This window comes from Bacteroides galacturonicus, from assembly GCF_003096855.1.
Lineage (GTDB): Bacteria > Bacillota > Clostridia > Lachnospirales > Lachnospiraceae > Lachnospira > Lachnospira rogosae.
In genome coordinates, this window is the sequence record NZ_QEOA01000003.1 from 403,698 (window position 1) to 461,368 (window position 57,671).

At 37.1% G+C, this 57,671-nt stretch carries 58 protein-coding genes and 2 pseudogenes (2 of these 60 cut by a window edge); 50 read left to right on the forward strand and 10 right to left on the reverse strand.

The window, feature by feature from the left end; all coding sequences use genetic code 11:
- The 3 genes in view from C7390_RS04620 to C7390_RS04630 are tightly spaced (at most 27 nt apart) and all read left to right on the forward strand, a layout consistent with a single transcriptional unit that may run on beyond the window.
- A protein-coding gene (locus tag C7390_RS04620; protein WP_022501693.1) for an ABC transporter permease crosses the window boundary here: on the forward strand, nucleotides 1-570 show its 3' portion. The gene continues 216 nt to the left of window position 1, outside the view; the window shows 570 of its 786 coding nt (coding positions 217-786); the start codon falls outside the window, past its left edge; the stop codon is at nucleotides 568-570.
- Nucleotides 571-597: 27 nt separating this feature from the next.
- A complete protein-coding gene (locus tag C7390_RS04625) occupies nucleotides 598-1,401 on the forward strand; it encodes an ABC transporter permease (RefSeq protein ID WP_055306494.1) in 804 nt (267 codons plus the stop codon).
- Complete coding sequence (locus tag C7390_RS04630; RefSeq protein WP_055306495.1) at nucleotides 1,401-2,990, forward strand: extracellular solute-binding protein; 1,590 nt, start codon at nucleotides 1,401-1,403, stop codon at nucleotides 2,988-2,990. Before C7390_RS04625 ends, C7390_RS04630 begins: the two co-directional genes overlap by 1 nt.
- A 163-nt stretch (nucleotides 2,991-3,153) precedes the next feature.
- Here C7390_RS04630 and C7390_RS04635 read toward each other — a convergent pair whose 3' ends face one another.
- Nucleotides 3,154-4,461, reverse strand: a complete 1,308-nt coding sequence (locus C7390_RS04635; protein WP_116443685.1) for an alpha-amylase family glycosyl hydrolase — start codon at nucleotides 4,459-4,461, stop codon at nucleotides 3,154-3,156.
- 312 nt (nucleotides 4,462-4,773) lie between these two features.
- Here C7390_RS04635 and C7390_RS04640 point away from each other — a divergent pair, with 312 nt between their 5' ends.
- The 3 genes from C7390_RS04640 (at nucleotide 4,774) to C7390_RS04650 (ending at nucleotide 10,329) form a co-directional block, all read left to right on the forward strand.
- Nucleotides 4,774-8,427 carry an HD domain-containing phosphohydrolase gene (locus tag C7390_RS04640; RefSeq protein ID WP_116443686.1) on the forward strand — a complete coding sequence of 1,218 codons (3,654 nt, stop codon included), beginning with the start codon at nucleotides 4,774-4,776 and terminating at the stop codon, nucleotides 8,425-8,427.
- Nucleotides 8,414-9,655, forward strand: coding sequence for a BMP family ABC transporter substrate-binding protein (locus tag C7390_RS04645; protein ID WP_318295558.1), 1,242 nt, complete (start codon nucleotides 8,414-8,416; stop codon nucleotides 9,653-9,655). The genes C7390_RS04640 and C7390_RS04645 overlap by 14 nt, the downstream gene beginning before the upstream one ends.
- Before the next feature lie 194 nt (nucleotides 9,656-9,849).
- On the forward strand, nucleotides 9,850-10,329 hold the full coding sequence (locus C7390_RS04650; RefSeq protein ID WP_055306499.1) for a hypothetical protein: 480 nt from the start codon (nucleotides 9,850-9,852) through the stop codon (nucleotides 10,327-10,329).
- A gap of 49 nt (nucleotides 10,330-10,378) precedes the next feature.
- Here C7390_RS04650 and C7390_RS04655 read toward each other — a convergent pair whose 3' ends face one another.
- Together C7390_RS04655 and C7390_RS04660 are read right to left on the reverse strand one after the other, a co-directional pair.
- Nucleotides 10,379-11,158, reverse strand: a complete 780-nt coding sequence (locus tag C7390_RS04655) for a sulfite exporter TauE/SafE family protein (protein ID WP_022501686.1) — start codon at nucleotides 11,156-11,158, stop codon at nucleotides 10,379-10,381.
- 232 nt (nucleotides 11,159-11,390) lie between these two features.
- On the reverse strand, nucleotides 11,391-11,822 hold the full coding sequence (locus C7390_RS04660; protein ID WP_022501685.1) for a MarR family winged helix-turn-helix transcriptional regulator: 432 nt from the start codon (nucleotides 11,820-11,822) through the stop codon (nucleotides 11,391-11,393).
- Nucleotides 11,823-12,126: 304 nt separating this feature from the next.
- Between C7390_RS04660 and C7390_RS04665 the strand changes: the two genes are divergently transcribed.
- The 5 genes from C7390_RS04665 to C7390_RS04685 all read left to right on the forward strand — a co-directional run bounded on the left by C7390_RS04665 (nucleotide 12,127) and on the right by C7390_RS04685 (nucleotide 16,598).
- A complete protein-coding gene (locus C7390_RS04665; protein WP_055306502.1) occupies nucleotides 12,127-13,107 on the forward strand; it encodes a D-isomer specific 2-hydroxyacid dehydrogenase family protein in 981 nt (326 codons plus the stop codon).
- A gap of 279 nt (nucleotides 13,108-13,386) precedes the next feature.
- Nucleotides 13,387-14,376 (forward strand): Gfo/Idh/MocA family protein, encoded by a 990-nt coding sequence (locus C7390_RS04670; RefSeq protein WP_116443688.1) that lies wholly within the window; start codon nucleotides 13,387-13,389, stop codon nucleotides 14,374-14,376.
- Nucleotides 14,377-14,381: 5 nt separating this feature from the next.
- Nucleotides 14,382-15,317: a DUF4268 domain-containing protein gene (locus tag C7390_RS04675; protein WP_055306504.1), complete on the forward strand. Its 936-nt coding sequence runs from the start codon at nucleotides 14,382-14,384 to the stop codon at nucleotides 15,315-15,317.
- Nucleotides 15,318-15,563: 246 nt separating this feature from the next.
- Complete coding sequence (locus tag C7390_RS04680; protein ID WP_318255876.1) at nucleotides 15,564-16,064, forward strand: hypothetical protein; 501 nt, start codon at nucleotides 15,564-15,566, stop codon at nucleotides 16,062-16,064.
- 405 nt (nucleotides 16,065-16,469) lie between these two features.
- Nucleotides 16,470-16,598, forward strand: a complete 129-nt coding sequence (locus C7390_RS04685; RefSeq protein ID WP_055175224.1) for a helix-turn-helix transcriptional regulator — start codon at nucleotides 16,470-16,472, stop codon at nucleotides 16,596-16,598.
- 582 nt (nucleotides 16,599-17,180) lie between these two features.
- Here the strand turns inward: C7390_RS04685 and C7390_RS04690 are convergent.
- Nucleotides 17,181-17,921, reverse strand: a complete 741-nt coding sequence (locus C7390_RS04690) for a transposase (protein WP_456362872.1) — start codon at nucleotides 17,919-17,921, stop codon at nucleotides 17,181-17,183.
- A gap of 169 nt (nucleotides 17,922-18,090) precedes the next feature.
- On the opposite strand from C7390_RS04690, the gene C7390_RS04700 reads away from it, so the two are divergent.
- From C7390_RS04700 to ftsH, 11 genes are all read left to right on the forward strand, one after another.
- Nucleotides 18,091-18,771 carry a GTP pyrophosphokinase gene (locus C7390_RS04700; RefSeq protein WP_012740929.1) on the forward strand — a complete coding sequence of 227 codons (681 nt, stop codon included), beginning with the start codon at nucleotides 18,091-18,093 and terminating at the stop codon, nucleotides 18,769-18,771.
- Nucleotides 18,772-18,806: 35 nt separating this feature from the next.
- Nucleotides 18,807-20,366, forward strand: a complete 1,560-nt coding sequence (gene cls / locus C7390_RS04705) for a cardiolipin synthase (protein ID WP_055306506.1) — start codon at nucleotides 18,807-18,809, stop codon at nucleotides 20,364-20,366.
- Nucleotides 20,367-20,632: 266 nt separating this feature from the next.
- Nucleotides 20,633-21,979 carry a citrate/2-methylcitrate synthase gene (locus tag C7390_RS04710; protein WP_055306507.1) on the forward strand — a complete coding sequence of 449 codons (1,347 nt, stop codon included), beginning with the start codon at nucleotides 20,633-20,635 and terminating at the stop codon, nucleotides 21,977-21,979.
- Between the two features lies 1 nt (nucleotide 21,980).
- Complete coding sequence (locus C7390_RS04715) at nucleotides 21,981-22,406, forward strand: MarR family winged helix-turn-helix transcriptional regulator (protein WP_006858455.1); 426 nt, start codon at nucleotides 21,981-21,983, stop codon at nucleotides 22,404-22,406.
- A 175-nt stretch (nucleotides 22,407-22,581) separates the two neighbouring features.
- A complete protein-coding gene (locus tag C7390_RS04720; protein ID WP_116443689.1) occupies nucleotides 22,582-24,015 on the forward strand; it encodes a phospholipase D family protein in 1,434 nt (477 codons plus the stop codon).
- A gap of 17 nt (nucleotides 24,016-24,032) precedes the next feature.
- On the forward strand, nucleotides 24,033-24,704 hold the full coding sequence (locus C7390_RS04725) for a response regulator transcription factor (protein WP_003698938.1): 672 nt from the start codon (nucleotides 24,033-24,035) through the stop codon (nucleotides 24,702-24,704).
- Entirely contained in the window at nucleotides 24,704-25,747 is a 1,044-nt protein-coding gene (locus tag C7390_RS04730; RefSeq protein ID WP_055306509.1) for a HAMP domain-containing sensor histidine kinase, read from the forward strand. The genes C7390_RS04725 and C7390_RS04730 overlap by 1 nt, the downstream gene beginning before the upstream one ends.
- Nucleotides 25,748-25,778: 31 nt before the next feature.
- Entirely contained in the window at nucleotides 25,779-26,843 is a 1,065-nt protein-coding gene (locus C7390_RS04735; protein ID WP_116443690.1) for an FUSC family protein, read from the forward strand.
- A gap of 19 nt (nucleotides 26,844-26,862) precedes the next feature.
- Complete coding sequence (locus tag C7390_RS04740) at nucleotides 26,863-27,405, forward strand: CDP-alcohol phosphatidyltransferase family protein (protein ID WP_318295559.1); 543 nt, start codon at nucleotides 26,863-26,865, stop codon at nucleotides 27,403-27,405.
- Nucleotides 27,406-27,769: 364 nt separating this feature from the next.
- Nucleotides 27,770-28,759, forward strand: coding sequence for a choloylglycine hydrolase (gene bsh, locus C7390_RS04745; RefSeq protein WP_008396540.1), 990 nt, complete (start codon nucleotides 27,770-27,772; stop codon nucleotides 28,757-28,759).
- 50 nt (nucleotides 28,760-28,809) lie between these two features.
- The gene (ftsH, locus tag C7390_RS04750; protein ID WP_116443691.1) at nucleotides 28,810-30,624 is read left to right on the forward strand and encodes an ATP-dependent zinc metalloprotease FtsH; all 1,815 of its coding nucleotides are present in this window, start codon (nucleotides 28,810-28,812) and stop codon (nucleotides 30,622-30,624) included.
- 229 nt (nucleotides 30,625-30,853) lie between these two features.
- Here ftsH and C7390_RS04755 read toward each other — a convergent pair whose 3' ends face one another.
- Entirely contained in the window at nucleotides 30,854-32,149 is a 1,296-nt protein-coding gene (locus C7390_RS04755; protein ID WP_008392857.1) for a tyrosine-type recombinase/integrase, read from the reverse strand.
- A 160-nt stretch (nucleotides 32,150-32,309) separates the two neighbouring features.
- The gene (locus C7390_RS04760; protein WP_040893133.1) at nucleotides 32,310-32,927 is read right to left on the reverse strand and encodes a helix-turn-helix domain-containing protein; all 618 of its coding nucleotides are present in this window, start codon (nucleotides 32,925-32,927) and stop codon (nucleotides 32,310-32,312) included.
- A 184-nt stretch (nucleotides 32,928-33,111) separates the two neighbouring features.
- Between C7390_RS04760 and C7390_RS04765 the strand changes: the two genes are divergently transcribed.
- From C7390_RS04765 to C7390_RS13610, 11 genes and pseudogenes are all read left to right on the forward strand, one after another.
- Nucleotides 33,112-33,342: a helix-turn-helix domain-containing protein gene (locus tag C7390_RS04765; RefSeq protein WP_008116692.1), complete on the forward strand. Its 231-nt coding sequence runs from the start codon at nucleotides 33,112-33,114 to the stop codon at nucleotides 33,340-33,342.
- A gap of 242 nt (nucleotides 33,343-33,584) precedes the next feature.
- On the forward strand, nucleotides 33,585-35,324 hold the full coding sequence (locus tag C7390_RS04770; protein WP_306783712.1) for a MobA/MobL family protein: 1,740 nt from the start codon (nucleotides 33,585-33,587) through the stop codon (nucleotides 35,322-35,324).
- Nucleotides 35,325-35,507: 183 nt separating this feature from the next.
- Nucleotides 35,508-36,221, forward strand: a complete 714-nt coding sequence (locus tag C7390_RS04775; protein WP_040893134.1) for a LytR/AlgR family response regulator transcription factor — start codon at nucleotides 35,508-35,510, stop codon at nucleotides 36,219-36,221.
- A gap of 326 nt (nucleotides 36,222-36,547) precedes the next feature.
- Nucleotides 36,548-37,588 (forward strand): GHKL domain-containing protein, encoded by a 1,041-nt coding sequence (locus C7390_RS04780; RefSeq protein ID WP_318295560.1) that lies wholly within the window; start codon nucleotides 36,548-36,550, stop codon nucleotides 37,586-37,588.
- Between the two features lie 176 nt (nucleotides 37,589-37,764).
- Nucleotides 37,765-38,565, forward strand: coding sequence for a FlxA-like family protein (locus C7390_RS04785; protein WP_308496999.1), 801 nt, complete (start codon nucleotides 37,765-37,767; stop codon nucleotides 38,563-38,565).
- A 21-nt stretch (nucleotides 38,566-38,586) separates the two neighbouring features.
- Entirely contained in the window at nucleotides 38,587-39,342 is a 756-nt protein-coding gene (locus C7390_RS04790) for a hypothetical protein (RefSeq protein WP_227089672.1), read from the forward strand.
- Nucleotides 39,343-39,407: 65 nt separating this feature from the next.
- Nucleotides 39,408-40,004 (forward strand): hypothetical protein, encoded by a 597-nt coding sequence (locus C7390_RS04795; RefSeq protein ID WP_006859435.1) that lies wholly within the window; start codon nucleotides 39,408-39,410, stop codon nucleotides 40,002-40,004.
- Nucleotides 40,005-40,031: 27 nt separating this feature from the next.
- A complete protein-coding gene (locus C7390_RS04800) occupies nucleotides 40,032-40,790 on the forward strand; it encodes a hypothetical protein (RefSeq protein ID WP_116443693.1) in 759 nt (252 codons plus the stop codon).
- A gap of 33 nt (nucleotides 40,791-40,823) precedes the next feature.
- A complete protein-coding gene (locus tag C7390_RS13605; protein ID WP_227089673.1) occupies nucleotides 40,824-41,438 on the forward strand; it encodes a DUF6033 family protein in 615 nt (204 codons plus the stop codon).
- 16 nt (nucleotides 41,439-41,454) lie between these two features.
- Nucleotides 41,455-41,868 (forward strand): annotated as a pseudogene (locus C7390_RS04815) (DUF6033 family protein); the annotation flags it as partial.
- A gap of 56 nt (nucleotides 41,869-41,924) precedes the next feature.
- A pseudogene (locus C7390_RS13610) lies at nucleotides 41,925-42,623 on the forward strand (aldo/keto reductase); the annotation flags it as partial.
- Between the two features lie 319 nt (nucleotides 42,624-42,942).
- Here C7390_RS13610 and C7390_RS04830 read toward each other — a convergent pair.
- Nucleotides 42,943-43,179, reverse strand: coding sequence for a DUF6061 family protein (locus C7390_RS04830; protein ID WP_040893136.1), 237 nt, complete (start codon nucleotides 43,177-43,179; stop codon nucleotides 42,943-42,945).
- A gap of 531 nt (nucleotides 43,180-43,710) precedes the next feature.
- Here C7390_RS04830 and C7390_RS04835 point away from each other — a divergent pair.
- Both C7390_RS04835 and C7390_RS04840 read left to right on the forward strand, forming a co-directional pair.
- Nucleotides 43,711-45,423 carry a methyl-accepting chemotaxis protein gene (locus tag C7390_RS04835; RefSeq protein ID WP_116443695.1) on the forward strand — a complete coding sequence of 571 codons (1,713 nt, stop codon included), beginning with the start codon at nucleotides 43,711-43,713 and terminating at the stop codon, nucleotides 45,421-45,423.
- A 21-nt stretch (nucleotides 45,424-45,444) separates the two neighbouring features.
- Entirely contained in the window at nucleotides 45,445-45,669 is a 225-nt protein-coding gene (locus C7390_RS04840) for a hypothetical protein (RefSeq protein WP_012740918.1), read from the forward strand.
- Nucleotides 45,670-45,808: 139 nt separating this feature from the next.
- Here C7390_RS04840 and C7390_RS04845 read toward each other — a convergent pair whose 3' ends face one another.
- The gene (locus C7390_RS04845) at nucleotides 45,809-46,009 is read right to left on the reverse strand and encodes a helix-turn-helix transcriptional regulator (RefSeq protein ID WP_055175192.1); all 201 of its coding nucleotides are present in this window, start codon (nucleotides 46,007-46,009) and stop codon (nucleotides 45,809-45,811) included.
- An 87-nt stretch (nucleotides 46,010-46,096) separates the two neighbouring features.
- Complete coding sequence (locus tag C7390_RS04850) at nucleotides 46,097-46,570, reverse strand: S24 family peptidase (protein WP_318295571.1); 474 nt, start codon at nucleotides 46,568-46,570, stop codon at nucleotides 46,097-46,099.
- 256 nt (nucleotides 46,571-46,826) lie between these two features.
- On the opposite strand from C7390_RS04850, the gene C7390_RS04855 reads away from it, so the two are divergent.
- From C7390_RS04855 to C7390_RS13620, 6 genes are all read left to right on the forward strand, one after another.
- Nucleotides 46,827-47,282: a hypothetical protein gene (locus tag C7390_RS04855; protein WP_055175189.1), complete on the forward strand. Its 456-nt coding sequence runs from the start codon at nucleotides 46,827-46,829 to the stop codon at nucleotides 47,280-47,282.
- The gene (locus tag C7390_RS04860) at nucleotides 47,263-47,862 is read left to right on the forward strand and encodes a hypothetical protein (RefSeq protein WP_082437103.1); all 600 of its coding nucleotides are present in this window, start codon (nucleotides 47,263-47,265) and stop codon (nucleotides 47,860-47,862) included. The genes C7390_RS04855 and C7390_RS04860 overlap by 20 nt, the downstream gene beginning before the upstream one ends.
- On the forward strand, nucleotides 47,855-48,367 hold the full coding sequence (locus C7390_RS04865; RefSeq protein ID WP_055306511.1) for an O-acetyl-ADP-ribose deacetylase: 513 nt from the start codon (nucleotides 47,855-47,857) through the stop codon (nucleotides 48,365-48,367). The genes C7390_RS04860 and C7390_RS04865 overlap by 8 nt, the downstream gene beginning before the upstream one ends.
- 12 nt (nucleotides 48,368-48,379) lie before the next feature.
- The gene (locus C7390_RS04870) at nucleotides 48,380-48,589 is read left to right on the forward strand and encodes an NUDIX hydrolase (protein ID WP_055306512.1); all 210 of its coding nucleotides are present in this window, start codon (nucleotides 48,380-48,382) and stop codon (nucleotides 48,587-48,589) included.
- Nucleotides 48,590-48,604: 15 nt separating this feature from the next.
- On the forward strand, nucleotides 48,605-48,730 hold the full coding sequence (locus C7390_RS13615) for a hypothetical protein (protein ID WP_278320121.1): 126 nt from the start codon (nucleotides 48,605-48,607) through the stop codon (nucleotides 48,728-48,730).
- 131 nt (nucleotides 48,731-48,861) lie between these two features.
- Nucleotides 48,862-49,125 (forward strand): hypothetical protein, encoded by a 264-nt coding sequence (locus tag C7390_RS13620; protein WP_318295561.1) that lies wholly within the window; start codon nucleotides 48,862-48,864, stop codon nucleotides 49,123-49,125.
- Between the two features lie 683 nt (nucleotides 49,126-49,808).
- Here the strand turns inward: C7390_RS13620 and C7390_RS04880 are convergent.
- A complete protein-coding gene (locus C7390_RS04880) occupies nucleotides 49,809-50,288 on the reverse strand; it encodes a tyrosine-type recombinase/integrase (RefSeq protein ID WP_318295562.1) in 480 nt (159 codons plus the stop codon).
- Between C7390_RS04880 and C7390_RS04890 the strand changes: the two genes are divergently transcribed.
- From C7390_RS04890 to C7390_RS04935, 9 genes are all read left to right on the forward strand, one after another.
- Entirely contained in the window at nucleotides 50,176-51,078 is a 903-nt protein-coding gene (locus tag C7390_RS04890) for a DUF6040 family protein (RefSeq protein ID WP_318295563.1), read from the forward strand. The two genes, C7390_RS04880 and C7390_RS04890, sit on opposite strands and share 113 nt — an antisense overlap.
- A 365-nt stretch (nucleotides 51,079-51,443) precedes the next feature.
- Nucleotides 51,444-52,151, forward strand: coding sequence for a LytR/AlgR family response regulator transcription factor (locus tag C7390_RS04895; RefSeq protein ID WP_242854973.1), 708 nt, complete (start codon nucleotides 51,444-51,446; stop codon nucleotides 52,149-52,151).
- Nucleotide 52,152: 1 nt separating this feature from the next.
- On the forward strand, nucleotides 52,153-53,409 hold the full coding sequence (locus C7390_RS04900; RefSeq protein ID WP_055306513.1) for a sensor histidine kinase: 1,257 nt from the start codon (nucleotides 52,153-52,155) through the stop codon (nucleotides 53,407-53,409).
- A 152-nt stretch (nucleotides 53,410-53,561) separates the two neighbouring features.
- Nucleotides 53,562-53,750: a hypothetical protein gene (locus C7390_RS04905; RefSeq protein WP_116443698.1), complete on the forward strand. Its 189-nt coding sequence runs from the start codon at nucleotides 53,562-53,564 to the stop codon at nucleotides 53,748-53,750.
- Between the two features lie 505 nt (nucleotides 53,751-54,255).
- Nucleotides 54,256-54,474 carry a hypothetical protein gene (locus tag C7390_RS04915; RefSeq protein WP_116443700.1) on the forward strand — a complete coding sequence of 73 codons (219 nt, stop codon included), beginning with the start codon at nucleotides 54,256-54,258 and terminating at the stop codon, nucleotides 54,472-54,474.
- A gap of 93 nt (nucleotides 54,475-54,567) precedes the next feature.
- Nucleotides 54,568-55,023 (forward strand): hypothetical protein, encoded by a 456-nt coding sequence (locus C7390_RS04920; RefSeq protein WP_116443701.1) that lies wholly within the window; start codon nucleotides 54,568-54,570, stop codon nucleotides 55,021-55,023.
- Nucleotides 55,024-55,248: 225 nt separating this feature from the next.
- Entirely contained in the window at nucleotides 55,249-55,731 is a 483-nt protein-coding gene (locus C7390_RS04925; protein ID WP_318295564.1) for a hypothetical protein, read from the forward strand.
- Between the two features lie 126 nt (nucleotides 55,732-55,857).
- Nucleotides 55,858-56,922 carry a hypothetical protein gene (locus C7390_RS04930; RefSeq protein ID WP_116443702.1) on the forward strand — a complete coding sequence of 355 codons (1,065 nt, stop codon included), beginning with the start codon at nucleotides 55,858-55,860 and terminating at the stop codon, nucleotides 56,920-56,922.
- Nucleotides 56,923-57,228: 306 nt separating this feature from the next.
- A protein-coding gene (locus tag C7390_RS04935) for a hypothetical protein (protein ID WP_116443703.1) crosses the window boundary here: on the forward strand, nucleotides 57,229-57,671 show its 5' portion. 220 nt of this gene lie beyond the right edge of the window; only the first 443 of its 663 coding nucleotides appear in the window; the start codon lies at nucleotides 57,229-57,231; its stop codon lies beyond the right edge, outside the window.

Sequence of the window (57,671 nt, forward strand, 5' to 3'; positions counted from 1 at the left end):
TGTCTTTTAATAGCGTATCCGGTTGCATACATACTTGCACAGAGCGAGATTAAAAGAAAAGCAGTTATTCTTATGCTTTTTGTGCTTCCAATGTGGATTAACTTTACACTTAGAATTACAGCACTTAAGGAAGTTCTTTCATTAATAGAAGGTAATCTTGCATTTTATCCATTTATTAATACAGTTATTGGAATGACTTACGATTTTCTTCCATTTATGATACTCCCATTATATACAACATTATCGAAAATGGATAACAGCATTATAGAAGCAGCAAATGATCTGGGGGCTAATAATTTTCAGACATTTATAAGGATTATATTGCCATTATCTGTACCGGGAATTATAAGTGGAATATCAATGGTGTTCCTGCCAGCGATGACTAATTATGTAGTGCTTGATATGCTTTATAACAGTACATATATTATGGGTAGTCTTATAGGAAGCTATTTTAGTGCATACGACTGGAACAATGGTTCAATGATAGCACTTATACTTCTTATAATTATATGTATAATCAGTCTTATATCAGCAGACAGCGATAATGAAGGTTCAGGACGCAGGCTGTAGATATATGTGATGGGAAAGAGGACAGGTATGTTTAAAAAATGTGTTAAATATGCAATTATCGGTCTTGTACTTATATTTATGTATGTTCCGATTCTTATATTAGCAGTATATAGTTTTACAGATTCACCTAATATTGGAGCTATTCATTCATTTTCGTTCCATAATTATGTGACATTATTTACAACACCAGAGCTTATAGATATGATTATAGGTTCAATTGCACTTGCAATTGGAAGTGCGGTGCTTGCTACAATACTTGGAACAACAGGTGCAATTGGAGCATTTTATTCTAAGAAAAATGTTAATGGTACAATGTCAGTTCTTAACCAGATACCAGTTGTTAATGCCGATGTCGTGACAGGTTTTTCATTATGTATTCTTCTGGTTGTTGTATTCGGGGTAAGCAAGAATACTTATATTCCACTTGTAATAGGACATACAGTGCTTAGTGCACCATTTGTATATCTTGCGGTTGTTCCCAAGTTAAAGCAGATGGACCCAAGTCTTTATGAGGCTGCACTTGACCTTGGAGCAACACCGGGATATACGTTAATTCATATTATTATACCTCAGATTGCATCAGGTATTATATCAGGATTTGTTATGGCAGTTACTTTATCACTTGATGATTATTTTGTGGCGACTTATACGAAACCGGCAACATTTGATACAATAAGTACATATGTTGTTAATGCAACAAAGGGTTCGCAGACTAATATTAGGACTGCATTATGGGCATTATCGACAATTATATTCCTGATTGTAGTTATAGTTGAAGTTGTTATGAATTTTGCACCTATAAAGAATGAAGCCCAGAAGGAGAAACATTAATGAATAAAAATGTGATTATAGATATTACATCTTATATCAGACATTTGACTAAAATGGTTATAAAAGTTTCGCTTGCTATGATTTTGGCTGTTGAAATGCTGTCTGGAAGTATAACAGGAGTGTGGAAAGGATTTAATTCTACTAAAGCAGAGGCGGCAGATAACGATACAATTACACTTAGAATATGTAACTGGGAAGAGTATATAGATGAAGGCGGCTGGAACGCTGATGAAACAATAGATCTTGAGAGCACAGATATCAGGGGCGATAATTCTATGGTTGATGATTTTGCTGAATGGTATTATAAGACATATGGCAAGAAGGTTAATGTCGAATATAGCTGTCTTGGAACTAATGAAGAACTTTACAATATGCTTACATTAGGTGATGAGTACGATTTAATATGTCCTTCAGAATATATGTTTATGAAGCTTATGACTGAGGGCTGGCTTGAACCATTTTCTGATGAATTCTACGACACAGGAATCAAAGAGAATTATTATGCAAAAGGTGTTTCACCATTTATAAAGCAGACTTTTGATAATAATACAATCAATGGTGAACCTTGGAGTAAATATGCTGCTGGATATATGTGGGGTGTTACAGGTATTATATATAATCCAGAAGATGTTACAAAACAAGAGGCATCGACATGGAAGATTATTAATAATGATAAGTTCAGACGTATGATTACTGTTAAGGATAATGTAAGAGATACTATGTTTGCGGCAATTGGTGCAATCAAGTCTGATAAGTTAAGGTCACAGGATTTTATCAGGCAGGCAGATTATACTGATAAGCTGGCAGAGGAGATGAATGACACATCAAAGGATACAGTTGATGAAGTATTAGAATATCTTCAGCAGGTTAAAGATAATGTATATTCATTTGAAACTGACAGTGGTAAGATTGATGCTATTACAGGTAAGATCAGTGCTGGCTATCAGTGGTCAGGTGATGCTGTATACATAATGCAGCAGGCAGAAGCTAATGATGTCGAGCTTAATTTTGCTATTCCAGAAGAATGTACTAATATGTATTTTGATGGCTGGGCGATGTTAAAATCAGGAATTAATGGCAATTCAGAAAAGAAGAAGGCAGCAGAAGCATTTGTTAATTTCGTATCTATGCCAGAAAATGCAGTAAGAAATATGTACTATATTGGCTATACATCAGTTATATCAGGTGGTCAGAGTCCTGTTATATATGATTATTTAAAATGGAATTATGGTCTTGAGTCACTTATGGAAGAGGATGATACAATAAGTGAGGCTGATGCAATAGATTATTCTTTAGGATATTTCTTCTCAGGAGTATCTAATGATTCAAGATATATATTAAGAACATCTAAGGCGCAGACAGAAGGAATGTTGTCAGCACAGTATCCAACGGAAGAAGTAATGCATAGAAGTGCTATTATGCAGTATTTTGATAATGACGAAACAGCGAGAATTAATCAGATGTGGATAAATGTAAGATGTTTTAATATTCATAATGTACCAGTCTGGGTATGGATTGCCGTAGCCGCTGCTATCGTAGCTGTTATAGTACTAAGAATTGCGGATGTCATAAGACATAAGAAAATATAAAGGTATAGGATATTCTTAGAGAGAATATTATTATAAAAATTATTATAAAAACAGAGAATAGAAAGATGTATATTGGAGGAAAAGCTCCGGTTATACTTTCTATTCTCTGTTTTGATTTTATTATTATGCAACATCTTGAAAGATATTGTGTGTGACAGTGTAGTTATAATTTTAAGAAAAATGCACTATATCCCGGTAATTCCAATCCATTATTTAGCTGTATTTCACTATTGGTTATAAGATCATATGCTTTGTCACAGCCCATATTAAATGAGGCAGAATAATTGTAGTCAGCAGCATTTATTGCAACAAGTACACGCTCACTCTGCCACTCTCTTAAGAATACACATTGTTCATTAGTGAGGACTATAGATGAGAAGTTACCATATTGTAATGCTGGTGATGTCTTTTTAGCATTGGCAAGCTTTGCAATCCAGTCAGATAATTCATTAAAGACAGGTGTGTCAAAGCAGGCTCTTAAGGCAGGGTCACCATCTTCTTTACGTCCAGTTGCACCCCATTCACTTCCATAATATACACAAGGTATTCCTGGCATACCAAAAGCAAGAGCATATATTAAAGGAAGGTGACGGATGTTATTCAGTATGCTTGCAACTCTTGTGACATCGTGATTGTCAACAAAAGATAATAAATGTTTACCTTTGTATAGTGTCCAGTTCTCAGGTCCGAACTGCCTTAAAAGTGAATGGTTAATTTCAAACATATTCATTGAATTAAAGCTTGAATAAAGACCCTTGTAGCACTCATAATTAGTAACTGAATGAAGCATTTCGTCGTTCATAATCTGGTTATAATCGCCGTGCAGTGTTTCTCCTAACAGGAAGAAGTCTGGTTTTAAGCTGTCACAGAAGCTTCTTAATCTTTTAAGAAAATCGTGATTGAGGCAGTAAGCAACATCAAGTCTTAAGCCGTCAATATCAAATTCCGTAACCCAGCCTTTGATAGCATTAAAAATATGCTGTATAACATCTTCATTATACAGGTTAAGCTTTACAAGGTCATAACAGCCTTCCCAGCCCTCATACCAGAGCCCGTCATTATAATTAGAATTACCATTAAAATCTATTCTTGCAAACCAGTTGATATAAGGGGAACTTTCCCTGTTCTTTAACACATCCTGAAAAGCCCAGAAGCCTCTGCCAACGTGATTAAATACGCCGTCAAGAACAACCTTTATTCCTTCATTATGAAGATTATTGCACACGTTGGCAAAATCTTTATTAGTACCAAGCCTTGTGTCTATCTTTGTATAATCTCTTGTATTATATCCGTGAGTGTCAGATTCAAACACAGGAGAAAAATATATAGCATCAGCACCTAATCTTTTAATATGTGGTATCCAGTCATTAACCTTTAAAATGCGGTGGTTAAGCACACCATCATTCTCAAAGGGTGCTCCTGAAAACCCAAGAGGATATATTTGATAAAAAACACTTTCGTAAGCCCACATAGCAGCCTCCATTTATATATTTATATATATATTAATCGGCATTTTCTTCTTTATCAACAACCTTAATAATATTCTTTTTCCACATTATTCTGGATGAAATTATAGCAACTTACAATACAAAAGAATAATCGTTTATACATTGTCAGTTATATATTTTTTTGATATAATAATTATAATTTTATTATGGTAGAGTGTAAAAGTTAAATCATTACTGATATGCTTAGATTATGTATTGAAAATATGCATAGCAGTCAGGATGGATTAAACATAACAGCCAACGGATAATACAGCATACTGAACGGAGAAAAGCCTATGAAGAAAAATAAGTGGTATACAATAAGCGTGTTTATAATAATATGTGTATTGCTGAATCTGGCAGGAAAGTGTATTGCTGGGTATTTCAGGCTTCCATTATGGCTTGATTCACTAGGTACAGTTGCGGCCACTTATGTATGCGGACCGGTATGCGGTGTTATCGTTGGAATTACTCTCAATATTCTTTATTCTATAATATATTCGTGGACATATGCCTGTTATGCCATAGTAAGTGTTTCTATAGCAGTTGTTGCTGGAATTTGCATAAGTAAGGATTATATGAAAACACTGCTTGGTGCACTGACATCAAGCTTTTATATTGCACTTGTTTCGTGTTCTATTTCCGTGATTTTTAATTATATGTTTTTTAATGGTTATACCAATAATATATGGGGTGATGGAGTTATTGAGTCGCTTTTAGGAATAGGATTTAATGATTTATTAAGTCACGTTGCAGGACAATTTTATATTGATTTTCCTGATAAGATCATAACTGTGCTTGCACTCTATATATTTGTAAGGTATGACAAGGGAAAGAACAGATTTGATAAAAGGATAATGACAGCCTGTATATATATCGGGATAGCTGCTATGGCAGCAGTACAGCTTATAGAAGTTAATACACCTAAGTGCGTGTATGCAGCTTTTGATAACAGTAGGAATAACCAGAATAATATAGAAGAAACACCGGATTATAATACTTATCTGCAGACAGTTTACGGAAGAGAAAACGGAATACCAGGCGGCTGTGCCAATGATATAGCACAGACTAATGATGGAATACTATGGATAGGAACCTATGGTGGTTTATACAGGTATAATGGTACAGAGTTTAAATGGGTGGATGAATATGCCTCTGTTAAGACTGTAAACTGTCTGTATAAAGATGAAGAGGGCAGATTATGGATAGGAACCAATGATGGCGGCGTATCGATAATGATTGATGAAACAATCATAAATGTTGTATCAGAAAAGGAGGGATTATCAGCTGATTCCGTAAAGTGTATAACACAGGGTTCTGATGGTGATTACTATATTGGTACGACAGGTGCTATGTCAATAGTTTCTCTTGCAGATGGATTAACAGTTAAAAGCTATATAGATGATATAAAATATGCTGTAAGTGCAGACTCTGATAAGAATGGTAACATAGCAGTTGTCAGCGATAATGGACAGCTAAGTATTGTAAAAAATGCAGCAGTTATTTCAGAATATAGTGCATCAGATGGTGGAAGATATGCAACGTGTTCATTTGATGATGCGGGTATGCTTTATGTGGGAACATCAAAAGGAAATATAGATAAATATGAATATGATTTATATAATAACGCTTATGTACTTAAGGAAAGTGTAAGCTGTAATGAGCTTAATAATATTAAAGAAATATATTTTGTAGATAACACATTAACAGAAAATGGCACACTTTTTGTATGTGCAGATAATGGTATAGGATATTATGACAGCAAGAATCAGTTTATAAACATTGATACAGGCAGCTTTAATAATTCAATAGATCATATGACAGCAGATTATCAGGGAAATCTCTGGTTTACATCATCAAGACTTGGGCTGTTAAGATTAAGCAGATCAGCGTTTACACATCTTAATTATGAATATAATGATGAAAATCTGGTTGTAAACACAGTGACAATGTGGAATGGAAATTATTATATAGGTACAGATAGTGGAATTGCCGTTTCATATGCAGCTGCAGGCAGTATTACAGCTGATAGTTATTATATTCAAAAGTTGGACAGCGATTTAAATGAGCTTGTGAATAAACTTGTAAAAGAGCTTGATAACGTAAGAATAAGGTGCATAACAACGGACAGTAAAAATAATATGTGGATATGCACAACAGGCAAAGGAATATATGAGGTTACATATAGTGGTGAAATTATAAGATATGATGAGAATAACGGACTAAGTGGAAACAGATACAGGACTATAACAGAGTTAAGTGATAATACAATGCTTGCAGCAGGTGATACAGGACTTAGTTATATTGTAGATGAAGCTGTCACCGGAAATATGGGCTATTCCATGAAAAATAGTAAGGTTTTATGTACTCTTGAAACAGATATACCAGATTATGGAAGAGTAATACTTGCAGGAACAGATGGCAATGGAATAGAAGTTATTAGTGATGGAAGAGTAATAGATAATTATGATAAGGATGATGGTCTTAGCTCAGCGGTTATATTAAGAATGGTAAAGGATGCTTCTGGCGAGGGTTTATTCATAGTAACAAGTAACAGTCTGTGTTATATGGATAAGACAGGCATTATAAGAATATTGGATAATTTTCCTTACTATAATAATTACAATGTAGTTAATGGGAACAATGATAATCTTTTTGTGCTGGGCTCAGCCGGAATATATGTTGTTGATAAGAGTGCCTTACTTTCTGGAAAAGAACTTGATTATAAGCTGCTTAATGGGGATTGCGGACTTGAAAATGCATTAACACCAAATGCATGGGATTATATTGATGTGAATAATAATCTGTACATGTCAACAGATGATGGTGTAATGATAGTCAATCTCAATGATTATAGTGCCAGAATAAGATCATATCGTATACAGATGAAGTCCGTAAAGGTAGATGGAGAAAGTCTCCGGGTAAAAAGAGGGGAAGAGCTTTATATTGACAGCAAAGCACAGATGATAGAGATGTTCCCAGAGATTATAAACTATTCTGTTAATACACCTTATGTAAGCATATATCTGGAAGGGTATGATGCCGAACCGAGGATAATATTGCAAAGTGATCTAACTAATATAATATATATGAACATACCTGTAGGCACATATACATTTCATTTGTCAGTTCTTGATGAAAATGGCAGGGTGCCAATATCTGAAAACACATATACAATTATTAAGGAAGCAAAGATATATGACTATTGGTGGTTTAAGGTGTATATGGTCGGAATATTTGCACTTACAGTTGCATATCTTACGTGGATAATATTCCATACACAGATTAAAAGAACCCTTGATTTTCAGAAGAAAGAGCTCGAATTCGTAAAGAAACAGCTTGAGATGGGGAACGAAACAGTTCTTACTATTGCAAGGACTGTTGATGCAAAGGATGTTAATACAAGCCAACATTCACTAAGAGTATCTGAGTATTCAGTTATGATAGCAAAGGAGCTTGGATATAGTGATGAAGAATGTGAAAACCTTAGAAAAGCGGCATTGCTTCACGATATAGGAAAGATAGGTATTCCAGACAGAATACTTAACAAACCGGAAAGACTTACAGATGAAGAGTATGCCATTATGAAATCACATGTTGAAAAAGGAGCAGAAATACTTAAAAGCTTTACTCTTGTAAATCACGTTGAGGAAGGAGCACTTTATCATCATGAGAGATATGATGGAAAAGGATATATGCATGGTCTTAAGGGTGAAGAGATACCTCTTAATGCAAGGATTATCGGAATAGCGGATGCATTTGATGCTATGACGGCTAACAGGGTGTATAGAAAGAAGCTTGATAAGGACTATGTTTTAGGGGAAATACGAAGAGGCAGCGGCACACAGTTTGACCCGGAGCTTGTGGATATTATGCTTAGACTTATTGATAGTGGCAGGATAGACATTGATAATCTGTATAAGGATGGTGAAGCAGATGAAGATAAGTAATATTAAGAAAATATCCGGCAGGGTATTGTCTTATATAGTAAGCAGGGAGAGTATCATAACTCTTATAACATGTGTTGCAGTAAGCATCATCATAGGTGCCTGTATGGTTTATTCAAGAAAAGATGAAGATAAGAGCATCAAGGTAGGGATAATATATGTAGGTGATGCAAGTACTGCATATACAGACAATTTCATAGAGGCACTTGCTGACATTAAGGAAGAGTATGGCGATAAGGTAGAAGTTATGCATATGTATAATGTTGCCGAGGGAACAGAAAGAGAATATCTTGAAAGACTTGTAAATGCAGGCTGTAATCTGATATTTTCTACAAGCTATAACTATGGTGAAACAACTAAGGAGCTGGCTGGCAGGTATCCAGATGTGCAGTTTTGCATGGCAACCTGCTCTAATGCTAATGAGGAGCCATACTATGCTAATTATCATACATTTATGGGTGCCATATATGAAGGAAGATATGCAGCAGGAGTCGCGGCAGGCATAAAACTGAAGGAGCTTATATCAGAAGGGATAATAACAGAAAATGAGGCTAAGATAGGATATGTTGCAGCGTATCCTAATGCGGAGGTTATATCAGGATATACAGCTTTTTTGCTTGGAGCAAGATCAGTTGTGGGGAATACTACCATGACGGTAAAGTACACATATAAGTGGAATGATTATCGTACTGAAAAGAAGTATGCAAGAGAACTCATAAATGAGAAGTGTGTTATTATATCACAGCATTCAGATACAGCAGGACCAGCGACTGCCTGTGAGGAAACATCCTCAGATGTACCTGTTTTTAATGTGAGCTATAACCAGAGTATGTTTGATGTAGCACCAACTACATATCTTACGGGGTGTAAGATTAACTGGAAGCCATATATGAAGGCTGCCGTTGATGCAGTTCTTAATGGAAAGGTGGTAGAAAAGAACATCAGAGGTAATATACATGGTAATGATGTGGGAGCCGGCTTTGATGAAGGCTGGGTTTCAATGCTTGAGTTTAATGATATTGTTGTGGCAGATGGCACTAAGGAAATGGTAGCAGATGTTATCGAGCAGTTTAAGAAGGATAGGCTTACTGTGTTTAAAGGTGACTACATAGGCGTAAATACTGACAATCCAAATGATATCATAGACCTTAGTGAAGGCTTTGTGGAAAATAAAGACAGCTCAGCACCATCGTTTAACTATATATTAAAGGACATTATTACGATAGAGTAAAAATACATTATTACGCATTATTACAATAGTACATTATTACGACATTATTACAATAGAGTAAAAACACTTGACTGTACAGCTTTTTATATGGTAGAATATGCAGGCTTTAAATGGTTTTATTGGAAACGAAACATCCTCCTGGATGATAACGAACAACACATTGAGTTAAGTTATCATTAAGGAGGATTTTTTTTATGCCCAAAAACAAATTTCAGGACGTAGTATTCACAATTATTATGGCAGCTATTATGGTGTACGGGATGGTTGTTTATAATATAGCTCTTAACACAGGAACAGTTGATGGAACAACTTTTATTGCAGCATTACACGAGTTACCAATAATGGTGCCAGTTGCTTTCATTCTTGAGTTCTTTATAGTTGGAAGGCTGGCAAGGCTGCTGGCATTTACTGTTATGAAGCCAACAGACAGACCACAGTTTATCACATATGCAATATCTATATGCATATGCTGTATTATGTGTCCTGTTATGAGTCTTGTTGCAACAATACTTTTTAAGGAACCATCTTTTGGTATGTGGGTTAAGACATGGGCTATGAATTTCCCTATGGCAATACTTTATCAGATGTTTTACTGTGGACCATTTGTACGTCTTATCTTCAGAGCAATATTTGAAAGAAAAGACAGCAGGCAGAAAGAAGCCATAGAAGCATAATTCCTGCTGCGTTAGTACAGCATTTATTGAGATATTTAGTCTGGTGATATTATCCAAGGTATGAGAAAAGCATAACTACTATGCCTAGTATAACAAGTATGACTCCTGTTGCACGGTTAAGTGTTTCAGGAGTAGCTTTGTTTGCAAAGATAGCTGCTATTCTTGCCCATATAAGTGTAAATACGATACATAATAGCCACACAGTTATATCAGGTATTCCACCAATCGCAAAGTGTGATACAGCGCCTGTGAGTGCTGTAAAAGTCATAATAAATACACTTGTTCCGACAGCAGTTTTCAGCTCATATCCAAGAACAGAGGTAAGTATAAGCAGCATCATCATACCACCGCCGGCACCGATGAAGCCACATATAAAGCCGATTAATACGCCGCATACAACTGATTGTATGGCACGTTTCTTAGCAGACACACCCTCCATGGCTTCCTTTGTAGTCATAACAGGTCTTATGATGAATTTAATTCCAAGAAGAAATGTCATAAATACAGAGAAGCTGCCCATTGTAGCTGATGGAACAAGGCTTGATACATAGCTTCCTACAACAGTGAATATAAGAACACTGACCATCATAATAAGTCCGTTTTTAATGTCTAGATTCTTGTTTTTTCCATATGTATATGCTGATATGGCACTGGCAAGCACATCAGAAGAAAGTGCAATGCCGACAGCCATATAAGGATCCATTCCTAAAAATGTAATGAGCATAGGGCTGATTACAGCAGCGGCACTCATACCGGCAAATCCAGTACCAAGACCGGCACCCATACCTGCAAAAAAAGTTACAATAATAGTTAAAAATAATGATGACATAATTTATATACCTCCTTGTTTTGCGAAGCAAAATGCGACTGCCCATGCAGGAGCAGAGGTATTTACCTCCTTGTTTTGCGAAGCAAAATGCGACTGCCCATGCAGGAGCAGAGGTATTTACCTCCTTGTTTTGCAAAGCAAAATGCGACTGCTCATGCAGGAGCAGAGGTATTTACCTCTTTTCTGTGCACAATTCTAATAAAAATAGTTTGGTGTCAGGTGCACACCGACCCTAGTTGTCTTCAAGTATCTTATCAAGATTAGCTTCTATCTGTTTCATACCCGAAAAAAAAGCCTCTTTAGTGGCAGTGTCCATATTATCAAAAAGATGTTCAAGAAAATCTTTCTGTAAAACCTGACCTTCTTTAATTATTTCCTCTGCCGCAGGTGTGCATATGAGCTGTGTTTTCCTTCTGTCACCTTTGGTTTCTTTTCGTATGATATAACCATCACACACAAGCCTGTCAACATTGACAGAAACAAGATTAGCTTTGATTTTTCTTACCTCCACAATATCTCTTGCAGTTGTATATTCTGGATTATTTGCAAGAAACATAAGAATATCGAAAGCTGTCTGTGGAAGATTAAACTTATGTAAAAGCGGTTTGCATACTGAGTTATATGCAAGATTGATTTTTTGTGCGAATTCAATTCCTGAGTTCATAAGAGAATCAGCCTCCTTATAATAAAATATAAATTACAAAAATGAATATTTCAAATTTGAAGCATTATAACACGTTTATATTGATAAGTAAAGAGCGTAAATGCAGTTTTTAGCTTTGCTTTATTTATTAGCTTTTTAATGTTTTTTATCTTCAATATAGTGCATTTCATAATGACGGGTGCTATACTTACTTACAACAAAAATATGCGCACACCTGACACAGACTCGATATGCGTAAAAACACGCAGAAATGGAGACTAGTGTGAAAAATAAGATTTTTCACACGCAAGAATGGAGGATTATTATGAAAATATTTTTTTATGCCCTTAGGGAATATGATGAGAAGAAATATGTTGAGAAATTCGCAGAGCAGTATTCATTTGAGTATGGTTTTACATCAGATTATCCTTCAATGGATAATGTAGAACTGGCTGAAGGCTATGATGCAATATCAATAATAACCAATCCCATGTACCCAGAAATACTTGATGCATTTCACAAGAAGGGAGTTAAGTACATATCAACAAGAAGTATAGGTTATGAGCATATTGATATTAAGTATGCACATTCAATAGGTATGAGAGCAGCCCACGTAGTGTATTCACCAAATAGTGTTGCGAATTATGTGATTATGCTTATGCTTATGGCCTGCCGCAATATGCCTTGGATAATGAAAAAAGCGGATTGTCAGGACTATTCATTAAAGGGAAAAGTCGGAAAAGAATTATCAACATCAACAGTAGGAGTAATAGGAACGGGTAATATAGGTAAGACGGTGGTTAAGCATTTATCTGGCTTTGGATGCCGTATATTAGCATATTCATGTTATGAGGATGAAGAAGTAAAGAAGTATGCAGAGTATGTAAGCTTTGATGAGCTTCTTACGAATTCAGATATTATAACATTACACGTTCCTGGAAATGCTGAAAATACACATCTTATTGATGAGGCAGCATTTAAGAAAATGAAGGATGGAGTAATAATAGTCAATACAGCCAGAGGTCTTATAGTGGATACACAGGCACTTATAGCTGCATTAAAGAGTGGAAAGGTAGGATTTGCCGCACTTGATACTTTTGAGGGAGAGGCAGGCTTATACTATCTTAATAAGGAAACTGAAAAGCTTGATAATGACAATATGGCAGTTTTAAAGAGCTTTCCTAATGTAATACTCTCACCTCATATGGCATTCTATACAGAGCAGGCGGTGTCCGATATGGTTGAGAATTCAATAAAGGGAATACTAGGCTTGGAAAATGGTGACAATAGTCTGGAGGTTATGTAGTTTTAACAGCCGGATGTGATAAGGGTAAAAATGAATTCCTGAAATTTTGTTTTTGGCATAGTAAGCCCTCCTTATAAAAATAATAAAAAGTTTCATATAAACACAAAAATGTCGCCTATCCGTCTGACAATGGATAAGCGACATTTTATGTCATATTTATTTTATCAAGTATTGGTAATTTGACTTGCTATTTTGTGTTGGTGTATGTAGTAAAATAGTGTATAATTATTAACAAGATATGAATGTGAAATGCAATTATGTTATTAGGAGGAAAATGATATGAAGTGGGGAATTCTGGCTACAGGTAATATTGCAAAAAAATTTGCATCAACTATAAATCAGATGAGTAAGGAAAATGAACAGCTTGCAGCAGTAGGCTCACGGCACATAGATAGTGCAAAAGCTTTTGCCAGGGAGCATGACATTCCACGATATTATGATTCTTATGAAGCATTGGTAAATGATCCTGATGTTGAGGCTGTTTATGTAGCAACACCGAATAGTCTGCATTATGAGAATTGCAGACTTTGTCTTGAGCATGGTAAGCATGTATTGTGTGAAAAGCCATTTACAATAAATGAGAAACAGGCACAGGAGCTGTACAGGCTGGCAAAGGATAAGCATCTTTTTATTATGGAGGGATTATGGATATGGTTTCTGCCATTGTATAATCGTCTGCGTAATATCCTGATTCAGGGAACAATAGGAGAAATTAAACATATTTCCTGTCAGTATGGATTTGTTGCAACGGGTGCCAGAAAAGAGCGTAAATTTAACTCTGCACTTGGTGGAGGTGCTCTGTTGGATATAGGAATTTACAATCTGGGATTTTTGCGTATTGTTACAGGGTGTGATCCGCAGAATGTAGAAACTACAAAAGTACATATTAATGAGAATGGAACAGATGATTACAGTTGCCTCAAACTGACATATAATGATGGATGTATTGCAGAATCAGTCCAGACAATAGGACAGGAATTGAAACGCGATGCCAGAATTGAGGGAACAAAGGGAAGTATATATTTGCCGGATTTCCAACACGCAAAGACCTTGATACTTGAGGTGGATGGTAAAGAACCGGAAACAATCGAGTGCCCGGTTGATATAAATGGATTTGAATATGAGATTCGTGAAGCAGGCAGATGTATAGCATCAGGAAACAATGCCAGTGCTATTTATACACCGGAAGACAGTATTGCACTTACAAGGCTGATGTATAATATCCGTATGAGCTGGAATATGATATTTGATGGTGAGATACAGGCATAAAAATCATGGCAATTGCTAAAATGGGAAAACTTGTTGAAGTTGATATAAGAAAGCTCTGGGAGCATGAGCAGTATGATTTTTCTAAATGGCTTTCAGATAAAGAAAATCTGGAACTACTTAATGATGCCATTGGGCTTTCATTAACAGAGGTTGAGACAGAAGTATATGTCGGTGCTTACAGATGTGACTTGGTGGGAAAAGATGAGGTTACTGGTGAAAAGGTTATTATTGAAAACCAGCTGGAAGCTTCAAACCATGACCATTTGGGGAAAATTATTACATATGCGTCAGGACTTGATGCCAATGTAATTGTATGGATTGTAAAGGAAGCGAGAGAAGAACACAGAAGTGCTGTAGAATGGCTTAATAATAATACATCTACAAATATTAACTTCTTTCTTATTGAGGTTCATGCATACAAAATTGGCGATTCTAATCCGGCTCCTATGTTTGAGGTAGTCGAAAAGCCTAACGGCTTTATTAAAAATGCCAAAAATCAGTCGGGTTCTTCGGATCTTAATAAATCGCAGTCTGAAAGACTTGAATTCTGGACGCAGTTTAATGATGTTATAGTGGAGCGGGGAAAGCCATTTAAGATTAGAAAGGCTTCTACGGATCACTGGTATGATATTGCCATTGGAACTAGTGTTGGACATGTTGCTCTTAATCTGGTAAATAAAGAAGGCTGTGTTGTTGTTGAATTGTACATAAATGATGATAAGGAATTATATGATTCTCTGGAATCGCAAAAGGAAGAAATAGAAGCAAAGCTTAATCTTCCATTGGAGTGGCGCAGACTGGATGATAAGAAGGCTTCAAGAATAATGCATAAGATTTATGGACTTAATTTTGATGATCATTCAAATTATGGTGAATTAATGAATGAGATGATAGACAAGGCGGTTAAGTTTATAAGTGTATTTAAAAAATATATGAAATAAAAAAGAAAATGAGTGTCAGCCGTTTGGATTTGAAAAGGATCAAATGGCTGATTTTTTATGTCAGGAGGTTTCTATTTGAATTACTGTTATTATTTTTTATGTTAATATGAAAATAGAAAGAGCAGAACTTGAAATGACATTAATTGACAAATTACGACAAAAAAGAAAAAAATATTTGTTTATGTGGTATAATATTTCAGAAGCAATAATGTATAAACTAAACGGATAGGAAACGGGGGCTATTTTTTGAGAATACTGTTTTGTAACATTGCATGGATGGATTATTATAAGGGAATTGTTCCGGGAAAAGATGAGCCAAAAAACGGAGGTTCATATGTAAAGGATACGAAAGATGCACATGAAAAGTATAATTTTAAGCCGGAACTCTTAAAACTAAAGGGATTCCCGGAAGGTGAGTATTGTCTTGGATTTGTGGAGACGAAAAGTACAAGTGCAGGAAAAAGGAACCAGCTAAATATTGAAAAGATAGAGAGCTGCAGTGATCTTAAAAATGATACAGAAGTTGATGATGTGCGGGTTGTGTACTGCGCATTATATCCGGACTCTTTTGATGAGGAAATAATTAATGCAAAGAAGAATATAATTATTAAAATTCAGGAAGCATTTTTAACTAGCGGGATATCTGATGAATTATTTAAGGTGAAAGATGTACCCTTACATGAGATAGGATTTAGTGTCAGAGTCGAGAATGCACTCAGGCGTTCCGGAATAAATTCGTTAAAATAATTGGTTCTCTGTTCCAGATGTGATTTATTGAGGGTAAGAAATTTAGGGAAAAAAGGAAGGGCAGAGCTTGAAGCACTTCTTTTGGATAAGTATGGGGTTACTTTAAGAGAAGGATTAAAAATTTAGTGCTTAAAAAGACATGATAACAGTTCTTATACTATAAAGGCAGTATATGTATGGGAAAATCGGTATTGACCGAGCTCTTTGAGCGAGGGATACTTCTTGTCCGAAGGGCAAGAAGGTGTAACTGAGAATACTTAGATCAATCGAAGTTTTTAGGGCTAAAGCCAATATAAATAATACTAGACAGGTTTGTCCAATAGCGTAAATACGGCATTTTCTCGCTTTGTGTCGTGTTATGTTTAGTAGAATAATATTACTCTGTCAATGAAAGGAGGAAACAGTATGGATCAGAAAAAGATTGGACGTTTCTTAAAAGAACTTAGGAAAGAAAAGGTTATTACACAGGAACAGCTTGCCGAAAAGATAAAAGTTTCAGGCCGAACGGTTTCTAGATGGGAAACAGGTGTTTGAGTTATAATAGGACCAAGTTAGATGAAACCCAGTAAAATCAAGGGGTTATGCCTAATTTAGTCCTTATTTTTATACCAATTTAGCGGTAGATAAGGCAGCGCTGTTATATCAAAACCGAAAATCCAAGTCAGTATCACAGATGTCCGCAATCAGTCTGAGAGTGAATCTGTGTGCTTAGATTAGGTACAATTTTATATTAAAACATTTAGTGAGGACTAAATTAGCACTTGAGATGGAATATTCCATCAGCTGGTTTGGTCCTCTATTTATTTGAGAGGAGTGGTCGAATGGGCAAAGTGTTAATTTGGTTCGTAATCATTATTAGTACAGTGGTTCTCTACTGTCTTATGAAAGTTAAGGCAGAGAGTGATGAACTGTATTTAGATAAGGTTTTTTATGATGAAAACAGTATATCATATGCGTTCATGCATTGAAAATACTGTTCAGTTAAGAAATGCTGTATTTTTTTGGTGCACTAATGCGTAGAAAGCAGGTGTATGATGAGTTCAAATCATTTTTTTGTGTATGACAAAAAGACAGATTGCATATCTGCCTCATAATGCAGTATAATGGTAACGAGATTTATGCAACCCGATACATGAAATCCCTATTTCTCTTTGGACGGAGGTGAATAGGATATTTTCGATTGTACCTGACAGGTGTCAGATACTTTTGTATGAGAAGCATGGTCTCTGTTTCGTTACCACCGTGTTTGAGATACGCCCTGCATATGTTTACTGCGATGGCGAAATTAATTTTATAGATGTGTTTGGTATTTTTAGATTTTTTTACCATAGCGTGAGAAGTCACTAATTCACAGAAATTATACAGAATCATATGGGCATTGATTTCCTGAAGGATTCCATCATATTTGCTGCTGTGCCAGTTGATCAGACCGATGGTGTATTTGAGTTCACGGAAGCTTGTTTCCTCGCTCCAGCGCATCCGGTAAAGTTTATTGATTTCTTCCAGAGGAAGTTCTTCTGAAAGATTGGTGGCAATACAGATATAGGTTCCATTATCAAGGCGAACACGTACAATACGGAATTCAATATCGTAATACATGCAGTTTTCATCAAGAAAATCAAAATCGGTAGAAGGCTGAAGTATGGTATAGGTGTTAGGATTCCCCAGTGTTTCTTTCGTATGGCGTCTGGTAAGTGTTGTCCTTATATGAGTATCAAATTCGCTGTCAGGCAAATCATAAGAGGAAAGGATACCATTACTGTTGATATCCTTCATGCGGATAACGAAATACATTCCCTTCCGGATCAGGTGTGCAAAGGTATTAAAACTTTCGTAACCACTGTCTGCCATAAGGATGGTATTATTACAATACTTATGAAAAACATCAGATCAGTGCAGTAGATATGCATATAGAAAATCTGGATAGTGATAAAATGATTTGTTATCCAGTAATTCAAGGAGAACGAATCAACTATCAAAATAAATAATGTTTTGAAATCAGGGATGAGGTAGAAAGGAAAGTTCCATGACAAAAGATGAAGTAAAAAAACTCAGGATGAACAGTCCGGAATCACTACAGTTTTTAAATAATGCTACAAAATTTTATAATTTAATGATGATGTATCGTTGTGCTATTCGGGAGATACAAACTAAACTTGAGGTTTTGGATGATGAATTTTCAGTTGAGAACAATCGAAATCCTATTTCTTTTATAAAAACAAGAATTAAGCAGCCCAATAGTATTTACGATAAACTGCAGAAGATGGGATATGAGTTTACAACAGAAAATATACAGACATATCTCAATGATGTAGCAGGCGTTAGAATAGTTTGTGCGTTTATTGACGATATTTATATGATATCAGATTTGATTACCCAACAGGATGATATTAAAGTTATTGAAATAAAAGATTATATAAAAAATCCAAAATCGAATGGTTATCGAAGCTATCATATGATTGTTGAAATACCAGTATTTTTTGCTAAGGGTAAAACACCTATGCGTGTAGAATTACAGATTCGAACCAATGGTATGGATTTCTGGGCAACATTGGAACATCAACTTCGCTATAAAAAAGGAATTGAAGAAATGCCTGGCTATGATGAGATAAGTGAAGAATTACTTCATTCTGCAAGAGCTATCATTGAAGCAGATAATGAAATGCAGAGAATAAAAGACAAAATTGGTATGTTCTACGAAATTTAGGGAGAAAACTGAGCAAGTAGGAAGGTGGAATATATATGAAACAAGATACTTTAGAGGGCAAAGCAAAAACAAAAAATGGGGTAAAACGGCTGTGTTTTTCCATAATCTGCATTCTTCTGGAAGTGATTTTTATTATTACTATCGTAACACGCTTGAATGAATATGCAGAAATCATAAATTTATTTACAAGGATTTTGAGTGGGATCTTGGTTTTGGGATTGTACGCATCAAATAAGACATCCTCTATGAAAATGCCTTGGGTCATCTTAATTCTAATTTTCCCAATTATGGGTGTAGGCCTGTATTTGCTGATTGGTTTGAATGGTGGCACACATAAAATGCGTGAGCGATATGCAGAAATTGATAGCAAATTGTTACCAATGCTTCCGGACAGTCAGGAGTGTTTGAGCAGAATAAAAGAAACAATTCCGAAAGCAGGAAATATAGCAAGTTACATACAAAGAAATTCGCAGTATCCAATCTATCAGAATACGGATATTGTGTATTTTGATGAAGCAGTGAAAGGATTAGAGGCACAGCTTAAGGATTTGGAGAAAGCACAGAAGTTTATCTTTATGGAATATCATGCGATAGAAGACGCTGAAGCATGGCATAAGATTCAAGATGTTCTGGAAGAGCGAGTAAAAGCAGGTGTGGAAGTTAGAGTACTCTACGATGATATGGGTTCTATAGGCTTTATTAACACAGATTTTGTGAAAAAGATGGAGGCAATAGGAATTCATTGCCGTGTATTCAATCCGTTTATGCCAGGTTTAAATCTGTTTTTGAACAATCGTGATCATAGAAAAATAACAGTTATTGATGGAAAAGTCGGATTTACAGGTGGATATAATCTAGCAAACGAATATTTTAATTACACACACCCGTATGGACAGTGGAAAGATACAGGTATTCGTTTAGAAGGAGATGCTGTTCAGTCGCTTACGGTGACATTTTTGGAAATGTGGAATGCAGTAAGTGCTAAGGATGCTAATGATCCTGATTTTAGTAAATACCTTTTCCACTATGATTATGCGGCACAGCAAACTGGGTTTGTTCAACCTTATGCAGACAGCCCTGTGGATAATGAACAAGTAGGAGAAGAAGTTTATATCAGTATGATAAATAAAGCTGAAAAATATTGTTGGTTTATGACTCCGTATCTAATCATAACAGATGAAATGACGCATGCGTTATGTCTGGCTGCTAAGCGAGGGGTAGACGTAAGAATTATCACACCTGGTATCCCTGATAAAAAATTCATTTATAATATAACTCGTTCTTTTTATCATGGATTAGTTAAACATGGTGTTCGTGTTTATGAGTGGACTCCTGGTTTCTGTCATGCAAAAATGAGTGTGGCAGATGACTGTATGGCAACTTGTGGAACAATTAATCTGGATTATCGAAGTTTATATCACCATTTTGAAAACGGCTGTTTTATGGCAGATTGTCAGGCAGTTGTGGATATAAAAAATGATCTGATAAGAACGATGGGAGAATGTCGTGATGTGACAGACCAATATCAAACCGGACGAAGTGCATATTTGCGACTGGGACAATTATTTATGAGATTATTTGCTGGATTGCTATAAGAATCTGATGAAACGACCTTTCAAAAAACAGTTGATTTAGAAGTTAACTGTTTTTGAAAGGCCGTTTTTGCTATATCTAACAGTCTGTTGTACAAAGAAGATTTTGCATGGATGAAAAAACAAACCTTGTTGAGGTTAAATTGAGTTTTCCATTGTATTGTATTGCTAATGAATAAGAATAAGAACAGACAATGCTGAATGCTCTGGAAACAAGAATATCTGAGTATAGTATGTAAGTTCGTAACAGAATGAAAGGAGCGATTCAAATGGGCAATTTGGAAAATTATATGAAACGGCAAGCAATTTTTTGTGAACAAAATGATAGCATTAGTAAGAATCTGTATTCAGAGTATGGTGTAAAAAGAGGCTTACGAGATGAAAAAGGCCAAGGTGTGTTGACGGGGCTTACAAATATTTCTGATATAAAAGCTTTTGAATATCATGATGGAGTAAAGAGTCCATGTGATGGCGAGTTATCTTATCGTGGTTATAATATAAAAGATTTAGTAACAGGAAGTAAAGGAAAAAGGTTTGTCTTTGAAGAAGGAGCATATCTTCTTTTATTCGGAGAATTGCCAACTGATACACAGTTAATGGAATTTCAGGGAAGACTATCTGATTGTATGGAACTACCGACTAACTTTACCAGAGATGTCATTATGAAAGCACCTACATCAGATATTATGGGTTCTATGACTCGAAGTATTCTTACATTGGGCTCTTACGATAAGGAGAAAGAAAGTCTTGAAATTCCGAATGTGCTAAGGCAGAGTATGCAGTTGATCGCAGTATTTCCTATGTTAGCAGTATATGCATACCATGCTTATTGTCATTATGAAAAAAACGAAAGTATGTATATTCATAGACCTGAAAAAGATTTATCTATTGCTGAAAATTTCCTGCGCCTATTAAGACCAGATACAAAATTCACAGAACTGGAAGCAAGAGTACTGGATATAGCATTATTGTTACATATGGAACATGGTGGTGGTAACAATTCTACATTCACTACACGGGTAGTAACATCTTCAGGTTCAGATACTTATTCTGTTATTTCAGCAGCAATGTCATCCTTAAAAGGAAAAAAACATGGCGGTGCAAATCTGATGGTAATGAATATGATGGATGATATTAAAAGTCATGTGAAAGATTATGAAGACGAAGAGGAAATTGCATCATATCTGAGTAAGATTTTGAAGAAAGAGGCGTTTGATCAGAAAGGACTTATTTATGGAATGGGACATGCTGTATATTCTATTTCCGATCCGAGAGAAATGGTGTTCAAAGGCTTTGTAGAACAACTCGCAAGGGATAAAGGACGTGAGAAAGATATGACCCTTTATAACAATATTGAGAAGATTGCACCTAAGTTGATTGCAAAGCAGCGTCAGATATTCAAAGGAGTAAGTCCTAATATAGATTTCTATAGTGGTTTTGTGTATGACATGTTGAATATTCCAAGAGAATTGTACACGCCATTATTTGCGATAGCAAGAATTGCTGGTTGGAGTGCACATCGCCTGGAAGAATTGATAACTACAGATAAGATCATTCGCCCGGCATATAAGAGTCTAGTCAGCAAAAAAGAATATATAGAAAGAGAGGAACGATAATATGGGAGCAGGAACCAGTGCAGAGGAGTTTTTTTTAAAGAGCATCAATGTTGAAAGCATATTTGAATTTGTCGAAAGAACAGATTATTTGTTCCTTTATAGTATAAAGGAATGTGTTGAAAAATCAGACTGTCATGAAGGAGTATATCTTTCAGAAGTGGCAGAATACATGAAATTATCGATTCCAGAAACATCTAAGATGGTAAAAAGTCTTGAAAATAAAGGATATATTATCTGGAAATTAGATGAGAAAAAAGAAAGAACGTACCTTGTTTTGACGAACAAGGCAATTGAATTAAGTAATTGTCAGAAAGAAAAAATGATAGAAGCTTATGAAAAAATCATATCGAATATACAAGAAGATGACCTGGCAGTTACACGGTGTACATTGAGAAAAATCCGACAGCTTATGGAAGAAATAAAATAGTGATTAATACAACGGAGTAAGAAAAGCTCCTTCATATATTAGAATAAAAATATGACTGTTTCTTTAAAAAGAAGCCTGTCATATTTTTTTATGAAAAATAAATTTTGTTGAGGTTAAATTGAGATTGACTTTGTATTGTATAAGTATGAAATAAAAAGGAATCAGGTGATGTACAATGAAAAAGTATACAATATGTAAAATCCTTCTTGTTATACTGGCAATTTTTTTATGTGTGGCTTTTTATGAATTGCTCGGAATCTGCGTTGCATATAAAAAGCAGCCGGAAGTGTCCAATACAACCAAAAAAGAAACAAAAAATGGGTCATGGAACGAATGCAGTGAAAATACAGAACGGGCAGTAATCATAGAAAAGAATCCAGAAGCGCTTTTACAAAGAGTGCGTTTGATCAAGAATGCAAAAAAGGAAATTATTCTTTCTACTTTTGCATTTCAATCCGATGAAAGTGGAAAATTGATTTTAGGAGCACTGCATGATGCGGCAGACAGAGGTGTACATATTCGTCTGTTAGTAGATGGAATGGAGAGTTGGATTGATATGGAAGGAAATCCGTATTTCTATGGATTATCTTCCCATGAGAATGTTGAAATTAAACTGTATAATAAGGCCAATCCGTTGAAACCATGGAAGATGATGGGTAGAATGCATGATAAATATTTGATTGCAGATGGAAAGAGATATATTCTTGGTGGAAGAAATACATACAATTATTTCTTGGGTGATTTTCCGGGACATAAGAACTATGACAGAGACGTGTTAGTGGTTTGCGATGAACCTGAGAAAGAAAATTCAGTTAACCAGTTGTTAGAGTATTTTGAAACGATATGGGAACAAGAAGACAGTGGTTATTTTCATGACAATAAAAAACTGGCAAATAGAAAATCTGTAAAGAACGCAGTTTTAGAGCTGCAGAACGGCTATCAGAAATATTTTGAAGAGAATAAGGAAAGAATCTGCGATACCGATTACACGGACGAAACTTTTGAGACAGAAAAGATTGCATTAGTGTCAAATCCTATTCACACAGGTTCCAAAGAACCAGTAGTGTGGTATCAGTTGGGAGAATTGATGAAAAATGCAAAAAATCGTGTGAAGATCCACACGCCATATATTATCTGTAATGATATGATGTATAATACATGGGAGGAGATTGCAGAGAACGTTTCAGATTTTTCTATCATGACAAATTCAGTTGCGAATAATGGGAATCCATTTGGGGCTGCCGATTATGCGAAAAACAGAAATAGAATCTTAAGTACAGGAATTAATATCTGGGAATATGAAGGCGGTTATTCATACCACGGAAAAAGTATTCTGATTGACGATGATCTGTCTGTAATCGGTTCCTTTAATATGGACATGAGAAGTGCATATCTGGATACGGAACTGATGCTTGTAATTCGCAGTAAAGATATTAATAAACAGTTGGAAGAGGGCATGATGGAATATGAAAGAGTGTCCCGCCAGGTATTGGAAGATGGAACCTATCGTGATCCATATCATGTAGAGCCAATCGAATTAACAAAGAAACGTCAGAGAAAAATATTTTTGGTACAGCATCTGCTTGGATGGGCAAGGTATCTGTTTTAATAAGGAGGAAGGAAAACGTGTTTCAAATATTGATTGTAGAAGATGATAAAGAATTAAGCCAGCTATTCCAAAAAGTGCTTGAGAAGAATGGATATCAAGTCAAAAGTGCATCGGATGGAGCACAGGCATTAGAAGTATTGGATAAGGAATATATTGATCTGATCATTTCTGATATTATGATGCCGGTTATGGATGGCTATGAACTGGTGTCAGAACTTCGCTCAGCAGGATATCAGATACCAGTGCTTATGATCACTGCGAAAGGTTCCTTTGATGATATGCGCCAGGGATTTCTTTCGGGAAGTGACGATTATATGGTAAAACCGGTAAATGTGAATGAAATGGTTTTAAGAGTCGGAGCACTGCTTCGCCGTGCACAGATACTGAATGAACACAAAATTGTGATCGGTTCAACAGAGTTTGATTATGATGCAATGACGGTTACAACTGATAAGGAAAGTCTTGTTTTGCCTAAAAAAGAATTCCTGCTTTTATATAAGCTTGCAGCTTCGCCAGGCAGAACATTTACAAAACAACAGTTGATGGATGAAGTATGGGGATACGAGACGGAGGCAGACCCACATACGATAGAGGTACATATAGGAAGAATCAGAGAGCGTTTTAAAGATAACCCTGATTTTGAAATCGTAACAATGCGTGGAATTGGATACAAGGTGGTGAAAAAATAATGGAACAAAAGAAAGAAAAAGGATTGCGGATCCGATCCTGTCTGACTGGTGCAATCTGGCTGGCACTTGTATTTTCAACAGTTATATCTGCTTTATTATTTGCTTTTTTGAATCATTTTTTTAATCTGCCGGGCAGCATACCTGTGCTTGGCTGGCTTTTGATTTTCAATACATTGATTGCAGGGCTGATCACTTCCTTTATTAATGCAAAGTTACTGGAACCAATTACCAGACTTAGTAAAGCAATGAAGGAAGTTTCTCGGGGAGATTTTGAACAGCATTTGGAAACGAACAGCCGTATAGCAGAAGTTGGAGAATCTTATCAGAGTTTTAATGTGATGACAAAAGAGCTTCGTGCAACAGAGGTGCTGCAGATGGATTTTGTATCTAATGTTTCTCATGAGTTTAAGACCCCGATTAATGCCATTGAAGGGTATACAATGCTTCTTCAGGGAGAAGAACTGTCTCAGGAGCAAGAGGAATATGTAGAAAAAATCCTGTTTAATACCCAAAGGCTTTCCGGATTGGTTGGTAATATTTTGCTGTTATCCAAGTTAGAGAATCAGAACATACCAATGAAAAAAACAGAATATCGTTTGGATGAACAGATCCGTCAGGCATTTCTTTCCCTGGAGACAAAATGGACAGAAAAAGAAATTGGTTTTCAGGTAGAGCTGGAGGAAGTTAAATATACTGGGAATGAAGGACTTTTTATGCATATCTGGATAAATCTTTTGGATAATGCGATTAAGTTCAGCCCATCAAAGGGGACAATTACGATGTTTCTGAAACAAGAACAGGATTCTGTTAAGTTCATTCTGGAAGATGAAGGACCAGGAATAGAGGATGATGTAAAATCCAGAATATTTGACAAGTTCTATCAGGTAGATGGATCTCATAAAGCAGAAGGAAATGGCCTAGGTCTTGCACTTGTAAAACGGATTGTAGATAGTGCCGGAGGAACAATCAAAGCAGAAAACCGTGAATATGGTGGATGCAGATTTGTTGTAGAGCTTCCAATACAGAAAGATGAGGCCATATAAGTTTAAGAAAAACAGATAGAGGAGGAATTACATGACATTTTATCAGGAATTGCAGTTAAATCAGGCAGGTTCTAAAAATCTGTTGAAAAAGAGTGAAACAGTGAAAGAAAAATCATATCATATACTGGTATATTTGGTAAAGATAGCTGTTACAATGGCATTTTGTTTTTTATTTGTTACTATTTTCAGTATCTTATTTGGAAATGAGAATAGTATTGTGGGTGTAGTAGTTTTATTATGCCTTATGGTATTTCGGAATGCGGATCTGGGGATCCACACCGGACAATCTACGATGCTTTTGGCTTTGTTCTTTGTAATTATGACTGTATGTCCGCATTTAGCAAATCAGTTTTCACCGGTATTGGGAATGCTGTTAAATATTGCGGCACTGGCTGTGTTGATTCTGTTCGGATGCCATAATCCATTCATGTTTAATCAATCTACATTGGTTCTTGGGTATCTACTGCTATATGGTTATGATGTTACGGGAAAAAGCTATCAGATGCGATTAGTCGGAATGGCTTTAGGTGCAGCACTTACCTGCTTCGTATTTTATCGAAATCATAAAAACAGAACTTATAAAAGAAATCTGAAAGATCTGATACAAGAATTTGATATCACTTCTTCCAGAACAAAATGGCAGATATGTCAGATTTTATGCGTGCCGATTGTCCTTTGCATTGCAGAACTTTGTAATATGCCACGTGCAATGTGGGCTGGTATTGCAGCCATGTCCGCGATTTTGCCATTTATGGAAGATATGCACTACAGAGTCCGTAAAAGGATTGTCGGAAATATTGCAGGTGTTATATGTTTTACAGTGTTATATTTTCTGCTTCCTTCGTCAATCTATGCATATATAGGAATTCTTGGAGGAATCGGTGTAGGATTTTCAGCACAATATGGCTGGCAGGCAGTATTTAACACATTTGGTGCTTTAGCCATTGCTGCAGAGACTTATGGACTACAAGGAGCGGTTAGTCTTAGAGTGATTCAAAATGTTTTTGGTGTTGTGTTTGCTTTAGTATTTTGTGTTATATTTTATTGGTTTATGTCTAAAAAAAAGGAAAGTGATGTGATCGTACATGCAGAGTGAAGTGAATCAGGAAGAAAATTTGAATAGAATTATTACGGTTCCTAATCTTCTTTCTTTTTTTCGGCTTTGTCTGATTCCGGTAATTATATGGAGTTATTGTGTAAAGAAAAATCCTCTGTTAGCTGGTGAAATCTTATTGCTGTCTGGTCTTACGGATCTTGCTGATGGATATATCGCAAGAAGATTCCATAGGATTAGTAATTTAGGAAAAATACTTGATCCGGTGGCTGATAAGCTGACACAGGCAGCGATGTTAATCTGTCTGTTTACTCGTTTTCCGCATATGCTTCTTTTAATCGTAATAATGGCAGGTAAGGAACTGTATATGGTAGTCAGTGGATGTCTTGTGATACGAAAGACAGGAAAAGTACATGGTGCAGACTGGCATGGAAAGATAGTAACCTTTTTATTATATGGAACTGCAGCGGTTCATATTATATGGTTCCAAATTACACCGATGGTATCAGATCTGTTGATGGGTTTGTGCGCTATAATGATGGTCATATCGGTCGCTCTGTATATTATCCAGAATACCAGGACTCTTAAGGGAGAGACGGTATAAGCAATTTTATATTGCAATGACTAGAAAAATATTTAGGAGAAGATAGATATAAACAGTAAGTCAAACACACAAACTATGGAGTCTTTAGTCGGTTTAATAAAATTTTAGATAGAAAATAAATCATTCAATGTCATTTAGATAAGGTTTTTTATGACAAAAAGACAGATTACTTATCTGCCTTATAATGCAGTATAATGGTAGTCAGACAGTTTTGGATATAAGAGATGATCTTGGAGCAACAATAAATGAATGCAGGGAAGTGACCGAAAAGTACCGCACAGGACGGAGTGCATATTTACGGATCGGACAGTTGTTTATGAGATTGTTTGCAGGACTATTATAGCAGAAAGAAGAGGTGTTCGATATGTGTACAGCAGCAACTTACAAAACAAAAGATTTTTATATGGGCAGAACGCTTGATTATGAATTTTCCTATGGGGAACAGATCACGATAACGCCAAGAAATTACGAATTTGATTTCCGGTTTGCCGGGAAGATAAAAAGCCATTATGCTTTGATCGGAATGGCATTTGTTGCAGAAGGTTATCCGCTTTATTATGATGCTGTTAATGAAAAAGGCCTTGGAATGGCAGGTCTTAATTTTGTCGGCAATGCGGCATATGAAGAGGCTTTGCCGGAAGATGAAACAGAAGTCAGCCAGGTGGCACAGTTCGAGTTCATCCCATGGATCCTTACACAGTGTGCTACTGTAGCAGAGGCGAGAGAGAAGCTGGCAGCAATGAGACTGACAGGTACAGCATTCAGTGAACAGCTGCCGACAGCACAGCTTCACTGGATCATTGCAGACAAAGACTCCTGTATCGTTGTTGAGTCTATGAAGGATGGGCTGCATGTATATGATAATCCGGTAGGAGTGCTTACCAATAATCCACCATTCCCGAGTCAGATGTTTGCACTGAATAATTATGCCGGAGTATCCAGAAAACAGCCGGAGAGTACTTTTGCAGGAGTATTACAGCTTGATGCATATAGCAGAGGAATGGGTGGAATGGGAATACCTGGAGATCTTTCCAGCCAGTCAAGATTTGTGAAAGTTGCCTTTACAAAATTAAATTCGATCTCCGGTGAAGAAGAGGATGAGAGTGTAAGCCAGTTCTTCCATATCTTAGGATCCGTAGATCAGCAGCGTGGATGCTGTGAGGTGACAGAAGGCAAATATGAGATCACGATATACACGTCCTGTTGTAATACAGCAAAAGGTATTTATTATTATACGACTTATGATAATCATCAGATCACAGCGGTTGACATGCATGCGGAAAATCTGGATTCAGATCAGCTGATCTGTTATCCGCTTCTGTCCAAGGGCGAAGTCAGATGGCAGAATAAATAATACGAAAATGCACGGAGAAAGCATAACGCAGAACAACAGGAGGAAAGACCATGAAAGAAGTTAAAACACCGAAAAAACCACTGGCATATTATTATGGGATTGTGTTAATAGTGCTGATCGTATTTAATCTGGTTGTCACACCAATCCTTATGGAGCATCAGGTAAAGGAAACGGATTATGGAACTTTTATGAGCATGATCGAGAAGAAGAATATCGGTGAAGTAGAAGTTAATGACAATCAGATCATCTTTACAGATAAAGATCAAAAAAATATTTATAAAACAGGTCTGATGAACGATCCGAACCTGACGGACAGGCTATATGAATGTGGAGCAGTATTCGCAAAAGATATCGATAAGCAGATGTCACCGATCATCAGCTTCCTGCTGACCGGGGTTTTGCCATTGATCCTTTTTATCGCACTGGGAAATTATATGGCGAAGAAACTGATGGAGCATGCCGGAGGAAAAAATTCGATGGCTTTTGGAATGGGAAAAAGCAATGCGAAGATTTATGTGCAATCCAGTGAGGGAATCCGTTTTTCAGACGTTGCAGGAGAAGATGAGGCGAAAGAAAACCTTTCAGAGATCGTTGATTATCTTCACAATCCGAAGAAGTATACCGATGTAGGTGCGTCTATGCCAAAAGGTGTCCTTCTTGTAGGACCTCCGGGAACCGGCAAAACAATGCTTGCAAAAGCAGTTGCAGGTGAATCAAATGTACCATTTTTCTCAATGTCCGGATCAGAATTCGTAGAGATGTTTGTCGGTATGGGAGCTTCCAAGGTTCGAGATCTTTTCAGACAGGCAAAGGAAAAGGCGCCATGTATCGTGTTTATTGATGAAATTGATGCCATTGGTAAAAAGCGTGACGGACAAATGGGCGGAAATGATGAGAGGGAGCAGACCTTAAATCAGCTTCTTACAGAGATGGATGGATTTGAAGGAAATAATGGTGTCATCATTCTTGCTGCAACGAACCGTCCGGAGTCGTTAGATCCGGCACTTACACGTCCGGGACGTTTTGACAGACGTGTGCCGGTTGAACTGCCGGATCTTGCAGGCCGTGAAGCAATTTTAGAGGTTCATGCAAAGAAGATAAAAGCATCTGATGATGTTGACCTGCATACGATTGCACGTATGGCATCGGGAGCATCCGGTGCAGAGCTTGCCAATATTATAAATGAAGCAGCATTACGTGCTGTACGTAGTGGAAGGACCGTTGTAAATGAATCTGATCTCGAAGAAAGTATAGAAGTGGTTATTGCAGGATATCAGAAGAAGAATGCGGTTCTTTCAGATCAAGAGAAGAAGGTTGTTGCATATCATGAGATAGGACACGCTCTGGTAGCTGCATTACAGAGTCATTCAGCTCCGGTCCAGAAGATTACGATCATCCCGCGTACCTCAGGTGCACTCGGCTACACTATGCAGGTTGAGCAGGGTGATAAATATCTGATGACGAAAAAAGAACTTGAGAATAAGATTGCTACATTTACAGGCGGACGTGCGGCAGAGGAGATCGTATTTGGTGAGATCACGACCGGAGCCTCCAATGATATCGAACAGGCAACAAAAATTGCAAGAGCGATGATCACCCGCTACGGCATGACAGATGAATTCGACATGGTGGCAATGGAAAACGTGACCAACCAGTATCTTGGCGGCGATACGTCTCTTTCCTGTTCTGCAGATACGCAGAAGGAAATTGATGAAAAAGTCGTGCAGCTCGTAAAAGCAGAGCATGAAAAAGCAAGAAAAATCCTTGCTGAAAACAGGGAAAAACTGGACGAACTGGCTATGTACCTGTATGAGAAGGAAACAATTACAGGTGACGAATTTATGGATATTTTAGACAGAAAATAATGTAGTTAATTATATAATCAATGTCATTTAGATAAGAAAAATAGTTAGTAGTTCTGAAAAATGGAATTATTTTATATAAAGGAGCGGACAAATTCAAGTTTGCCGAAATATATTTCTAACTTTCCCCATTTTACAGGTTTTCCAGCCTATTCATTAGTGAAATGATATGTATTTTCCCTTATTTTTGCCCTTATGAGATAATTGTAAGGGAAATAAGGGAAAGTTTTATTTAGTCATTGCCTGCCACTTTATCAAGTAACCTTGCAGATTCCCGCTTGGCTTTTCTTGTAGAGTGTGCATAGACATTCATGGTGGTACTGACATCTGAGTGCCCTAACAGTTCCTGCACATCCTTTGGTGCTGCTCCATTTGCCAGAAGGTTGCTTGTGTAGGTGTGTCGCAGCTGGTGAAAATGAAATCCTTCAAATCCATCCAGTTTCTGAGCAATCTTCCTGCAAACAATTCCTAACGTGCTTGGCAGTTCCAGACTTCCATCCGGTCTTAAGCAGACAAAGGATATTTCCTTATAATCCTCTGGAACATTCTCTGTTCCGTCCAGATGATAGAACTCATAGTAAACTCTGTTTTTGTCTTTTACTTCTCTGTAGTAGTTTTTGTGGTAAAGTTCTCCGTACTGCATTCGGTTTTTAAGTTGTTCCTTTCGGGCATTGCGAAGAATCTCTGCCAGTGTATCTCCAAAATCAACAATCCTTACCTTTTTTCGTTTGGTTGGTCCGATGATATTCTTGTGCCTTGAACCATCATATCGGATACTGCGTCTGATTGTAAGGCACTGTTCTTCAAGATTTACATCCTGCCATGCCAGACCACAGGCTTCACCGATACGAAGTCCTGCATAATAAGCTATCTGGATTGGAAGTATTGCCGGTGGATTGTAATCCTGTAGAAATTCAATCAGTCTTTCATAATCCTCTCGTGGAATTGGCTGTATATCGCCATCCATGTCATCATCAGAAAACAGGTCAACCTCATCCGTCTGGTATTTCAGCTTAATATACTGCATCGGATTGAAAGTGATATATTGCTTTGGTGATACTGCAAACCGGAATGACTGCTGTAATACTGCCGAGAAAGAACGAATGTAATCTTTGCTGTAACCTTTTCTTTCTGAACCATCTGGATAAGTGCCACCAAAGGAAAGCAGATCGAAGAAGGCTTGTAAATGCTCAGATGTTACATTTTTCAGCTTTCTCTCTGAAATTGGATGCTTCTTGATGTTGGTAATAGCACCGAGGTAATTCTGGACTGTTCCATTACTGAGAGTACCAGTCTTTAATTCTTCCTCTGCCCATATATCAAGTAATTCTCCAACTGTAATATTTTCCGACTTTGCAATGAATTTCTTGCTTTCGTAATCGTCCATTGCCTGACGGAGCAGTTTTTCTGTTTCACTCTTGCTTTCTGTTCCAGCGTATTCTTTCTGAACCAGATTGCCGCTTGCATCTTCTACATAGAAGCGGTAGTACCATTTCTTTCCTTTTTTTCTTACAGATCCTTTTGCCATAATCGTGTGTCTCCTTTCGATATCAGACAATCGGAACTGATGAAATGCTTCTTGCGTGTAGGCATCTTATGGACAAGTCCATAAGCCAATTCGCCGCTCGTCAAATCTGTAAACAGCCTGACTTGCTCGTGCTCATTGTATCATAACTCCGGTTGTCGTTCTATACCGAATCGGAATTATCTTCTAAGAGATGGGATAGTCTCTGTGCCGCCACATCCGGATTCTTGGAATATGTTCTTATGATGTCAGCTATGTCATTGAATGCATTAACAGAGTGGGTTATCTCTCTTAAAAACATTATCTCATTGTATTCCTGATTGGATTCAAAACCCATCTTGGCTGCTACATCTTCATATTCTGTATTTCCCTTGAAGTTATTGCAGGCATTTGTAAATGAATCAGCAAAGAGCTTGTATTCGTTTAATATTGCCAGCAACAGGTTCTTGGCGAAATCTCCATCTGCATTATCAAGGTTAGTTGGTAGATTTTCGATAATTCCTGTCATAGCGTCTCTTATAAGAAGTTCTTTCTTATCTGTTATATCTGTTTCGTAGCTGTCAGTTTCGCCTTTAAGCCATTCCACAGATACATGAAGTGCTTCGGAAAGTCCTTCGAGTACCATCTTCTTGGTATTGTCGATTGTTCCAGCTTCATAACGCTGTATGGTGGAAGCGGTGACTCCCATCTTGTCTGCAACATAAGGTTGTGTAAGGTTTAATTCTGTTCTGCGGCTTTTAGCTCTCTCACCGATAATCCGGCGAAGTTCCTTATCCTTCATGTTGTCTGCCTCCTTTTCGGTTATTCCTTTCGGTATGTTCATACTATATCATATAAAAAATAAAATTGCAATATGCAATACCGTAATTATCTTTATAATTTCGTAACGCTTGACAATAAAATATAAACGCGATATACTGACAGAAAAATAAATTGCATAATGCAATTTGAAAGGAGAGGATTAAATGACGGAAAGAAAGATAGCTTTATCTATAGAAGATGCTGCCAATTATACAGGAATTGGAAGAAACACTCTGAGAAAACTTGTTGAGTGGGAAAAACTTCCGGTTCTAAAGGTAGGAAGAAAAGTTCTCATAAAAACGGATATGCTTGAAAAGTTTATGGAAGTCAACGAAGGCAGAGACTTAAGAGATAAGAGCAACGTAAAAGCAGTCACAAGAAAAGTAATAACTTAAAAGAGGCGGCTTCTAATGAAACCGCCCCTGATATATCAGACCGAAGCCATGATATACCTACACGCAAGAGGATTATAACATGTGCTTCTTCTGATATGCAACAACCAATTAACGGAATGGAAGACTGACAAATCACAAGATATCAAAGCCCTCGGCGTTTGAGAGCGAAATACACCCCTCGCACAAACCTACGGTTTATGCTCAGCGTATTTCGCCCTTGCAGGGAGCAAAGCCACGCAAGCGTGACTTATACAAATGCTGTCGCATTTGGTTATGCCGGATACGGCAATAAGCCAATAGCAATACCACTTATATTATCTGTTCATCTTTCATTCCAATTATCAGAGGAAGGAGAAGAAAGCACATTGACAACAAGACATTCATTTATACAGATGACCAAACTGTCGAATGTCCGAGGAAGAATAACCTATATATCAAGCCATGCAAAGCAGGAACATCTGTATGCGGTCTATGAAACTACGGAAAGAAGTTACTGGACAGAACTTGCACGATGTAGCCAGCAGGAATTTAAGAAAAGCGGTGTTGAGGGAAAATGTATCGAGGCAAGGGAGCTTATCATTGCTCTGCCAGAATCACTTTTTGAACAAGGAATGCCTAATATTGTGCTTAGATCATTTACAGATAAGTTTAAGGAAAAGTATGGCGTAGAATGTGTTGCGGCACTTCACCATAACAAGCGTATGACAAATTTCCATATCCATCTTATCTTTTCTGAAAGGCAGCTTTTGGCAGAGCTGGTTATCAAGACTGCCACAAGAAATATGTTCTATGATGAGCGTGGTAATCATGTAAGAACTAAGAAAGAAATCCTTGATGAAGCTGGCAATATCCGCAAAAGGTGTAAGGTTATCAAAAAAGGAGAAATCTATGAGAAGAAGCTGTTTACTTCAAAGAATACGAGGTTCAAGCAGGAAGATTTTCTGGACGAGGTAAAGTTATTCTATACCAGAATGATAAACCGCTGGGTAACGGATGAAAAAGACAGATTAACAGTATTTGACCGTAACGGTCCATATCTTGCTACTAAAAAAATTGGCAGGAATAATCCAAAGGTAGAACAGATTGAGCAGGATAATAAGCTACGGATGGATTGGAATCGCGAAGTTGACAGGGCAATTATAAGCGATGTTCCTATGGATGATATTTTACAGATAAAAAGGGAACATATCACAGAACCGATAAAAAGGTCGATTCAACGATATGGAAACAAACCACAACGATTAACATTGATACTAAATATGGCGATTACGGAGTTGGTACTGCTGATATCGAAGGTGCTTGAAGCAGCCAGAACTATTTGGAGTAAGATACAGCATACGGATGTTGTGATAGCTGATAAGACTGATAATGTAAGTCATATAGTGGCAGATACAGCTACGCATATTGAAGAAAATGCAATTATTGAGGATATAAAACCAAAGCAAGGGGAATCAGCTGAGAATGTTATTACCTCACCATCGAAAGAGATGGTTGCTACTCAGAAAACACCTGCCAAGCCTGTAATGACACCAGTGGTAGCCGATTATACCAAACTAAAGAAGATAAAGGAAGAGCTTGATAATCAGAATAAACTTATCTTTGAGGCAGAACAGCGAAGAGGTAATTTTGAGATTGAATTGTCAGATTTAAAAGGTTTGGCAAAGCTCACAAGGAAAGCAGAGTTGCAGAGAAAGATTGATGAAAAGACAGATTATATTGATCGCCTGAAGATTGGACTTTCAAACATGGTTCGCAACTATGGATTTGAGAACATGAATGAATTTTATCTAAGTTATAAGGAATCTAAGACGGCATTTGCAGATTATCAGCAGAAAATTGAAGATTGGAAGAAAGGCTATGACAATGTAGTTGTTTCAAAGGATAAGACAGAAACAATGTCGGAGAAACTTGATAGACTGCAGAATGAGGTGGAAAGTTCCAGGCAATATAATAAACAGAACCAAGCCAAATGGGCGAGATAAATTCTTCTGTTTTCCCAATTATATGGATTACTATGTTCTTCTATTCATGTTTACAAATTTGTTAGCATAAATTGATGACCTTTTCACAACAAAAAAAGGTCAATTCACAACATTCCAGATAGATATTGCATGAACTTATCCGATATAATAGCTATAAATATATGTAAGCAAGGAAGTGACAATATGCGAATTGCTATCTGCGATGATGAAGTATCTATGGTTCAGATACTGGAAGAAAAAATAAAAAAGTTATTGCCGGATGCGGTTATAGATAAATATTTATCGGGTGATGAACTGATCGCAAGTGGCAGTAAGCCGGATATTCTTTTTCTGGATATTCAGATGCCGGGAATGGATGGGATGGAAACGGCAAAGATGCTTCGTCAGGACAATGAGGATATGATACTCATTTTTGTGACAGCAGCAGAGGAGTATGTTTTTCAGGCATTTGATGTCGGAGCATTTCATTATCTGGTTAAGCCATTTTCCGATGAGAAATTGAAAGAGGTTGTGACAAAGGCAGTCCATAACATAAAAAGGAGTTCCAGACTTGAAAAAGACGAAAAGTATATTATGGTACAGAACGCCGGAAGTCATATAAAAATTTTTCTGCGTGATATTGTGTATGCCGAGGTGTATAACCGGAAAGTTATTATCCATACACGAAGTACGGATATTGAATACTATGGTAAATTACAGGAATTAAGTGATATGGCAGGAACAGATTTTTTCCGAACACACAGAGCCTATCTGGTACATTTTAAATATGTAGAAAAATATGATGCAACTTGTGTAACTATGAAAAATGGAACTGCATTGATTGCAAAAAAGAATTATCCGGAGTTCGTGAAGCAATATCTGAAGTATAACCAGAGGAAAGGAAATGAAGTCAGATGAGTTTAGTGGAAAGATGCTGGATGATCACATCGAAGTTTTCTGTTATTGCAATTTTGATTATTACAGGAATCTGTTTTGGTGTTTTTGTATATCCATATATGAAAAAGAAAAGGGAAGCTGCTCTGGTCAGTATTGTTTATATTGGAATTATGTCTGTGCTGTATCTGATACCGCAGCAGATTGGCAATTTTTCTGCATATATGCTGGGAGTTGTGGCTGCATTTCTTGTGATGTATGTACAGGACAGAAGAAACATTTATCAGAAAATATTTCTTGCAGTGACATTTTTTTCTATCCGTTGGCTTGCGGTTGCAATGGCAGGCAGAATGGATGATTTTATCACAAAAGCTCTGGTTTTTGGAAATACGATTGCAGGAAGACAATGGCTGCAATATGTACTTTATGCTGGAACGAGAATTCTGGATATTGTGCTTTGTATCGTTTTCCTTGCAGTTGCAATTGGTCTGATCAATAAAGCATATGTATACAAAAATGATGAAATGAGCGTCAAAGAGCTGGTAATGCTTATCATACCTTCTCTCGTGGGAGTTACAGGGTATGGCATTCTACAATATTATTTGAATATTTATGAAAAAGGTACAGGAAAGAGCCTGACAGATACCTATGGATTTTATGGAGCTTTAAGCTTTGTGCATTATTTTATTTCTATCATAGCAATTCTTGTTATGACTACGATGTTTCAAAACTGGAAGGTGGCACAGGAAGAACAGACAGGGCAGGAGCTGGTGTTAAATCAGGTCAGTGACATGAAAAAGCATATCGGGGAAGTGGAAAAGCTGTATCAGGATATCCGCAGCCTGCGTCATGACATGGGGAATCATATACAGATGCTGGAACATCTTGTGGCAGAGAATCATATGGATGATGCAGCAGAATATATGGAGCATTTGAAAAAGGAGTGGAATGAAATATCTCCTGAGATAAAAACGGGGAGTCCTGTCATTGATGTGATTCTGATGGAAAAGTTAAGAGAAGCAAAGGAAAAGCAGATTCGTTTTATATCAGATTTTCATTATCCGGGGGATACGAAATTAAATGCATTTGATTTAAGCGTGATCTTAAACAATGCACTGAATAATTGCATGGAAAATGTAAGTGGAGAAAATCCTTATATCAGTCTCTCTTCTTTTCGGAAAAACAGTATTTTTATGATAACCATAAAGAACAGATATGAGGGAGAGTTAAATTATAAGGACAGTGATCTGCCTGAAACAACGAAATCCGGGAAGGAGCATGGAATTGGACTGCATAATATCCGGAGAGTTGCAAGGATGTATATGGGAGATATATCTTTAGAGCAGGAGAATCAGGAAGTGGTTCTAAGTATTATGTTACAGGTAGAATAAGGACAAAAAGCACCTTCAAGGTGCTTTTTATTTGCTTCACAACAAAAAAAGGGCGGTTCACAACATCGCTGTTTATTGTGAAGAAAGATATGCCGAAAAATCAGTAAAGAGAAATCATGTTGTACAGATTTTTTAGAAAACGGATTTCAGAATTTAAGCTCAAGGAGGCCAATACGATGAGAATCAATGGATTTAGTGGGACAAATACGCAGATAGGAACAATGGGAATGACACAGGGGAATGATTCTGTAAGTAAAAATATTCAGAATCAGATTGCAAATGCACAGCAGAAGCTACAGGATTTATCATCGAATGAAGAAATGTCATTAGAGGATAAGATGAAAAAGCGTCAGGAGATACAGCAGGAGATTAACAATCTCAATCAGCAGTTAAGACAGCACCAGATCGAGCAGAGAAAGGAACAGCAGAGTAAAAATTCGTCATCTATGGATGATATGGTGGCTGGAACAAGCAGCACTTCTAAAAAGAAAGACACCGGATTGTCACAGGCAAGTATGCAGGCGATGATCTCCGCAGATTCTTCCATGAAACAGGCAAAGGTGCAGGGAAGTATGGCAACACAGATACAGGGACGTGCCAGTGTGCTTGAATCTGAAATCAAACAGGATGCCGGAAAAGGAAATACTGAGAAGAAGGAAGAAGAACTGGCAGAGCTGCAGGCAAAGGCACAGTCTGCGACAGCAGCACAGATGTCTACACTTGCAGATGCAAATAAATCAGTAGAAGAAGCTGCAAAAGCGGAGAACAGCAATACAGAAGACACTGCAACAAAGAACAATACTGATAAATCCGAGAAAACACAGGAATCTGCGGGGGCTGCGGCAGAGGAGACAGACAGCGTAAAGAATACGGATATCAAAGGGGAAACACAGGTGACAGTAGAAACACCGACTCTGGAAAATGCACAGAATGCAACACAGCAGGCAGTGTATACACCGATTGATATTCGTTTATAGTTGGTAAAGGAGAATGGTATTATGTCAGAGATTAAGAGTTTTAGTGATTACACAAGTAAATATAACAGCAATGTAGATTATTCCGCATTATTTGGAGGAACTTCCGACAGTTCATCCGTAGGAAACACCAATATGCTTTCTGATTATGCTGCGATTAAAAACGGAAGCTATGGAAAACTTATGAAAGCATATTATGCAAAGCAGGATGCAGAAAAATTATCGGGTAAAGGCGATACTTCACAGAAGCTTACACTGATGAAAACAAGTGCGGATTCCCTGAAAAAATCAGCAGATGCACTAAACGATGCGTCACTCTGGGAAAAAAAGAAAATAAAAAAGAAGGATGAAAAGACCGGGGAAGAAACAGAGGTAGAGGATTATGACTGGGATGCAATTACCAAAAAAGTGAAATCTTTTATTGATGATTATAATGACGTTGTTAAGGAGGCAGGAGAATCCAATACAAAAGATGTTCTTAGAAATGCTTCATGGATGACAGGCATGACAGACAAAACCAGTCATTTACTTTCTAAAATAGGTATTACCATAGGAAAGGGGAATAAGTTGGAGCTAGATGAAGATGAATTGAAGAAAGCAGATATCAGTTCACTGAAAACGGTTTTTACAGGTTACAATTCCTTTGTAGGCAAAACAGCCCAGAAAGCAACTGGTATATCAAATGCTGCGAACCGGGCAAGTGCAACTTATACAAACAATGGTACATATTCTAAAACGAATTCTTCTCTAACGTCAAGTAAGATAGATAAGGAAGTATAGTATGTTAAGCCTAAATGACAAGAAGAAAAATCTTTTGTATTAATTTGTCGGGAAGGAGGAACCAGATGAGTTTTACAGTCAATTTATCCGGTGGAGGTTTACTGATAAATAGATTTAATAGTTCTAATATGTTGAAAAGTACACAGGAAAAATTGCAGCGACAGCAGGAACGGGATAATAAGGTGGCTTTTTTTGAAGCACAAAAAGAAAATTTGAAAAACCGAAAGGCTGACAGTTTGGAAGAAATCTCTGAAAAGCTGGAAATGTTTCATAATTATGAGGATGAAATTGCGGCAGCAAATCAGGAGTATAATAATTCACAGATGTTTCATGTCATGGACGAGGCAGAAGAACATGGCGAAAAGATTGCGGAAGCTGCTGAGAGGAATAAGCCTAAAACAGAAGAAGAACGAAAGGAAGAAATGGTGGATGAAGCTCTTGGAACAGAGGAAAACAAGGGCATGATGTCTGAAATCATGGACGAACTTTCGGAGACAACCGAAGAAATGACAGAGCAGATGACGGAAAAAACTGTGGAGAATATGGAAGAACTTCCAGACGAGGTTTTGCAGGAGCAGCTTGCTACAGATAGTTTAGAGGCAGCAGAAATGGTACAAACAGACACAATTAAAAGGTATGTGCCGATTGATATTAGAGTCTAATGGTATTTATCTGGGAAGGAAACAGCTATGAAGATTTACAATAATACAAATATTACATATTCTGCAATCGAACATAACAGCAGGGAAAATACAAAGCAAAATGTTCCGGCAGATTTAGAAAAGAAAATGACACAGTATACAGATACACTTTCCATTTCCAAAACAGGGCAGGAGAGCTTTCGACATTTATCTTCTGTCAGTTCTATGGATTATCAGAACCGTTTTGAGAAGGAAGTGACGGATATATTTGTCAAAGAAGATACAGAGAGTGTAAAAACTGATTCCTTTGAACATCATGTAAACAGAATGGCAGAAGCATATAACAAAATGAAAAACAGCATTGAAGAAAAATATGCGGAACAAGATTATGAGCCGGAGTATTATGTGACAGAATCGGGCAAAATTGAGGAATTAACCAAAGAAAAAGAACTGGATATGCTGAATCAGGCATATGAAAATCACAGTAATTTTATGGCAACTTCAACAGAAATCTGGTCAGAATTACAGGATTTTACCCCATCGGTAGTTTACCATAAAGGAAGTGAACAGACAGCAAATGAACAGAACATAGGTGAGAATCAGGAGAATACTGCAAAATCTAAAGAAAAGGGGGTTATCCAAAATTCGGCATATCAGGCATTTTTATCCGCCATCAAGTCGGATAACCAGAAATTATCGCAGCAGTATTCGGGTGACTGGAAAGATTTAAGGCTAAATCTGAATGTATCAGATGGTGATCGGAAAATGCTTAATGGTATTTGGGATTATTATGCTAATAAAAGGTAATGAAAGCTTTGTCATACGAAAGGAGATGTTAGTATGGCAGTTACAGGTGTAAACAATTACTCTAATATTTACACAAATGCTTATACCGGTAATATACGGAAAAATAATGCTAAGGAAACCACAGAAAAGCAGGTTGTGGAGCAAACAGAAGATGTAAAGACAGGGACAACCCGAAAAACTGCAGCGGATGAACTTTCCTATCTTTCTAAAAAATTTGACAATTATAGTTTTGTATCAGCAAATTATAGTCCGGGGATGAAATATGGTAAATCAATTACCACGAATGTAGCGATTTCTCCTCAGTTTTTAACAAAAATGGCAAATGATTCAGACTTAGAAGATGAGTACATAAAAGAAATTGGTAACATGAAAAAATTAGATGAGCAGTTTGCAAAGCAACAAGCAGATATTGGATGGAGAGTTGAACAGGGATGGGCAATAGATAAAGATGGAAATATTAGTTCATGGGCAATAGGACATAAAGATTCAAAAGTAAAATCGTTTCTTCAGAATATGAGTGAAAAAGCCGAAGAAATCCTACAGAAGCAGTTGGAAAAAGCAAAGGATACAAAGGAAGAAAAAGAAGTATTCTCGATGAAAAAGCATAAAGAAGTTTCAAAAAAGAACAATGTCGATTTGAAGGTGTAAATAATCAGATTCGAAGTATTATGCAGAAAAAATGCATAGCATTGAGGGAGCCTTGCGTATGTCAGATGAAATCAATGCCCAGTTCGGATTTGAAAGAGTATTCGGTAAGACTAACGGCAATGCAGATACTGATACAAAAATTACAAAATTTGGCATCTCTTTTAATAGTGACGGAACTACCACATTCTTTGCAGAGTTAGAAAAATCATCAGCCAGTCAGAAAGAATATCTTGAAAAGCTTCAGGAAAAGAAAGCTGAGGAGAAAAAAGAGGCAAAGAAAAAGGATCAGTCCAAGCAAATCGAAGTAAGAAAAACTACGGTTCAGGCAAATTCAAAAGAAGAACTTTTGGATAAGATCAAAAATATTGACTGGGATTCTACCAAACCGGAGGAGAATAAAATCGGCGGAAGATTTAATTTTTTAGTTTAATGGATTCAGATGAAAATAGAAGCAATTTCATAAAATCTTACATACACACTTGACAATACCCCTCTGAAGAAGGCGTAGGTCAGGCAATTGTAAAATGCGGTCTGCCAAGAGAGGAACTTTTCATTACCACAAAGATCTGGATCAGCAATGCAGGATATGAAAAAGCAAAGGCTTCGATTGAGGAATCCTTGAAGAAACTGAAAACAGACTATGTGGATCTGCTTTTGATTCATCAGCCATTTGGCGATTATTACGGAACATACCGTGCAATGGAGGAAGCCTATAAAGCAGGCAAGGCACGTGCAATCGGCGTTTCAAACTTCTATCCGGATCGTTATATCGATATTGCACATTTCGCAGAAGTTGTTCCTGCGGTAAATCAGGTGGAAACACATGTGTTCCAGCAGCAGAAAGTGGCTCGTGAATATCTTGCAAAACATAATACACAGATTATGAGCTGGGGACCGTTTGCAGAATGAAAAAATGATTTTTTCAATACTCCGGTACTGAAAGAAATCGGAGCAAAATATGGAAAGAGTGTAGCTCAGGTGGCACTTCGTTTCTTGCTTCAGAATGGCGTTGTTGTGATTCCAAAATCAACGCACGAAGAACGAATGCAGGAGAATTTCAATGTATTTGATTTTGTGCTGACAGAAGACTAAATGAAGCAGATCGAGGCACTTGATACTGGAAAGAGTTTATTCTTTTCCCATTATTCACCAGAAACAGTGGAATGGTTTATGAGTATTGTGTAACAAAGTAGCTTCATAAAGGCAAAAGCGTATTGTGGTTTATACGACCGGCAATACGCTTTTGCTGTATAATAGGATAAGAAAATTGTTATACGGAAAGGATAAGAAAATGAAGGAACAGAATCATCCGAATGTGATTAAAATTCGAAATGCACATGTTCATAATCTGAAACATATTAATGTGGATATTCCACTAAATAAGCTTGTGGGAATTGCCGGAGTATCCGGTTCCGGGAATCCGAAGTACATTTGGAACCGGATCGGAACTGTTAAACACATTATGACTGATGTTTTCAAGACTTGCAAATCACAGTTCAAAACTTTATAATTCTAAGGAATCTTCAGCATCTACCCACATCTGCAAATTTTCATCAAGATATAACCTTGCATATTCTAGTGGCTCATCAATTGCAAGCGATGTCAAAGCACAATCAGATCCAGGTGTGGTTTTTAAATTCTTTTCGGCTTCCCAACAATCAATACGGAGTATATAGCCTGCACTGGTATAAACATCAATGCTGTTTTGATTAGGATTGTATTCTGCAAATATTGTTCTCATCGTATCGAATCTCCTTATCATTCAATCATCAGTAAAAAAATCAGAAGCATTTCAATCAGTTCACTATGTCAGTTTTATTTTGTTTTATATAATTTTCTTTCCCTTATTTTTTCCCTTATCAGAGTTCATAAACTCGTATGGGAAGATATAACATAAGGGAAAGCCTAAGGGAAAGCTCACCTGCGATAAACTTAGTGTTTTCAAGGGCTTGTAAGGAATTTGATAACATAATATAATAATTATTAAATCCCTTAGAATATGTGAAATCTCAATTCAAGTTTGCAAAACTGACCAAAAATACAAACAGTTCGTAAAATATGTATTTTAAGGGGGATTACGAAAAATTATACCATTTTGTGCAAATCCACATATTTAATAGAAAGATTCACATAAAGATTATTGAGAATACAGTATTGTGCCCTTAGAAAAAAGTACTATATTAAATTAGTCTGATGAATTCGGACTTGAGTATAAATAATAATATGATTAAAGAGTCAAAAGGTATCATAAGATAGGAGGAAATAACAAACTATGTCTTCAAAAAAAGGTGCGATGAAAAAGAAATTGGAAAACATGCATTTGGGTAAAAGAATCAACTATGGTTACAAAATGGTTATTACCATGATGCTTATTTCGGGACTGCTTTCGATTGCGGTCATTGGTGTGTTGTTTTTCAATATGTTAAACTATGTAAACAAGGTAAATGCTTCTGATCAGGCGGTTAAGGTATGTAGAATAAATGTAACTGCAGCGGCAAGAAATGTAAGAGAGATGGCACTTAATCCTGACAAGTCTACGTATGAAGATTATGAGCAGGGTGCAAAAACTTTGCTAGAGGATATTGATGTGCAGTTAAAAACAATAAAAAAAGCAGGTATCGTTCCTGAGGATCAGTATAATGAATATTCAAAGGCTCTTTCTGACTGGGCGAATACCGGATACTCAATCATGGATAAGATTAAAGCCGGACAGAAGGATGGGGCTGTTGATCAGATTATCAATGAGTGTACACCAAAGTTAAATAAAACTGTTGAGCTTGCAAAGGAAATCGACAAGCTGACTGACGAAAGAAGCCTTCAGGCAGTTGTAAGTACATACGTATGTGCTGCAGTCGGACTCATAGTCATCATTATCTGTCTGACATGTGCATGGCGGTTGACAAAGAGAACAGGAAAGATCGTGCTTGATACAATCCTTGAGCCGTTATATGCAATCGAGGATGTGGCAAAGGAGCTGACAGAAGGAAATCTTCACAGCACACTTGAGTACCATTCAGAGGATGAAATCGGTAGATTGGCACACAGCATGAGAAAGTCTATCCGTATTCTCGGCTCATATGTGGAAGATATAGACAGGTCGATGAAGCTCTTTGCGGACGGACATTTTGATGCACAGCCGGAAGTAGAGTGGAGAGGCGATTTTGTAGGTATTTTACAGTCATTTATGGAATTTGAAAAAAGTATGGCAGTCACCATAAATGGAATCCAGCATGTATCAAGCGAGGTTTCAAGTGCGGCAGAGCAGGTAGCTGCAAGCTCAAATGACCTTGCAGACGGTGCAACCAATCAGGCTGCGGTTGTAGAGGAACTGACAGCGACAGTTGCGGGAGTTTCAGAGCAGGTGGAGCAGAATTCAAAGAGTGCAAAGGAAATCAGTGGAAAAGTGGATGAGCTTGGAGGTGCAATTTGGGAAAGCAATGGAAAGATGCAGGAGATGGTTGCAGCTATGCATGAAATAAACGAAGCCTCTAAACAGATAGATCAGATTATATCAACTATTAATGAGATTGCATCACAGACCAACCTGCTTGCATTAAATGCTTCTATTGAGGCGGCAAGGGCAGGGGAGGCAGGAAAAGGCTTTGCGGTTGTGGCAAATCAGGTAAATATTCTTGCCGATCAAAGTGCACAGGCTGCAAAGGAATCAGCTGCGCTTATAGAGGCATCTGTGCAGGCTGTTGAAAAAGGCATGAATATTGCAGAGCAGACAGCCTCACAGCTTGAAGAAGTAGCAGAGAACTCTAAGGTGATTACAAAAGAGGTGATTAATATAGCTGATACACTTGAGACCCAGACCAGTGAGATCAAGCAGATTAACGAAGGAATTGAGCAGATCAATGATGTTGTACAGACCAATTCAGCAACATCACAGGAGTGTGCGGCTGCGAGCCAGCAGATGAGCAGTGAATCAGAAAATCTGAGTGAAATGATAGCGAAATTCAAAATCTCAGACATTGAAGAGTAATATAATGGAAGGTGAATTTTGATGATGGCTTTTGATGCATATAAAATACTTGACGAGCGGGAAGCAGGAAGTATGATTGACTTAATTGCACCTTGTATGGATGATTATCTGTATATTATAGATTTGAAGAATGATACACTGAGGATATCACAGTCAGCGGTAGAGCGTTTTATGCTTCCTGATAAATTTATGAATAAGGAAACAATTACAGGTGACGAATTTATGGATATTTTAGACAGAAAATAATGTAGTTAATTAGATAATCAATGTCATTTAGATAAGAAAAATAGTTAGTAGTTCTGAAAAATTGAATTATTTTATATAAAGGAGCGGACAAATTCTCATTTACAGGGAGCGGAAGATTGAGCTGGATAAAATACCCAGCTCAATCTTCCACATGGAATACATCTTCGACCAGCATATTAAAGTACTTTGATATCCGCAGCATAAATTCGGCAGATGGGGTGCTGTCCCCACGTTCTATCCTGCCGACAGTTTTGGTGCTGTATCTGATAGCAGCGGCAAGGTCATCCTGGTAAATGCCACGCTGTTCCCGGATTTCTCTGATATTATTAGTAACCGCCATAAAAATCCCTTCTTTCAGTTCTATAGATATTTTCTTATTTTCAATTATGCAAAATAATGTGTCTAATAAAAAGGACTTGCAATTTTATCAGCAATGTCCTGTGATAGCAGAAGCATTAGATTTTCCAAGAACTTTTCCAAATATGTCTAAGCGGTCGTTTTCTCCAACCTTGATAGGTGCATACTTTTCATTAAGCGAGATAAGGAAAATTCCGTCTTTATCGTTTTGTAATTTCTTGATGTAGGCTTCTCCGTTTAGAGCGAATATGCCGATTTCTCCATTAGCAACAGATTCCTGTTGTAATACCCATGCAATCTGACCATCGTGGAATTCAGGTTCCATACTGTCACCACTAATGCGGACACCGAAAGTAGTATCTTCCGGCAGGATAGATTCATCTATGCGTACAGTCTCTTTCGGTCCGTCTACAAGGAAGTTACCGGTTCCGGCTGATACGGCATTTTCAAAAATATCAATGCTACGGAATGGAATTTCATTAAGAATAAGAGAATATTCATATGTATTGAAAATGTGATTATGTGTGAGAAAACAGAATTGAATCTGGCAAGGAGATTTCTTAGCTTATATTATGGCACCATGTAAAAATATATCTTTTTATATATTAATCAGTTTGAAAATGACTTGTTAAGGTGTAGTAACAAGCCATTTTTTTTGTTACTGTGGTAACAAAATTTCTGATGAATATATGGATGTTACATACCTAAAATTTTAAGTGTAACAAAACATCTAATTAAAAGGACATATTGTAACAAATCTGATATAATAACTATATTGTTTTTAGGATAGGTGAATACGAATGAATTCTAATAGTGACAATCCAAAGGTAGGTAAGGATTTTCAAAGAAAAGTATTATCAATTGCTCAGAAAACATTTAATATGCCATTTGATGAGGAGAAAGTTGTGCCTGTAGGCAATCCGCCAAAGGAACATAAATTTGATGTTGTGTCAGCAGATGGAGACATTATTATAGAATGTAAGTGTTATACATGGACAAATGGTGGAAATGTTCCAAGTGCAAAAATGTCTACTCTTAATGAAGCTGTTCTTTATTTAAGGAGTGTTAATTATAATGCAAGGAAAATACTGGCAATGAAGAAAGATGTTAGGTTAAGGACAGGTGAGAGTCTTGCGGAGTACTATTGCCGTATCTACGGACATTTATTAGAAGATATTGAAGTTTGGGAAGTAGCTGAAGAAGGAATTGTCAATATAGTAAGGAAGAAGCAGATAAATGATAGTGAAATGTCCTAAGTGTGATTCAGAGAATGTAGCACCAATATATTATGGAATACAACCTGACAATAATGAAATCAGAGAATTAATTGATAACAATAAAATAATATATGGTGGTAGCATTATGCTTGATGACCAGCCGCACGAAGATTATGGATGTCAGGAATGCGGATACAGATGGTCGCTAGATTTGTTGCCGGGAATGTATATTAAGAAAATACGCTTTAAGGTAGAAGATTTCGGGTTAGGAACAATAGATATGAAAAGAAGATATGTGTATGAGATATATCCGGATGGTAGGTGGATTGAATATACATATCAAGGAGAATCTAATCGTTACACATACAAAGACATATGCGTAACAAAAAAAGAGAATGTATTAAGATTATACAATAAATATCAAAAGTTATTTGGTGCACCATTATGGAAAAAGAATATTATGGAAGCACAAGTTTGCGACGGATATGGATATACCTTGCAGATTACTTATAAGGATGGAAGAAAAAGAGTAATTGAAGGCGATATTGGCGGTGGTACAATTGACGGTATAATGGGAAATTATTTAAAGAAAATATTTGGGAGAAATTACGATGATTAAAACTGTTCTAGGTGATATAACAAAAATAGATTATGTTGACGTTATAGTAAATGCAGCAAATAACAGTCTCTTAGGTGGTAGCGGTGTTGATGGAGCAATTCACAGGGTAGCAGGTCCTGATCTTTTAAAAGAATGTAGGATGCTTCATGGATGTGAAACAGGAGAAGCAAAGATTACCAAAGGCTATAATCTGCCATGTGATTATATTATACATACAGTCGGACCTATATGGAGAGGCGGAAAGGATAATGAGGAGCAGTTGCTTGCCAGCTGTTATTATCATTCGCTTAAACTTGCATTGGAAAAAGGTATAAAAAGAATAGCGTTTCCATCTATATCAACAGGTGTTTATGGTTTTCCTGTTAAACTGGCAGCACACATTGCTGTAAATGTTGTGGCAAGATTTGAGCAGGAATTTCCAAAGCAAATAGAAGAAATATATTTTGTTCTGTTTGACAGAGATACAGAAGCAGCATATGAAAAAGAAGTTGATAAGCTATATTAAATGGAGTAACAGATGATAGAAAAAGTAGTATTCATGAACATGTGCATGATTAGTGATAATAAAGGAAATGTACTGGCCTTGGATAAAGTGGGCAAGAATTATTCTGGTACGACTTTCCCAGGTGGTCATGTAGAGGCAGATAATGCATTCAGATGTGCCTATGGAATGTCTACAAACTATAACAGAAGAAGGAATTATAGCAAAGATACAGTAAGATTTTAAGTGAGGGAATAAGGAATGGGAAGAGCATCAATTAAAGAGAATAAGAATGTATACCAGTTAAAAAGAGAGGAGCTAGGACTTAGCCGAGAAAAGGCAAGTGAACTTTTAGAGTGCGTGCCTCCAGAGAGAATTGAAAAATAGACAGTGAGAAGGTGCTGCCACATCCGGAAGAAGTACTCATAATGGCTGATAAGTATAAATCACCGGAATTGTGTAATTATTATTGCTCAAATCAGTGTCCAATTGGACAGCAATATGTTCCAGAGATTAAAATGAAAGAGCTCCCTCAGATTATACTTGAAACGGTAGCTTCTCTTAATAAGATGAACAAGAAGCAGGAACGCCTCATTGAGATTACAGCTGATGGTATAATTGATAACGACGAATTAGATGATTTCATATATATTCAGGAGGAATTAGAAAAAATATCGGTAAATGTTGAAACACTTCAGTTATGGTCAGAAAGAATGTTGGCTTCTGGAGCTATTGATGAAGATTCATATAATAAAAGAAAATTACAAAGGAGTAATAACTAATATTTCTGTAAGATAAGCTGTATTTGATGGCTGTGTCGAGCGGATAGCCTATAATGTTGATTTTGACTATGCATTTTTAGCTAATGCAGGAATTAGGTTTAAACATGGTACTATAATATACGATCCAATGATAGAATTTGCTAAGATATATGGAGAATGAAACAATTATTATGGTAACCATACATATCAAAAGCTAACAAATGCGGCATGTTATTATGGTTATAATTTTGATGAGTTGGCTCACGATAGTTTAGAGGATGTCAAAGCGACATTAGTTGTTTATAATGCGCTTAAGAAAAAATTGCCTTCATATGTGTGGATGTAAACGCAGTTGTTAAACAAAGAAAAAGAGGTAATATTTGAAAGTGATGATGTTACGGAAGTTATTGATAAGGTAAAAGAATTATTTGGTCAATGCGAAAGGAATATGATTAACAATCACATCAAAAGTGGTTTGAATTTTGAATATTTTATTTGCTAAAATAGAAATTGTTAGGTTAGATAATATGGGGATTTCTGTATTACCAATATAATGACTTTGAAAAATCGGAATTTGTGGAGAGATTTCTTGAACTTTCCTTATTTTACTGGCTTTTTAGCCCCTTAAATAGTGAAATGATATGTATTTTCCCTTATTTTTGCCCTTATGCGGAATCAGCAAGGAAAATAAGGGAATTTTTTATTTAGTCGTTGCCTGCTACTTTATCAAGAAGTCTGGCAGAGTTCCGCTTTGCTTTTCTTGTAGAGTGGGCATAGACGTTCATTATGGTACTGACATCAGAGTGTCCTAACAGTTCCTGCACATCTTTTGGGGCAGCTCCGTTTGAGAGGAGGTTGCTTGTGTAGGTGTGTCGCAACTGGTGAAAATGGAAATTCTCAAATCCGTCCAATCGTTTCGCAACTGACCGGCAGACAATGCTGAGTGTGCTTGGCAGTTCCAGACATCCGTCCGGTCTCAGGCAGACAAAGGAGATTTCCTTGTAATCTGCCGGGATTTCTTCGGTTCCGTCCAGATGATAATATTCATAATATACTCTGCTGACGGAGCAGATGCAGGAAGAACTCGACCAGAAAGACCGGACTATCCGGGAACTGAAAGTGCAGCTCGACGAATCGCTGACCTTGAACGAGAAGTTAAACAGCGAGAACAAAACAGAGAACATTCAAGCCTTAAAGAACGACTTGAGGAAAACAAAAGAATTGTTGCAGAGCGAGAAAGAGAAAACACACACCGTCCAAGCCATGATAGAGGAATGTCGAGATAAGCAGAGACAGGCAGAACAGGAACGGGATTATGCACTCTCCCATCAGAAAAAAGTAGAGATACCGGTTGAAAAGCCGGTACTCTATCAAAAGTGCGGGAATTGTAAACAGACAGCTTATCTGAAAGCTAAGGAAAAGTATGATATGCAGAGGGAAAAACTGGCAGGCAGATATAAAACAAAAACAGCCATGTATGAAGCATTGATGTTTCTGCTGATATGGTATTCCGTATCAACTACTCTTTTTCAGATGATACGGTCAAAAATATTTATTTCTGATTGCGTGGTATTCTTTGATACAATCGCAACTTTCACACAGACCATTGCTGGCTGGGTTGTACTGGCAGGAAAGAACGTGGCACAGATTAGTGATGGAATATCCAATCCTGTCGTTACTGGAATTATAAACTGGCTGATAAGAATATTGATTTGCGGTGGATGTCTGGTGGGTGTGGGAATACTTTTGGCATTCATCGAAATAAAGATTGCAGGGCTATATAAGAAATACTGTTGGGATATGATTACCATAATGGTGATACTTGTAAGTATGGCAATAGCTATCTACTTTGGGGATTGGATAAAGGAAGTATTGCCAATCAATCTGCTATTTCTCTTATTATTCGTGCAACTGGTATATGTTGGAATCAGGTGGTATGTAAAGGGATGGCGGGAAAACAGAGGTTATGTTTAAAAATAAAAAAATTGTCTGAGACGCAGCGAAGTAAATAAAATGAGTAGTATTATAAGAAGTCAGCAGTGCGTGAATAAACTGCTGGCTTCTTTTTTGATAGATACAGTCACTCCCAGAGAGTGTGCAGGATAGTAAAGTAATAATATCAACATGACGATATAGAAAATGCAGGGAAGCATTGTATTTCAAAGAGTTTGAGATACAGTGCTTCTGCGTTTCTATAGGAGATAGTCGTTCTATGCGAAAAATAGTCATTTGATGCGAAGAATGATCGAGCGGAAGATTTGTTTGATATAATAAAGAGTGCTAGGTGAGACTTGTATGGTTTACAGGCATGAGAGAAATCAAAGACAGGAATGAAAAATATGAACATTATTATTTGTGATGACAGGATAGATGACAGAAAAAATCTGTCAGATTTGCTGTCAGACTATGGTGAAAAAAAGAATTATGAGTTTGCTATTACAGAATATGATTCTGGAGAACAGTTATGCGAAGAACAATCGGCTTTGGAAGCGTGTCAGCTATTATTTCTGGACATCAATATGCAGGGGATGGATGGGCTGAAAACAGCTATGAGGATTAAAGAAAAATATCCAAAACTTCCGGTTGTGCTGGTGACGGCATACATGAATTACGCACTGGATGGATATAAGGTGAAAGCAAGCCGTTTTCTGCTGAAAGATAACCTTGCAGATACTATAGAAGAATGTATGGATGATTTGATAGCAGAAATTAATAAAAACCGTAGGATTCTCGAATTTCGTTTTGTGGAAGGAACGATAAAACTTTATGCAGATGACATCATTTATATAGAAACAGAACTTCACAAAAATGTATTTTATACTGAAAAAGGTACGTTTCAGATTTATAAAAAACTGGATGAACTGGAAAATGAATTCAAGGATATGGGATTCGTGCGGGCACATCTAAGTTTTCTTGTAAATATGAGGTACATCACAAAAATCAGCGGTTATGTGATGACACTTACCACGGGAAAAAAGATTCCGGTTCCCAAGGCACGATATGCACAGGTAAAGAGGGAATATATGCTGTATAAGGGAGAAGAATAACATGACATTCTGGGTATTGACATTTATTGCGGAAATGCTGGAAGTAAAAGGAACGCTATACTTTTTTGATACTTTTATGGAAAAAAGAGATGGCGGATATAGGAACAGATATAGATTTTTTGTTTATTGCGGAGTGCTTTATCTGGTAGCAGTCACAGGGGCATGGATTGGAATGTTAAAATGTATCCCGATTATACTGGTTATGTCTTTCCTGAATCTGGCTTATTATGAAGTTTCCTTCCGGCAGAGTTTTTTGTTTTCAATCATCAACTATACAATGCTTGTATTGATTGATTATGTGACTGTTTTGCTGGGAAGAGGAGGTTCAATCCAAGAAAAATGGTTTTTACAGGCACTGATATCAAAGACGGTTTTTATCATTCTGATGTTGTTTATCAGAAGATTTAGCAAGACAAGAAAAAGCTGCGGTCTGATTACAGGAAAAGAATGGTTACAGTTTTTCTGTGTTCCTGTATTTACGGTGGTCGGTTTCATTCTTATGTTTTATTCAGAAAACGATGATATGCAGAATGTATTTTTATTTCTTTCGGTGGGGCTGGTTGCGATTAACCTTATCCTTATGGAGTTCATGCAGAATACCATTGAAAAAGAAGAGAGAATAAAAATTGCGGTACTTACGGAACAAAATCAGAAAAATCGTATTGCAGATTATCAGGACCGGGAAGAAATCTATGAGCGTCAGCGAAGAAAAATGCACGATTATAAAAATCAGCTTTCCACGATCCAGACATTGATAAAGAATGGACACACAGATGAGGCACTTTCCTTTACGCAGAAGCTGACAGAGAGCATAGCTGTCGAGATGTCGGCAATCAACACAAATCATCCGGTGGTCAATGCTGTTTTAAATCAGAAGTACCGCAGCATGCAGGAGAAACACATAGCAGTGATCCTAAAAGTAGGGGATCTGCAGGAGATCTGTCTGGAGGAGGAAGAGATTGTTATCCTGCTCTCCAATTTACTAGATAATGCAATCCGGGAGAGTGAAAAGGTACTGAAAAATACCGGAAAAGCGGTCATTCATCTGAAATTAGAGTGCGAAGATCATAAACTGATATTTGCGATAAGAAATCCGGTGACAGAAAAGGTGGAAATTGAAAATGATACGATAAAGAGCAAAAGAGGGGATCATCACGGTATTGGATTGTTAAATGTAAAAGCAGTTGTGGATAAATATGGCGGTGATATGGTGCTTTCCTGCGATGAAAATGAATTTAAGGCAGTGGTCATCTTGTAAAGAGATGGTCTTTGTGTGCGTAATATGGTCGTTTGATGATATGGGGCTAGGAGAACAGGTTATTTTATCCGATAAAGGAAATAGAGAAACTGAGCAGATTATTAACATTGGAAAAGTTATAATTTTTTGGAATAGAGATGGGAGGATGTTTTATGTCAAAGATTACAGATTATGCTTTTTTAAAAAAAACATTCGGGACATCAGGAGTAAATGTAATAGGCAGTTTTCAGTTGTCTCAGTTGAACAGCAGTTCTGTTCAGTCCCAGTTAAAAGCTGCCGGGATTGGGAGACATTGTAAGACCAGATCAGTCAATACCACAGGCAGCATAAGTACTACTTAAGATAGCATTACAAATCCAGACCCTTGCCGGGATTCAGAGTTTATCTGGATTCGGGCAGGGGTCTGGAAAAGAAACCCGTAAACCAGATGGAGTGTGGAGTGCACTACATCAGCACTAAGACCAACTGATAAAGCAGGGGAGGCGTCCACTGAAAAGAGTCCCTGCAGCAAAGGAAGGTCAGTAACAATCAAAACAAACAAGAGCTGTAGCTGGCAGTAGTTCTCTCCGTAGGGCATGACCCTGTTTGAAAGCTTAGCCGGCACTCAGTGTATGAGCAGATGGGACGAAGGAAGTTGGCACATGATGCCATTAGACACAGAAGGTTCATCATCATAGTAGAACAGAGGAATTATAGCCTTTATAAAGCAATGGATGCTTTATTTGGTGTACCTGTTTTCAGCTATTCAGTACTTGATACAATGAATGTTCATGCACTTTAGCACTTGTTATGAGGTAACTGTTTAAAGAAAAAGTCCAAAAATCAATGATTTGGGGCTTGAAATTAATGAAAGGATGGGTTATAGCTATGCAGATTAGTGGATATTCCAGTGCCGCAATGTTGGCATATCGTTCTTCTGGTATGAAGCAAAAAGCAGGCACAGTGAAAATGCAGGATTTTTCTCAGATGGTACAGAACACAAGCGCACAGGCAACAAGCCAAACAGATAAGACAGCGGCGACAAAAGAAGTCTCCGAAGTTGATGAGATGGCAGCGTTCAAGTAGGAAATCTATGAGAAACTGGCTGAAATTGATAAAATGAACTCCTCGGCTATTTTGTCCAATTCTGTACATATCACAGAAGATGGATTCAAAAGAATGAAGGAAGATCCAGAATACCGTAAGGAAATTATGGATTGGCTTCGTGCAGATGCAAGAGCTTCTCATGGGGTTCCTATTGCTGCCCATGTTACAACAACAATTACAGGGTCTGGAGCAACCAGCTATGGTATGAATGTTTTTGATAATGATAGTGCGGCGACAAAAGCATCCAAACAGCAATGGGCTGATAAGAAAGCAGAAGGTTCGTTTTATCATTCTGATCGTACCTATGCTGACCGTAGAGCTGCACAGCGTAAGCGGGACAGCGAGTATGTGGCAAGTGAACGCCAAAAGCGGGAACTTATGCAGAAGATGATACTGGAAAAGCATATCGACCAAAAGGCACAGCGACAATTACTCGATCAGAAAGCTCTTGCACAGAATGTAGTTGACCAGAAGTATGTTCAAGATTACTTGCTGGGAATGCAAGAAAGTAAAAGCTGGAACATTTGAGTATAAATAAATTCATTTATACTTTTATGGTCTATTCAGAGCCATGTAAAGATTATCAAATGAGCGTCGAATGCTTGCATTCGTAAGAGCAATTGATAATCTTTATAGGGCGAAGTCACCACATGAGCAAAAGAAAAGCCTCGCAGAGGCGGTTTTGCGAATGGGGTTCTGAATAGTTACCTTTTATGTAATAATTATGGAAAGGAGATACCGCTACAGGGGGGATTGGTAGTAAACCGTGATCCAAAGACAGGGTTAAATTATTTGTCGATAAAGGGAAATGAGGCACAAGGAGTTTCGGTAATCATAACATCCGATAAAGATATAGAGACGCTGAATAAATTAGCTGATGAATTTCAAAAATATCCGGTAAGTTCACAGCTGTCTACGGCAGAATTATATGCTTTACTTGAGATATCAGGAAATCTGAAACGTGAAAAAGATGGTTTTACATTTTTGACTCCGAATGGAATTACATATATTCCGTATGACGGTGATTCTAGCAAAGCATGGGAAATTGATATGTCGGGTTCCTGTTATGCTACTGCCAGAAAATGTTTAGCGGCAGAAAATGATTGTGCAGACATAAGTACATGGACGAAAATTTTGAAAGGAATAAAGATATATTATGGTGATAATTATGGCACCACTCAGACAAATAATGTATATAAAGTTGATGATTTAGGCAGATATTATATGTTTGCATAAGATATATATACAAGTATGAAACTATAAAAATATAGTATGTTTTATGTGGTAAAAATATTGTATTTATGAGACTTTTGGTATTTCACAAATACCTAAGAAAAAATAAAGTAGAGGAGTGTGTATATTATGAATATTGATTACAGTCAGTTTTACAGAGGAACAACGAATATTCCTTCATATGGGAACGGTACATATAAGAAAGATACCCTTGTAAAGTATGAATTTAACACTACGGATGAACATGGCAACAAGGTTATGGACAAGATGTCGAGGGAAGAAACCCTGCAGGCGATGAAGGACATTGGTTCGCAGTATGGAGATGCTGTCATCGTGGAGTTTTCGGGAGATGGAATGGCTGCACTTGTGGAAAACAAGAAAGGCATAGTGGACGAGAATGTAACGAAAGAGCAACGGGAAGCAATGGAAGCGAGGAATGCAGCGTTCCAAAAAGAAATCACGCAGGTTGATAATACTTTAGAACTTCCGGCATATTCCGGGATGTACGGTGCGGACAAGGCGGTTGCATCTGCGGTGGAGAATTGCAGCAAAGAGGAGCAGGGATTTGTATATGATATCATCCGTCAGAATTTCCTTGTCGGAAATACTGGCTCTATGACAGAGGAAGAACGGCAGGCAAATATTTCACTTGGTATGAAAAAAGCGGAATATGCGGCAGAGAATTTTATCCCGGAAGATAGCAGAAAATCATTTTTGGAAGCGATGGAGTCTATCGCAAAGCTTGCAAGCGCAGGAAAAGCCGACAATAACGGAAATATGGACTATGGAGTACGGAAAGGTACATATCTTGGACATGGCAGCAATCTTGTAAAGACTACAAATGCACTTGATATGATGAGGACGATGGACAGCAGTGCATACGCGGAATATCAGAAGATTAGTAAAGAAAGCAGCAATGAGGACAGACAGCTTAATGCGTTAAAATACTTTACAAATTGGTATGAAGGGGCAGTGAAAAAGAATCCTTCGATGGTTGATAATTACGAAAAGCAGTCGGAGGAATATGTGGAGAAAAATGTAAAAGATCAGAAGCTGGATGCAACTTTTTCAGATATAAAGACAGAGAATAAAGCAGCTTTTCTTGAAAGTCTGAAAGTGTTCCAGAATAATAATCCTAATTTTCTTTCATCTATCATAAATCGGGAGCTGGCATCTAAATTTTGGAGCATTTGATAAACGTAAATTGGAAAAGTTATAATTGCTCGGAAAATGGAAGATAACAACAATAAAGTGTAGAGTGTGCCTTTCACATAGGGACACTTGTTACAAGCAATATTGTAAATGATACAAGCAAATATGATGAATACAAAGAAAAGGCTCAAATGTTTGATACAAAATATCAGAAAACCGCAGTATCAATAATGGAGCAGGCTAAAGAGAAGTTTTTGGTAGTCTTTAAAAGTATAAATTACAAACAAGGAACAGCAACAAGCATACTATCGGATATTATGAAAAAGTGCTGATAAAGGAGGATTAAAAATGGCTATTAGTGGAGTAGGACAGAGTTATTATCAGAACAATGTTGCAACAACGAAAAGTACAAAGAGCGTAAACAGCATGGGAGAAACGGGCAATACAAAGGAACTATCAGAAGCGGAAGAAATGGCGATTTTCAAAAAGGAATTTTATGCTGAAATTGATAAGATACCCAGAAATAGAACTATAACCAATGTGGCTATCAACATATCAGAGGAAGCATTTAAGAATATGAAAGATGATCCGGAGTACAGGGAAAAGATATTATCAGCACTTAAACGTGACTTAACTTCATCCTTTGCACCGTTGGAAGCTTCTATGGTGCTCACTGTAGGAGCTACTGCTAAAGATTATAGGGGCGATTCATGGTCTGGTGTTAATAATCAATCGGAATTTTATGCTCGTTCACAAAACAGTTTTTATAAAAAGACAAGCAACAAGAAAGA

Coding starts and splice junctions, on each gene's coding strand:
- C7390_RS04915 (WP_116443700.1), top strand. CDS start 54,256: ATGAAAGGATGGGTTATAGCTATGCAGATTAGTGGATATTCCAGTGCC.
- C7390_RS04865 (WP_055306511.1), top strand. CDS start 47,855: ATGATTAAAACTGTTCTAGGTGATATAACAAAAATAGATTATGTTGAC.
- C7390_RS04765 (WP_008116692.1), top strand. CDS start 33,112: ATGACGGAAAGAAAGATAGCTTTATCTATAGAAGATGCTGCCAATTAT.
- C7390_RS04730 (WP_055306509.1), top strand. CDS start 24,704: ATGGAACAAAAGAAAGAAAAAGGATTGCGGATCCGATCCTGTCTGACT.
- C7390_RS04785 (WP_308496999.1), top strand. CDS start 37,765: ATGAGAATCAATGGATTTAGTGGGACAAATACGCAGATAGGAACAATG.
- C7390_RS04840 (WP_012740918.1), top strand. CDS start 45,445: ATGATGGCTTTTGATGCATATAAAATACTTGACGAGCGGGAAGCAGGA.
- C7390_RS04700 (WP_012740929.1), top strand. CDS start 18,091: ATGACAAAAGATGAAGTAAAAAAACTCAGGATGAACAGTCCGGAATCA.
- C7390_RS04830 (WP_040893136.1), bottom strand. CDS start 43,179: ATGAGAACAATATTTGCAGAATACAATCCTAATCAAAACAGCATTGAT.
- C7390_RS04685 (WP_055175224.1), top strand. CDS start 16,470: ATGGATCAGAAAAAGATTGGACGTTTCTTAAAAGAACTTAGGAAAGAA.
- C7390_RS04635 (WP_116443685.1), bottom strand. CDS start 4,461: ATGTGGGCTTACGAAAGTGTTTTTTATCAAATATATCCTCTTGGGTTT.
- C7390_RS13605 (WP_227089673.1), top strand. CDS start 40,824: ATGGCAGTTACAGGTGTAAACAATTACTCTAATATTTACACAAATGCT.
- C7390_RS04870 (WP_055306512.1), top strand. CDS start 48,380: ATGATAGAAAAAGTAGTATTCATGAACATGTGCATGATTAGTGATAAT.
- C7390_RS04675 (WP_055306504.1), top strand. CDS start 14,382: ATGGCAATTGCTAAAATGGGAAAACTTGTTGAAGTTGATATAAGAAAG.
- C7390_RS04920 (WP_116443701.1), top strand. CDS start 54,568: ATGAAGGAAGATCCAGAATACCGTAAGGAAATTATGGATTGGCTTCGT.
- C7390_RS04655 (WP_022501686.1), bottom strand. CDS start 11,158: ATGTCATCATTATTTTTAACTATTATTGTAACTTTTTTTGCAGGTATG.
- C7390_RS04715 (WP_006858455.1), top strand. CDS start 21,981: ATGGGAGCAGGAACCAGTGCAGAGGAGTTTTTTTTAAAGAGCATCAAT.
- C7390_RS13615 (WP_278320121.1), top strand. CDS start 48,605: ATGGGAAGAGCATCAATTAAAGAGAATAAGAATGTATACCAGTTAAAA.
- C7390_RS04650 (WP_055306499.1), top strand. CDS start 9,850: ATGCCCAAAAACAAATTTCAGGACGTAGTATTCACAATTATTATGGCA.
- C7390_RS04890 (WP_318295563.1), top strand. CDS start 50,176: ATGCAGGAAGAACTCGACCAGAAAGACCGGACTATCCGGGAACTGAAA.
- C7390_RS04665 (WP_055306502.1), top strand. CDS start 12,127: ATGAAAATATTTTTTTATGCCCTTAGGGAATATGATGAGAAGAAATAT.
- ftsH (WP_116443691.1), top strand. CDS start 28,810: ATGAAAGAAGTTAAAACACCGAAAAAACCACTGGCATATTATTATGGG.
- C7390_RS04710 (WP_055306507.1), top strand. CDS start 20,633: ATGGGCAATTTGGAAAATTATATGAAACGGCAAGCAATTTTTTGTGAA.
- C7390_RS04905 (WP_116443698.1), top strand. CDS start 53,562: ATGTCAAAGATTACAGATTATGCTTTTTTAAAAAAAACATTCGGGACA.
- C7390_RS04835 (WP_116443695.1), top strand. CDS start 43,711: ATGTCTTCAAAAAAAGGTGCGATGAAAAAGAAATTGGAAAACATGCAT.
- C7390_RS04845 (WP_055175192.1), bottom strand. CDS start 46,009: ATGGCGGTTACTAATAATATCAGAGAAATCCGGGAACAGCGTGGCATT.
- C7390_RS04660 (WP_022501685.1), bottom strand. CDS start 11,822: ATGAACTCAGGAATTGAATTCGCACAAAAAATCAATCTTGCATATAAC.
- cls (WP_055306506.1), top strand. CDS start 18,807: ATGAAACAAGATACTTTAGAGGGCAAAGCAAAAACAAAAAATGGGGTA.
- C7390_RS04640 (WP_116443686.1), top strand. CDS start 4,774: ATGAAGAAAAATAAGTGGTATACAATAAGCGTGTTTATAATAATATGT.
- C7390_RS04670 (WP_116443688.1), top strand. CDS start 13,387: ATGAAGTGGGGAATTCTGGCTACAGGTAATATTGCAAAAAAATTTGCA.
- C7390_RS04900 (WP_055306513.1), top strand. CDS start 52,153: ATGACATTCTGGGTATTGACATTTATTGCGGAAATGCTGGAAGTAAAA.
- C7390_RS04720 (WP_116443689.1), top strand. CDS start 22,582: ATGAAAAAGTATACAATATGTAAAATCCTTCTTGTTATACTGGCAATT.
- C7390_RS04790 (WP_227089672.1), top strand. CDS start 38,587: ATGTCAGAGATTAAGAGTTTTAGTGATTACACAAGTAAATATAACAGC.
- C7390_RS04895 (WP_242854973.1), top strand. CDS start 51,444: ATGAACATTATTATTTGTGATGACAGGATAGATGACAGAAAAAATCTG.
- C7390_RS04625 (WP_055306494.1), top strand. CDS start 598: ATGTTTAAAAAATGTGTTAAATATGCAATTATCGGTCTTGTACTTATA.
- C7390_RS04860 (WP_082437103.1), top strand. CDS start 47,263: ATGATAGTGAAATGTCCTAAGTGTGATTCAGAGAATGTAGCACCAATA.
- C7390_RS04755 (WP_008392857.1), bottom strand. CDS start 32,149: ATGGCAAAAGGATCTGTAAGAAAAAAAGGAAAGAAATGGTACTACCGC.
- C7390_RS04645 (WP_318295558.1), top strand. CDS start 8,414: ATGAAGATAAGTAATATTAAGAAAATATCCGGCAGGGTATTGTCTTAT.
- C7390_RS04795 (WP_006859435.1), top strand. CDS start 39,408: ATGAGTTTTACAGTCAATTTATCCGGTGGAGGTTTACTGATAAATAGA.
- C7390_RS04880 (WP_318295562.1), bottom strand. CDS start 50,288: ATGTTCTCTGTTTTGTTCTCGCTGTTTAACTTCTCGTTCAAGGTCAGC.
- bsh (WP_008396540.1), top strand. CDS start 27,770: ATGTGTACAGCAGCAACTTACAAAACAAAAGATTTTTATATGGGCAGA.
- C7390_RS04855 (WP_055175189.1), top strand. CDS start 46,827: ATGAATTCTAATAGTGACAATCCAAAGGTAGGTAAGGATTTTCAAAGA.
- C7390_RS04760 (WP_040893133.1), bottom strand. CDS start 32,927: ATGAAGGATAAGGAACTTCGCCGGATTATCGGTGAGAGAGCTAAAAGC.
- C7390_RS04930 (WP_116443702.1), top strand. CDS start 55,858: ATGAATATTGATTACAGTCAGTTTTACAGAGGAACAACGAATATTCCT.
- C7390_RS04630 (WP_055306495.1), top strand. CDS start 1,401: ATGAATAAAAATGTGATTATAGATATTACATCTTATATCAGACATTTG.
- C7390_RS04735 (WP_116443690.1), top strand. CDS start 25,779: ATGACATTTTATCAGGAATTGCAGTTAAATCAGGCAGGTTCTAAAAAT.
- C7390_RS04775 (WP_040893134.1), top strand. CDS start 35,508: ATGCGAATTGCTATCTGCGATGATGAAGTATCTATGGTTCAGATACTG.
- C7390_RS13620 (WP_318295561.1), top strand. CDS start 48,862: ATGAAAGAGCTCCCTCAGATTATACTTGAAACGGTAGCTTCTCTTAAT.
- C7390_RS04800 (WP_116443693.1), top strand. CDS start 40,032: ATGAAGATTTACAATAATACAAATATTACATATTCTGCAATCGAACAT.
- C7390_RS04780 (WP_318295560.1), top strand. CDS start 36,548: ATGGATGATTTTATCACAAAAGCTCTGGTTTTTGGAAATACGATTGCA.